Source organism: Gammaproteobacteria bacterium (assembly GCA_016200485.1).
Classification (GTDB): domain Bacteria; phylum Pseudomonadota; class Gammaproteobacteria; order Tenderiales; family Tenderiaceae; genus JACQEP01.
Genome location: JACQEP010000019.1, coordinates 1 through 57,671, shown reverse-complemented (window position 1 = coordinate 57,671; position 57,671 = coordinate 1). Strand labels below are relative to the sequence as shown.

Here is a 57,671-nt window from a genome sequence, read left to right as displayed (position 1 = left end):
ACGTTTGTCCTCCGAGTTCGGAATCTCGCTCACGCAACACAATAACGTTTATTACGCGCCATTCGAGGCGTGTTACAACGCGGCATCAGGATTGGGAGTTGTCAATGTCGATCCCGACGCCGATGGCATCCACCGCCGCATGCGCCTGCTGCAAACTTATCAGGATCGCGCCTTCCCCTCACTGGGACTCGCGCCTTTGATTTATCGCGATCGAATCGCTGATCCGGCATTATTGCGCAATTACCAAACCTCACTTCGCGCCATGAGCAACGATGGCAATATTCTGATTAATTATTACGATACTATCGAAACTTATTCCATGAGCGGTGTTATTGCCTCGGCGCAACAAGTCATGAGCGGCGATGTCGAACACCTGCTTATTGATCCTGCTGAATTCAAGGACAAGATTATTTTCATCGGCGCCAGCGGCGCTGGCCTCGAAGATCTGAAGGCAACACCGCTTTCGGCTACCACGCCTGGCGTTTATTTGCATGCAGCCACTGCAGCCAATCTACTGCACGGTGAAATCTTGCATGAATGGCCGCGCAGCTACTCAATCATCATCACCATTGTGCTTGGCATGCTCACCCTTGCGGCAATTCTGCTTCAGCGGCGGATCGCTCTGCAACTTGCGCTTACCACCCTCATCGCCATTTCTTTTGTTGCCATTAATCTATGGGCCTTCCGCCAGCAGCAGGTCATTGATTTGGCGTTACCTTTGGCGAGCATCATCAGTATTGCCTCACTGAGTTTTCTGTATCTGCTTTTCACTGAAGGTCGTGATCGGCGGCGCGTCAGGGCGATGCTGGGGCAATACGTTTCACCGGCGGTACTCAATACTGTGCTTGAACATTACCAATATCAACTGGAAGCTGAAGTCGGAAGCGAAGAATGTCTGACCATATTATTTTCCGACATCCGTGGTTTTACGAATCTGTCCGAAACCCAGTCACCCGCCAAGGTCGTAGAAATGCTGAACCATTATTTCTCATCCATGACTGATGCAATATTCAATCACGATGGCACTATCGACAAATTCATCGGCGATGCCATCATGGCATTCTGGGGCGCACCGATTCGTGATGGACAACATGCCATCAAGGGCGTGCGTGCCGCAATAGAAATGCATCAGCGTTTAGCTGAGGTCAATCGCTGGCTTACCGACAAAGGCTATACCACTATCGACATTGGCGTTGGTCTCAATACCGGCCCCGTCATCCTCGGCAACATCGGTTCCAGCCGCAAGCTGGACTACACTATCATCGGTGACAACGTTAATCTTGCCTCTCGCCTTGAAGGGTTGACCAAACCTTATGGCTGCCCGATCATCATCTCCGAATACACCTATGATCAACTTAGAGGTGAAGTGGCTTGTTACGCAGTGGATCTAGTCAGGGTCAAGGGCAAACAGCATCCCATCAAAATCTACGCGCCTATTATCAATACAGGTGTCGCACAAGCCTCGCAATTAGCAACTATTAGTGAAGCAGCCTTCCTCCATTATCTGGCACGTGAATGGCAGCTGGCAATTGCCGCTTACCAACAACTTCCGAACAGTGAATTTCAGAAAAATTTTATTGGCCGCTGCCACGACTATGAACAGTCACCTCCACCGCCGGAGTGGGATGGTGTATACACCATGACCACAAAATAACCATACTAAAGAAACAGAATGAATGGCCGATAGCCCCATCACTGGGGTACTCTCTGATGCGCGGACCTATGCATAAAACTTTTCTAATGTTTGTCTTAATATTTCTTTCGGCCTCCACCGCGTTTGCCGAACAAACCGTATACGTTAAGGCAAACAAAGCAAAGCTTATGGCCAAGCCAGAATTCAATGCGGCCCTGCTATTAGTGATCGAAAAGGGCACCCCATTGCAGATAAAAGCGAGTCAAGGCCGCTGGCTACAAGTGACCGTTCAGGATAAAACTGGCTGGGTCTCACAGTTACTCGTGGGTAACGAACCGCCACTTAATCAGGCCACGCCCTTGAACACGGGCGATCAAAGCATCAAACAAGAATCCCGACGCCGCGCCTCGGCCACCGCCTCGGCAGCTGCTGCCCGTGGCTTACGCAACGATGACCGCGCACGTCAAAGTGACGACGCCGTTTCCGATTACAGCGCCCTGGAGCGCATGGATAAACTTGGCGTCTCCGAAGATGACGCCATGAAATTTGTCGAGGAAGGGACGCGCTGACATGACAATCACCAGGGAAGGTGAGTGCTCATACTCAATCCCGGCCTTCATCCTCCTCTGGGTATGCGCCTGTAGTTTTCCAGCACAAGCAGCGCAGGAATTCCGTGAACGAGCCAATCATCATCAGCTTGCTGCCATCACCAATGAAGATGTGCGTGCCGAAATTGAATTCGGTCAAACTGTCGCCGCCCGTATCCTAGGGCAATTCAAAATTGTGACCAATGACAAACTTAATCACTATGTAAATCTGGTAGGCACTGGGATTGCCCAGCACAGCGCACGCACTGAATTAAATTATCGCTTTGCCGTGCTTGATAACGATGGCGTCAACGCCTTCTCCGCGCCAGGCGGCTATATCTTTGTCACGCGCGGCGCACTGGCCATAATGGAAGATGAATCTGAACTCGCTGCCGTGCTGGCGCATGAGATCGCCCACGTCACTGAGCGGCACATCGTCAACGCCCTGCACATCCAGGCGACCGACACCAGCACGGGCGCGGGACTGGGCCGTTTATTCAGCGCTGGCTCAGATACCGCCCGTGTCGTCTTTTTCCAGGCCATCGATCAAGCGGTAAAGATCCTGTTTGAAGAAGGTTACGACAAACAAGCCGAGCTTGATGCCGATCGTGTCGCGACACTGCTGCTGGCCGATAGCGGCTATGATCCTACCGCATTACGGCGCTATATTGGCAAAACAAGCTCACTCGAAAATAAAAATGGTTCGGACATCAATCGCACCCATCCACCATCACGTAATCGCTTACAGCAACTGGATCAACTGCTGCTTGAAGAAAAACTGATTCGAGTCTCTTCATCCAAGCTAAAAACAAGGTTCGAAGAACATGTCAAAACACAACACTAATTCAATTATCGCCGCCTCAATTACTCTTTTTGCAGGCTTACTAATGCCGGCAGCGGCGCAAGCAGACCAGTATCATTACATCAATATTCCGGCCGGGAGTCGTGCAGCCGATCTTGGCGGTGCCTACACCGCCGTCTCCGATGACCCGACCGGCATGCTCTACAACCCGGCCGGCATCGTCTACTCACCGGGCTCCAATCTTTCCGCCAGCATGAATGCCTATCAAACGTCTAAAACTACGTATAAGAATGTACTCGGTGGCATTTATAACTGGGAACGCAGCTCTTCAACCTTGCTGCCAAATTTCTTTGGTGTTGTGCAGCCACTAGGCAAGGGCGTGCTAGGTTTTTCCTATGCCATGCCCAACTCCACCATTGAAGACCAGGATCAGTCATTTACTGATATCGCGACCTCACTTGGCATCGCCAAGGAATATATCATCAACTTCAACAACGAAGACAAAACCTATCTCATTGGCCCGAGCTACGCCATTGAACTCAGCAAAAATCTTTCATTTGGCGCGACTTTTTATTTCCAGTATCGCCACCAGCAACGCATCAGTAACATCATCACGCTCTATAACGGTGATCGGCTCTGGAACAATGACTACTTCCAGCAGGAGGAATATTCTTTGCTGCCAATCCTAGGCATGACGTGGTCACCGCTGGATAAATGGTCCTTCGGCGCCACTCTCAGCAAGCCCAACATTATCGGCTCGGACATCACTCGCTACCAGACCTGTCTTGGCGCCAACGGTGCCGCCAGCAACGCCCTTTGCAGCCCTAACAACATCGTCAATCACAGCATCGTTGCCAGTGATAAGAAGTACCCCTACCCCCTCAAGGCCACCTTGGGCGCCGCCTGGTTCGCCAACGACGCCTTACTGCTTTCTGCCGATCTCATTTATCACAACGCGATTGGATCCCTTGATGAAAAACGGGAAAGCACCGTCAATCTAGCACTCGGCGGCGAATATTATCTTTCACCCCACTGGGCTGTGCGTGGCGGATTGTTCACGGACTATGCCAGCACGCCGGACTTACAACCCAACTTTACCGCCTACAACCAACCCGAGCATATCGATCTTTTTGGATTAAGCGCCAGCATCACCCATTTTACACGTAACTCTTCGCTGACATTCGGTATGACCCATAGCCAAGGCAACGGCAAGGCCCAAATTATTTCGGGTAACACCACATTACAGGATGCGGCTCTGCAAAATCTAAGTATCTACCTCGCCGCCTCATATTCTTATTAATTCATGCGTTGATTTGTGCGCAATTCCTCATTTTTGCGAGCACACAGGCGCTATAAGCTATACTGATAGGCATCTCCCAAAATCGCTCAATCATCATGGCCAATGAAGAAATAATCAGTCAGTTTCTTAAACACCACGTGACTGCACTCGCTACTGATTGTGGCCAACGTAACATTGCCCACGCCCAAGGCTTGAACAAAGCCGCAACCTACATCTCCGAAACGCTGACCAAAATGGGTTATCAAGTTTTGCGCCAGGAGTACAAAGTCAAGGGAATCACTTGCGCCAACCTGGAAGTCATTCGTCACGGCTCCGACAAACCTGGCGATATCATTGTTGTTGGCGCCCATTACGACAGCGTTATCGACAGCCCCGGCGCCAACGATAACGGCAGCGGTGTTGCTGCCACATTGGAACTGGCACGCGCCTTTACCCGCTTTCAAACACGGCGCACCGTGCGCTTTGTCTTTTTTGCCAATGAAGAACCGCCATTTTTCAACACCGACAAGATGGGCAGCTACGTTTACGCCCACCGCGCCCGGCAACAAGGCGACAAAATCAAGCTTGCCATCATCCTCGAAACTATCGGTTATTACATCGATGCGCCGGGAAGCCAGCTATACCCGAGGTTCCTCAAATTTTTGTACCCGGATCGCGGCAATTTTGTCGCCTTCGTCTCCAACCTTGGCTCACGTGCCGCGCTGAAGCAGGTATATGGCCTATTTCGCAAAAATAGTAATTTTCCGGCACATCGCATTGCCGCCCCTGCCTTCGTCCCAGGAGTCGCTTTAAGCGACCACAGCGCCTTCTGGTTACATGGTTACCGCGCCATCATGGTCACAGATACCGCACCCTATCGCTATCCGTTCTATCACTCCAATAAAGACACGCCAGACAAATTGCAATACTTCCCCTTCGCCCAAGTCACAATCGGTTTGATTAATGCGATTGCAGAGTTGGCGAATAGATAGTTAATAAAAAAGGCGAGACTAAGCCCGCCTTTTTAACACCACCTTCACATCAAATTAAAGCTTTGAGGAAAGATACTCCGCCAGCGCTTCAATCTCCTTGTCGGTCAGCTTTTTGGCCACCATGTTCATCATCCAGGCCGGATCATTGGTACGGGTATCGGTACGAAAATCCTTCAACTGCTTAATGATGTAATCACGATGCTGACCACCAATTACGGGAAAAACCGAATTACTTCCGGACTTGCCCTTACCTGACTCACCATGACAGCTAATGCACGGGAAAACACCACTTTCGATATTCCCATTACGGAATATTTTCTCCCCCGCAGCCACCAGATCTTTATTAGGTTGCGTCAAGCTACCCTTCATTTTTTGTTGCGAAAAATAGGCTCCGATATCCCAGGCATCCTGATCAGCCTCCACCGTAGCCGCCATGCCGGCCATCGTGTCATTATTGGCACGCAGCGCCGCCTTGAAATCCTTCACCTGCTTGGCGATATAACCCGCGTACTGTCCCGCCAAACGAGGATTATTGGCATCTTCGCTATTGCCATCAGGCCCATGACACCCCCCGCACAACCCCGCCTTTTCCTCACCGGCTTTGGCATCCCCCGTCGGTACCGCATAGGCGCCAACGCCATAACCACTCATTACCACCACCGCCGCAGCGGCCAACAAGCGCATTTTATGATTGATTGACACCATAAATTACTCCCTTAGATATTCAGATTGCTCAACAAAAACCCATAACCCTGAAAACATATCGTCAGGAATCCGATTTTTATTAATGGCCAGCTGAACGCGAACCAGGGGATGTCCCTTTTACATATACATAACAGGTGGGCGAAAATTAAGCGTAGGGACGATTCATTAATCGCCCCTACTATTTAGTTAGACTTCTTAACAAACTTCGTCAGAATCACAATCTGCTGGCTATTCACACGGCCCTCAATCTGCTCAGGGTTATTGACCACCAGCGAAATCCCGCGCACCGCCGTGCCACGCTTCGCTGTGAAATTAGCCCCTTTAACATCCAGATCCTTGATCAACGTTACCGTATCGCCCGCCTCAAGCACCACGCCGAAACTATCGACATGCTTGACTTCCTCTTCGATACTTTCTTTTTCGCCCGCCGCTTGCGCCCAGGCTAAAGTCGCCTCATCCAAATAGAGCATATCAAGCAAATCCTGCGGCCAGCCTTCAGCACTCAACCGCTTAAGCATGCGCCACGCCATCACTTGCACCGCAGGTACCTGGCTCCACATACTCTCGTTCAGACAACGCCAGTGATTAACATCGACCTTCTCCGGATTTTCAATTTGTTCGCGGCACGCTTCACAAATCAGCACACACCCATCTGCGTCACCCTTTGAACTCGGAGGCACTTCATATACACCCAAGCCCTCCGTTGCGCCACATAATTCACATTTAGATTCGCTGCGCGCGCGTAATGCTTTTTCTGTGCTCATTGTTTACCTTTAGACCATGCTTTAAACGCCGCATTATATCGCAAACCTGGGAAGATTTATTGCTTATAGCAGGAGAATAAAGCACATGCAATCTCGGCCAGAGTTTCGCTCAGAAATCTGCCCCTGACAGCCCAACAATATATGGGCGTGGTTGCGCCTCAATTCGTTTTAGTTTTTAACAGGCTCGATGTAAATGAGCTCCCAGATGTGCCCATCAACGTCTTCAAACCCATGGCTATACATGAACCCGTGATCTTGTGGGCTACGTGGCGCTGAGCCGCCGGCATTTACGGCTTTGCGAACAAGATCATCGATCTCTGCGCGGCTTTCGCAAGAAAGACAAATAAGTACTTCAGTGCTGTCTTTCGCATTTGAAATTGCCTTGGAGGTAAATGTTTGAAAAAACTGCTCAGTAAGAAGCATGACGAAGCTATTATCACTGACGACCAGGCATGCCGCAACATCATTGGTAAACTGAGATTTAAATGAAAATCCAAGATTCGAAAAAAACGCCTTTGATCTCGCAAGATCCTTTACAGGTACATTTACGTAAATTTGTCTGCTCATAGTGCTCCCAGAATAATAAACAATCTCAGGTTAGGTTCTGCAACTACTTATTACTGCGGGTTATTCAAAGCATTATCGGAATAGTATATAGATTTTCTTTGATTGACTATAAAAGAAATCCGGCAATGCCGGATTTCTTTTTGCACAACCTTTAAGGATCAATCCGTTACTCAATTTTAATCGTCCTCCGCTTTGAACTTTCCACCTTTGGCAGAGTGAGCTCGAGCAAGCCGTCTTTGAAGGATGCTGTAGCCTTGTTGACATCGACATCTCCCGGCAAACTAACAGTACGTGCAAATTCGCCGTGGCTGGTTTCGCAGCGATAATAATCGCCCTTTTCTTCTTTGCTCTCATATCTGGTGCTGGCACGGATGGTGACGGTGTTGTCACTCAGCGAGACATCCAGATTATCCTTGTTAACGCCCGGCAGTTCGGCACGCACGACAATTTCGTTTTGCCGGTCGATGACGTCGACCTTGGGCGTACGGCCTTCGAAGGGTTGCTTGAATTCCGGCAAGGTGGGCCAATGTAAGCCCAGGGGATGCATCCAGCTACGCCCCAAGGGACGGTTGAAGAAGGAATCAAACAGACGATCCATTTCGTCAAACGGTGACAAAGCGCTCATGGCGCGCGGCCGCATTTCCTTCTCTGATGCTTTGGTAATATCTTTTTGGGTTTCTTTGGATTTGACGGCTTCTGTCATGACATTCTCCTTTACATATAGATAGGCTGATTTCCGAGCAGTGATTCCGCCACTCCGTTTATGGAAGAACGATTGTGGGCGGGCACTTAACCAGATCATTTTTTAGCTACCGGATAAACATCTCGGATTTTGTTAAGGCAATAATGACTAGCCTCCACCCATAACCATAGCTCACGCGCGTAAAGTTTCCATATTGATTTAGTGAGGCTCAAATACGCTCATTAAATCAAAAAGTTGCCCCTCTCTAGCTGAGAGGGCAGTTTGTGGCTCATGGTTTTAGTGGACGAGAAAATACCTTATCACCCCACTGATGTATTGCCAGTCCGGCAAGAATGATCCCGGCTCCATACAGTGTTTGCATAGCGAGCACTTCGCCGTTGAGCAAATGCCCCATGGCCAGTGCCAGCACTGGTGTTACCAGTGTAAGCAAAGCCATGCCGCCGGCGCTGACATGTTTGAGTGCGTAATAAAACAGCACAAAACCGACTACCGATCCCATTACGCCAAGATAGAGAATGGCATTCACGGTGCGATCCGGTATTGCATTTGGCAGCTGCCCATCAAGCACAAACCAAGTGACCAGATATAAAGCCAAAGCGACCCACAATGCGCCGCCCGTCACCGCAACCGCCGAGACTTGCGCGCCGAGCCGTTTGACCCACACCATGCTGGCACTGTGAATGATCACTGACATCAAGACCCCCATCACACCCAACACCATGTTGTGTTCAAGCTCGCCGCTGGGGTGAAAGATAATCACCAGCCCAACGATGCCGAAACCGATGCCCATTAGTTTATGCGCCTGAAATGCGCGTTCACCGAGCCATATGGCAGCGAAAATCGAGGTGACGATGGGGGTCAAGCCGTATACCACTGATACCAATCCCGATGGGATATATTGCGCCGCCCAGTAAACACTCAGCATCGCGCCGTAGAGCGCTACCCCAGCAAATAGATAGGTACGGCGCGCAGCATCATGCCAAGCGATCGGTTGACGCAGTACCAACAGCAATAGCGCGCATAACACGGCGCCGAGCGTCATGCGCGCCGTCAGGCCAAACATGAAGCCAACGCCACTGCTGCTCCACTGGATGGCGAGCGGTGTAGTGGACCAGATTAATATCACGCCCAAATAGGCGGCTGGAACTGACATTTCATTTTCCTCTATCTTTAAAAATAACTTCTCACCACAGAGACACGGAGCACATAGAAGGTTGCATGCGGGTGCTTTGCGACTCCTACCAGTATTACGTTCCCAAATAATGTCCCAGGCTGCCGATTGAAAACTAATACTGACTCGCTCAAAACCTCTGTGTGCTCCGTGTCTCTGTGGTGAACCAACACCAAAACAAAAAGGCCGCAGTGCTATTCGCATCTGCGGCCTTTTCAGGATTTCTTGTATCAATCAGTAGCTAAACCGACCATCCCTCCATATACGCAGATGCACCCACCTTGCCCCACACTACTCGGGTGCAACGCTTTGCGGCTCGCGGCATATGCAGAAAATTAATCATGTTGCTAATTTGCGTTGAATGACTATTGCTTGTCAAGAGGATTTTGCTTGATGCCGCCATGGCGTATCTTGGGCCAATAACGGTCAAAATCAAAACCGGGGCTGTGTTTGCGATCATGACACTGGGCGCACATTTGCTTGGGTTGCCAGCCAACATTGGCGGTCTTCTTTTGGCCACCCGACTCGGCATGGGCCCGTGCCGCGCCGTGGCAGTTTTCGCACTGGACATTGGCCAACGATTCGGTGGCTTCAAGATCGATAAAACCCCCGTCTTGGTTAAACCCAACGCTGTGGCAACCGATGCAGTTCGGATCAAAGGCCTTGTTGACGCCTTCCAATTTACTAAAGGCGCGGCTATGTTTTGTCTCCTGCCAGATCGCATGATTCTCGATATGACAGGATTGGCATGACTCGGCACCGGCGTAGGGTGAACCGTCGGATTGCCGCGCCTTGAGCAGGGTGGTGCGCGCTTCGTAGTCGCTCTTCAATTGCGCAGTGTATGCGGCATACCAATCTGCCATACGTGCAGCATCCGGCACGGCGGGCGGCATGGGGATCGTTTCATTGCGCCAGTTCTGGATGCGACCATCCCGACCACGCTCCAGCGCGATATGACCCAAACGCATACCACGCGAACCAGGCTGCAACACTAGCGTCTTACCAATCTTTTGCGGTTCGCCGTACACCTCGTAGGCAGCACGAATGGTGAGTACATCGACATAACGCAATGGCAGCTGTGCCTTAGCCTCTTGTAGCGTCATACTCGTTGTTAACACCGTGAGCATGCCTTTGTGCTGCGCTTGGCGTAACCGTTTGGTTAACGCAATCAACCTCTCTTCAACCACACGCTCCCTCCCTTTCATTGCCAGGTGCGGTGATTGTGCCGGATCGAGCCAGGAGAAAAAGGCGATTTTGGTTTTGCCTTTGGCGATGACTTTTTCGTGTTCAAAACCAGCGCCCAGCCAGTTACTTGCCACCCAGGGAATGGGCGATTGCCGGGTGAATGTTTCGCTATAAGCCAAATCGCTCCACTGCACACCCACTGCATCGTATCCCAACCGTGCAAAGCCTTTGAGAATATATTCCGACGTCAACCGATCTTGCGGCACGGCGCTCGCAATCAGGCCGCCGGCAGAGATCACAAATAAATCCGGATGTTCTTGCCGCAGGCGATCCACAGTCGTGGCGTGGCGCAGAATACCACCGAGATTACCTTCGACGGCGCATCCGCAAGGTTCCAGCTCGCCATCAATGTTGCCGGAATAGACAATATCAATCGTCGCCTGTGCAGAGACAGACAAGAGGACTGACAACACCAAGCCAATGTTAACTAGCCACTTCATTTTCTGTTCTCTTTTTCCTCAAGCTTTGCCTGATCCCATAAAGCATCCATCTCTTCCAGCGTAGACTGCTCCACTGAACGCCCTTTCGCCTGCAACAACGCTTCAATCCGCCGGAATCGCCATTCAAAACGTTCGTTAATGCCGCGCATCGCCACTTCAGGATCAACACCGACATGCCGCGCCAGATTGGCACAGGCGAACAATAAATCACCGACTTCATGCGTCATCCGTGCATGATCAGCACCAGACGCCAATTCTTCTCGAATTTCCTGCAATTCTTCTTCGATCTTGGCTAGCACTGGCCCCAGATCCGGCCAGTCGAAGCCGACCCGCGCCGCACGACGCTGCAATTTCACTGCGCGCAACAAACCGGGCAAGGCGCGCGGCACATCATCAAGGATACTGGCCGGGCGCTGATTTCCTATCGCTTTGGCCTGGCGTTCAGATTGTTTGTATTGTTCCCAGGCCACGGTTTGCGCACCGGCATCGGCAATCTTTGCCTCGCCAAAAACATGCGGATGACGACGCGTTAGTTTGGCGCTAATTTCAGCGACAACATCATTAAAATTGAACTCGCCGGCCTCTTCGGCCATGCGTGTGTGAAATACCACCTGAAATAGTAAATCGCCCAGTTCGGCGCGCAATGCAGCCATATCCTGCTGATCAATCGCATCGGCGACTTCGTAGGCCTCTTCCAGAGTGTACGGCAGTATTGTGGCAAAGGTTTGCTCTCGATCCCAGGGGCAGCCTGTCTCAGGATCGCGCAGCTGCGCCATTATCGTTAATAATCGTTGCATGACAATCCTAAGAATTTAAAAATTTAACCTTCAACACGCCGAATTGCGATAAACTTATTGTCTTGATTAAATTCGATTTCAAACAGACCATTCACCCCGTCATGCAACACGAATGATTGCAGGATATTGGCCGGAAATCGCAACCTGCGGCCATCGACACTGACGGCTACCACTTCCCGCACAGTGCCATGGTAATAACTTTCATAGACATCAGGGGCAATATTAAGCCGAACCTGAATTTTGTGTGAGGCAGCCAATCACCGACACCTTAACTCTTGAGATAATCGATCAACACACCACTGGTCTGCCGTAAACGCAAACTCATTAACTGCGCCAAACGCCGCAGCAATTTAACACCTAGATCAGGGACCTGCTCAGTCAACAGATCGAGGTTGCGTTTGGTAAGCAGTAACAACTTGGCGGACTCGACCACAACCACGGTAGCCGAATGTGGCATGCCATCAATCACCGACATTTCGCCGATGGTCTTTCCAGCGCGCACAGTGGCGATCTTCTTTTCCTCACCACCTTCGCCCTGTTGCTTGAAAATATCAAGTTTCCCTGCCACCAGAATGAACATATACGATTCGCGGTCGCCTTCCCGCAACAACTTCGAGCCTGGCTTGGCTTGATAGGCTTGCACATAACTGGCAAGACGGTCGATATCCTGGCGATTGAGATCGCGGAACATGTCGACCTGTTCCAGCATGTCGCCAAGCTGTGCGGCATAAGAAGTGCCACTACCCAACTGTTCCAGTTGATCAAATATTGATCCGGTTTTTGTCATTATTTAACAGCCTCAAATGCGCACTCAATTAATTCCGACCAGTCAGCGGCACAAAGGCCACCGGTAAGATATTTTCTATACTGCTCTTGCCATTTTCCGCTTTACCCAGCAGCTGCAAGTCTTGACCATAATAGCGATTTCCCACTGGAATCACTAGGCGCCCACCGGAGCGCAATTGCTCGATCGATGCCGGCGGAATCGCCTCTGCGGCGGCCATTACCATAATGGCATCGAATGGCGCATGCTCAGACAATCCAAGCCGGCCATTTCCTTGCCGCACATCGACATTAGTGTAGCCCAAGCGTTGCGGCCGCGGCAGCAAGCTCCAGAATAATTTCGATGCTGTAAATCTTGCTGACCACTTGCGATAACACCGCTGCCTGATATCCGGAACCGGCACCAATCTCCAGCACTGTATATTCAGGCTCCAGTCGCAATAAGTCCGTCATCAGCGCAACGATGTAGGGCTGCGAAATCGTTTACCCATGGCCGATGGGCAATGGGCCATTGTCATCGGCCGCAAACCCCAGCTCGGAGGATACAAATTGGTGGCGCGGCACTTGACTATCACCGACAGAATCCGTGGATCAATCGCGACACGCTTAACCCAGCATGCCGCTGCTTTTATCCGCCATCAGCTGGGCATCTACTCTTGCTCCGGCTCAATCACACCCAATGGCCCGGACCAATCCTCAGGACGTTGAATCTGATCGCTGTACCCACGATCGTCACGATTCAATTCATCATAAGCACCGGTCCAATCTTCGGGAGGCTCAATCGGCGTCAACTCCAGCTCGGCCCAGGTATCCATATCCAGCTCTTCGATTTCACCTTCAAAATACTGTATCTCTACCGTGCCTTCGTCTACATCGACAGCCACGACTTCAAATACCTGGCCAACACTATTCTGATACCAGGCACCCACTTCTGCTCTAATCTCTTCCAGCATGGACCACCCCCGCAGTAAAAATCTTAGTTGCGCCCATCCATTTCAGGGTCAGGATGCTTTAGTTTATACCCAAATCTGGCCATATTCTTCCCGCCATAACACAGCCATTTACTCAGGTAACATCTCTTAAATTATGATTGGCGGCAGCCCAAACAGCGGCTATATTCAAAGAAATTCCTGGTTTCTCCACCCCGGTCACAACCGGAATGAGACCTACCGCACAGGCCAGGCTAAGACTACCCGCACTGGTACCGATTACTTAGTAGGCAGCCTATTTCAGGCTGTTTCCGCGCCATGGCGCCCAACTGGTTAAATCAGGTCATACCCTGGGAGCAGTCAATGAACAACCCAAATCAAGCCATAGATTTCGATGCCCTGCGGCAGTTTTCGCCGCTGGACAGGCTTAGCCGTGATGATTCCCAGGAGCTGTTACGTACCTCGATCAGCAGCCGCCTCTCGGCCGGCACACCCATTTTTGATCAGGGCACTCAGGACAAACGGGTTTATTTCCTGATGGAAGGAGAAGTCGAACTCTTCACCGCTCAGCGCAAACAGGTCATTATTGCCGCCGGTTCCATGACTGCCCGTCAACCCCTCGGCGCACATCTACCGGGCCAGATCTCAGCCAGCGCCCACAGCGACGTCACATTATTAAGTTTTGATGCCGACATGCTGGAGCTCTTTATTAGCTGGACCAATCCCAGCGCCTATCAGGTCACCGAAATGGCTGTGGGTCAAAATCACGAATGGATGGATAGACTCCTGCGTTCACGCGGTTTGTTGCGCTTTAACGAGGACCAGATTCAAAGCCTGCTCAACCGGATGCGTGAAGTCAAAGTCCACGCCGGCGACGTCGTGATCAAGCAAGATGATCATGATGAATTTTATTACATTGTCAAAGAAGGCCGCTGCCAGGTGAGCCGCAAACCCGAAGCCAACAGCAAGGAAATCAATCTTGCCGTCCTCAACGAAGGCGACGCCTTTGGTGAAGAAGCCTTGTTGGCAGACGGCGCCCGTAACGCCAGCGTCACCATGATTGAAGATGGCGCATTGATGCAACTCTCGAAAAAGGATTTTTCAGAAGCACTGGCCGACCCATTACTCAACACTGTCTCCTGGCAGGAAAGCAATGAATTGATTTCGCTGGGCGCGGTTTTTCTTGATGTGCGGATGCCAGAAGAATTCGGCGCTGCGCATCTTCCCGGCGCCTTTAATATCCCACTCTCCATGTTACGATTAAAGCTAAAAGTGCTGGACACAAATCGCAAATACATTGTTTACTGTGACGATGGCAGCCGTAGCGCTGTCGCTGCCTTCCTCCTCAGCCGTCATGGCTTCGATGCCTTCATACTGGATGGTGGCCTCAGCGCCACAACCATCACCCGACCTGCTGAAAATACTGCGGCAAATGATGCGGTGGTTATCGTGCCAACCGTTACTGAAGTTGTTACACCAAAACAATCAGCTTCCAAGCCTGTTTCACGCTCGCTGGCCGATCACTGGGGCGACCTGGTGGAAGATGCGCCAACTGAACTGCTCGAACAACAAGCCCCAGAACAGACTGTTGAGAAGACAAAGCCGTTCGTTTCTAGAATCACTGCCAACGCACAGGCTGCACCAGTAAAACTGGCAAGCAGTAATGTCACTCATATTGAAAATGAGGCATCTGCTCACAACTTTAAACACGGCACTGCTGTCGGCATCGTATTGGCGATGGCATTGACGGCAACGGCAAGCTTTAGTATTTACCTGCTGGGCACTGATCGTCTCATCCAGATGTTAGGCCAGGCGGTGGTTGCTGCACAGGGACTGATGAACACCACACTTGAAAAAATCGACCCTCAAACACCACCGGCACCCACACTCTCTGCACCGGTGATCACTCCGGCAGTAACAGCGCCAGCGACTGTAGAGGCAAGCACTCCACCCTCCACGCCAATCACGGAATCCACCCCTTGGCTCAATCCAAGCGATAACATCCTGCCTGACATGATTGATGCGCCGAGTGCGACAGCGACTACAGATACCGCAGCTTCATCCACTATCCAACCGTAATCAGATTACTGTCTTCCAGACTGCCGCTCAAAAAGGCGGCATGGTCACCCAATGCGTGAATGCTGTTCTCGCCTAGCCATTAGGCAGGGCACCCCCTTGCAATCCCCATTCGACTGTCTATAATCACAGTACGACTGTATAAAAGGACAGTGATTCATGGACCACCTGACAACACGCCAACAACAAATCCTCGACTTTATTAAGGGTTGGATGCAGGCGCAGGGGATGCCGCCGACCCGGGCCGAGATTGCCCACGCCTTTGGATTCCGCTCTGCCAATGCCGCTGAAGATCATCTGCGAGCGCTGGCCCGGAATGGCGCCATTGAGCTCATGGAAGGCGCCTCGCGCGGCATCCGGCTGGCCGAACCCAACGGCTTGCCAATCGTTGGCCGCGTTGCTGCCGGGGCACCCATCCTCGCGCAACAACATATCGAGGAGTATCTCCAGATCGATCCGTCTTTTTTTCATCCACGCGCCGATTACTTACTCCGCGTCCACGGCCAAAGTATGCGTGATTGCGGGATTCTGCATGGCGATCTGCTTGCGGTTAAGCGCGCCCCTGCTGCCACAAGCGATCAGATTGTCGTGGCCCGTCTGGAGGAGGAGGTTACCGTCAAACGTTTCCGCCAACGCGGCAACATCGTCACGCTATTGCCTGAAAATCCTGATTTTGAACCGATCCGCGTCGATTTACGTCACGACAACTTTAGCCTCGAAGGCATCGCCGTCGGGGTACTACGTACAGGAATGTAATCATGCGCCAATCACAATTAGACCTGGGTTTATCCGAGATCGAATGCCAATCACCACCTGGTGCGACAGCGTTACCCACCGGGTTTAGCGCACTTGATTTGCACCTGCCCGATAATGGCTGGCCCAGCAGCACGATCACTGAGATTTTTTATGATGGCGCAGCCACCACCGCACTCCAGCTGATACTGCCTACCCTGGCGCAAGTGAGCCGCCATAACCGCTGGCTGGCGTGGATTGCACCGCCATCATTGCCCTATCGCGCCCAATTTCGCGCAGCGGGAATCGACCCTGAACGCGCGCTCGTCATCCGCCCCCACCCGCATAACAATGGGCTGTGGGCAGTGGAGCAGGCATTACGTAGCGGTACCTGCGCTACCGTGCTCAGCTGGGTAACGGAAGCCGATCATGAATCTATCGAACAACTGAAGGATGCCGCGCGCATTGGCGGCAGTTGTGGCCTGCTATTCCGGCCAATCAAAGCACTAATCGAGTCTAAAGCCTCTCACTTAAGGCTTCATATTCGCAACAATGGTCGCAACTTCATTATCCGGGTACTAAACCCGCAACTGACCAATAACGTGGAACTTAGAATCCAGAACGGATCATCGAACAAAATGAAATGACAAGATCACGCTCGACAAACATTCTCCCTATTGGAGAACGGCTATCGGTGGCAGATTACAAATACATTCTTACTAATCTGTTCTTCAAATAATTCTCAAACTCCCACTGCGGCAATGGCCGACTAAACAGATACCCCTGCACCACTTTGGCTCCTAGTTGTTTCAACAAATGCAACTGGGCTTCAGTTTCCACTCCCTCCGCCACCACGTCCAACGCCAAGGCTCTGCCTATCGCAATAATTGCACCAATTAGCGCTTCATCATCGGGATCATGATTGATATCGCGCACAAAACTTCTATCAATTTTCAGGATATCGAACGGGAACCGCTTAAGGTAACTGAGCGACGAATAACCCACTCCAAAATCATCCAGCGAAAGTCGAATCCCCAGTGACTTGAGATCGGCAAAAATATTTTCCGGCATGGATGATGCCTCCAAAAGCAGACTCTCAGTGATCTCGAAATCAATCACTCCCGCTCCAATCTCATAACGGGACATCACATCACGAACCATGTCGATGAATCCCGGTGTCTGTAATTGACGACTCGATATATTGACTGCGATCGGCAATACCGGCAATTTCCTCGATCGCCATTCACTGATGATTTGGCAAACACGCGCCAGCACCCAATTCCCGATTTCAACAATCAACCCCGTCTGCTCCGCGACGGGGATAAATCGATCCAGCGGCACCTGCCCAAAATGAGAACTATGCCAGCGCAGCAGCACTTCGGCGCCAATCACTGCCCCGGTTTCAATATCCACCTGCGGCTGAAAATGCAGATCCAGCTCATTGCGTTTGAGCGAACGCCGCAAATGCTCCTCCAGCTCAAGAGAATAGCTGGCCTGATCACCAATCTCCCGGGTAAAGAATCGGTAGGCATTACGCCCCTCATGTTTGGCCCGATACATTGCTGTATCTGCATTTCGCAATAATGCATGAAAATCTTCACCATCCTCGGGATAGAGCGCTACGCCAATGCTTGCACCCATAAACAGCTCTCGATCATCGATCAAAAATGGTTCCGACATTTTTTCAACAATTTTCCTGGCAATATCTTCGACGTGCTCCCGATTTGATGTCGGAGACATAATCACGAGAAACTCATCCCCCCCAAAGCGCGAAACGGTATCTTCATCACGCACCAGGCACCGAAGTCGCTTTCCGATGGCATCCAGCAGTCTATCGCCTGCCGCGTGCCCCATGGTGTCATTCACATTCTTGAAGCGATCAATATCCAAGAACATCAATGCCACACCCTCTTGGTGACGATGAGCGCTACGCAGTGCCTGCGCCAATCTATCCTGCGCCAAGACACGATTGGGCAACCCCGTGACCGCATCGTAATTGGCCTGCACCTCCAGCCGATTCTGGAAAATCTTTCGCTCTGTAATGTCTCGCAAAAACACAAGGAAATGCCGCTCGCCATCGATCATGATTTCTGCAATATTGGCCTCGGCGTGATAGCGAGGCGAAGGATCAATCTCAATCTCAACCTCAATATCTTTATAAGCACTGCCATTCAGATCAAGCGTCCTGACACCATCCAGGACCGCTATAAACTCGCCGACTTCATCTTTATTTCTCAAATATGAAGCCAGACGCCGTCCAACCAAATGCGATTCATCCACCCCAAACAATTGGCAGGCCCGCTGATTACAATCAATAATCGTTCCTCTCCGCAACAAAAAGACACAGTCTCCTGAATATTCGAATAATGTTTTATAACGCCGCCCCTCCTCGAGTGCCGCTGTCTGCAATGACTCTGCCATCGTGTTGATACCGCGCTCCAATTCACCCAGCTCACCACCCGACTCAGATTTGATCCGCTGCTCCAGCTTTCCATGCGCGATCATGGAAACCGCTGCCCTGATTCGTTCAATAGGTGCCGTAATTTGTGCCGCAATCCTGCGCGCAATCAAAAAGGTTACCAATATCAATAAGATTGCTATTGAACTCGAAATTACAACGGTATTTAATTGTTTTTCTCTCGTCTCCACCTTGCTCAGACTCACCATTACCGTACCGATTTTGACTGGTCCCTCCGCTACAGGACCAGTACTAAACAAGTCACTGGCTGCATCGTTTTCATTAACAATACCAATATTCGTCGCATAGACTTCCTGCATAAACTGAGCATAACTATTGTCACTCCCCTTAACTTTTGCCCACTCTGCAGACACTGACTCAACGATTACCTCGCCATCGACATTGAATACAGCCGTACGCACAACATCTGGCTCTTTTCTCACTGCCTCAACAATCGATGTCAACACCGCCACGTTATTGGAAAAGAGACCATATTCCGTGGTTGGCGCCATTTGGTGCACGATTGCTTTGCCGCGCAAATCGAGTGTCTGATCAATCTCATTAATCCGGGCGATGGTGTACACTATCGTCATCAACACCACTGCCGCAATGAGCGGTGCGACCGACAGCATTAGCAAACGTCTCTTTATTGTCCATTTATTCATGGGCCACCTGTACGTTCCATTGATTTTATTTGATCAACAAGCTTGCTCGTATCTGGAATTTCGATCCCCAGCCTGCGCGCCACTGCTTTATTGACACTCACGGAAAAATATTTTGGCCAGACTTCTTTTGATTCGCTGCCTGCACAATCAGACCGCAGGCAGCCCAGTATTTCAGCGGTCTGGCGTCCGATATCTTCTGGCTTTGAAACCAGACCGGCGATAGCGCCAGCCTGCACAAATCCATCAGAAAAGGCCACAATCGGCAATTTAATGCGGAAGGTCGTCAGCAATACCGCCTGCACTGACTGGCTATTGAATAGTTTGGCATCCGGCAAGGCCAGCAACACATCGACATCACGCATTTTCTGTTGCAGTGTCGTGATTATCTCGCCCGATTCCTCTACTTTGAATGCCTTGATCGTGAAACCCTTTGACTGCTCTCGCAATCGCAAATACTGAGCTTCAGCTTCACTTGAATACACCAGACCAATGACAACATCCTGGCGGTTAATAATCTCGTGGATGAGCGCCAGGTATCGTTTTAGTGGTTGATCAAGATACAGAACAAACGCGCTTTTACGCGCTGATTTAGCATCACCAGCTCCGAGCCAACGATATGTCGCGCTAGGCATTAAGGTATAGAGTACTTTTGCCTCGCCGACTTCGAGCGATTTCACCTTTTGGGCTGCACCAACCCCAACGGCAACAACAGTTCTATATCCCTCAACTTTCTGCCCCGGATTCAGCTCACGTTCTTGCCGCACAACCAATTCTTCATTCTGACCTGTAGATGCCAGCTCATTTCGCAGACCATCCATGTAGTGTTCATAGAGTGGCGCTTCCCCACTGAGCACCACCAAGATTTGTGCTGAAGCAGTTCCGGAAATCAACAAGGCGAGTAATAGCCATGCCAAACGCCACTGCCTCCCCATGACAGTGATGACTTGAGAAGTTTTAGGTCGCAAACACATCAATAATTCGTTCGCCAAAGCAGTGATTCCGCGCCATCCTTTTTGGATGTTTATTTTCTGGGCAGAAATGTATAGTTAGTTCTTAGCCATCCAAAATCTACCAGATTTTTGGCATAAATAGCACCCAATATCGATGGCTCGGAGTCACAAGGCTAACAGAGGGAGGTAAGAGACTGGCTGTCTCTAACTGGCCAGTTTATTGAAGATAGACCAGGATATCGCTGGCGTGATAGCAGCCATCACTCCCCATCACCCCATAGAGGTCCAATCGTTGGCCTGCCTGGAGGATGGACAGCGATTCCCGTGAGCCTGACAGGCTGCCATCCGGCGCCGTAATCACAGAGAAGACATTCACCGTTGCCGCTGGAACAACACAGTAATCTCCGGCACTGGTGCTGACGTTAAAGCCAGCGGTACTCAGGTGCGTCAAGGCACCATTAAGCATTCCATTGTTATCTGCATTGATGTCCAGATAGATGACGCCCGTTTCAATGGTGTAGTTGACCTTTGTTCTCACCAGCACACCTTCGACCTCGACTACCTGCCCGACCAGCATGGCCGACCAATCGAGCTGGACCCCATCGCGCGAGAACAATTTGGCACTGGCTACCGGTACAATCCTAAAAACACTGCCTGCGATATAGGTCTGCGCAGCATGAATCCCGAAATAGAATATATGGGTACTTGCATCCGGGGCAGCAACCACATCGCCCATCGCATGCCAGAATGCACCTTTCGGTCCGAATTCGATCGCCTCCGTATCCAACCAGGTAACACCATTCATCATTCGCACGCGACCAAACCCAATGCCACGTTCCAATTTTGTCACTTCACTCAATGCAAGCGTTCCCAGCCCCGAACCATAAGCCGCAGTAGGATTATTGAAGTAAAGACCGGTTTTGGCATTCACCTGCATGGTTATGCAATTCGCTGCCACATCCTGAATATTACAAACTTCAACCTGTTGCCTGGCGACATCGACTTTTGTGACATCACCTTCGATGCGTACTACTTTGCCCACCGGCTGATTTATGGTGGATATCATGTCAATGATGTCTATGAATACAACTGGACGGAAACGATAATCATCATGTTCACGATGCGATTTATCTTCCTTCTGTGAGTCATTACTTTTATCTGCCGCATGCTCAGAATCAGGCTTCTTGTCATTTTTCTTGTTCGACTTCGAGTCCTTATCGTCACCCGAATTTTTATCAGCCTCGTGATGACCTTGTTCATCCCGATCATGACCCACGATATGAATTGATTTTTTTGCGTCAACATCAACCTGGATGACTAAAGCTTTACCAGGCGCCAGCACAAACGACTTACGTGGATTCAAATCCAACTTGCCATTAGCCAGCAAACGCGGATGGATACGTTCCACTTCACCATCATCATCCACCTTGACCAGCTCAACATCTTCAAGATGCATCCTGATCTTTTCATATACGCCTGGGGGCACGGCATTATTGGCAGCGAATAAATCAGCGGTATTGCGCAGGCTGAGCAAATCAATCGTGCGTAAACCCTCGAACAGTGGCACATTGCTGCCATCCACAGCCAGCAATTCAACACGGCTGATGGTTAGATTGATCTGAGCGAATTCATCGGTAGGTGCGTCCGTGAGCAGCAATGCCACCGAAGCGGTGGTAGGCGCTGGAGAGGTTGTGCCTGACGGAGCCGCCTTATCGGTTGTTTCACCACAACCAACCAAACCTAACCCCAGGATTAGCCCCAGAATCAGGATCCCCCAGATTTGCAGCTTGATTGGGTGGCAAAACTTCATGGCGCACCTCCTATTAGGTTATCGACCTGTCAGAGGGGGCTTACTAGAGCAAGCGTGAGACCTGGCTCACACTTTATTAACAAATGTTAAACATTTAAAAACAACTGGTTACACGCATTATGAGACGCAGTTCACGTCTTTAGAGGCATACCAGGGGCATTCTGGGATTGGGTGTATAACAGCGAGCCTGAATCAGGGCCGGGGGACTTCCCGGCCCTGAGGGACTAAAAGAACCTGAAAGGCTAGTCGTCGAATCCGACCTTGATCAGGACATGGTTGGCAATCAGACAGTCATCCCCATAATATTGGCCATAGGCATCCAGATCCTGACCATTGGCCAGAGCAGCCGTGGTGACCTGTTCGGTTAGCAACTGGTTTCCGGATGTTAGTTTGAACACGGCTGCATTGGCAGCTTTGACACAACGATCACCGCCCGCATCGTGAATGGTGAACTTCATGGTCACTGGATCAAGGCCACTGATCGCACCACTGAGCTGAATATCAGCCACCACCGGATCGACAAAAATAATCGCTGGCTTGAGCAGCTGATCAGGTTCGGCATTGAGATCAACAACACCCTCGACCATCACTTCAGCATCCTTTGTCAGCAGCGATTGGCTCTGCGGCACGCCATTTTTGTTCAACAGCTTGGTCGCAGCCACTGGAGTCACATGCAACACCGTACCATCGGCATAACCCTGACCGGACGCCAGCTTCAGATCAAAACTGTTATCACTGGCCACTACACTGTTGATTGTGCCTTTGAGACGGGCAAAACCTTCGGCCTCAATGACCAGGGCATGAATATGGCGGTAATGCTCTTCGCTCTCATTGTCGCTGAGACTGTGGCCTTGGTGCTGAGCATCATGCTCTTCTTTATCATCATCTTCGTTTTCATGCTTACCATGGAAGAAACCGACAACGGTAATCGACTGCTTCAGCGCCAGCGTTTCAAACGCTACGGCATCGCCCAGACTATTAAATACAACGCCGGTCTGCTCAAGTGAAACGTCTATGCAACGTTTGCTGCCATCGTCATCTCCCAACGGCACGTTCTTAATCCAGGCCACATCCAGATTACAGAGACGCAAATCATGATTGGCAAAATCGATCCGATTGATATTACCGCTGATGCGCAGCAATTTTCCGGAAAATGCCCCATTGATGATATCAACGAAAATGACAGGCCGGAAAATATAGCCGCCATTACCCGTCTGCACGATATGAATCGATTTTTTGGCATCGACATCGATCTGTAACACCAAGGTCTCACCTGGAACAACAGTGAACTCACCGCGTGGATTGAGATCAATCTTGCCGTGTCCCGGCAGCTTGGGTTTAATGGTTTCGAGCACATTACCCGCCGCATCCTTTTTCACGAGTTCGACATCACTCACCTGCAAACGAATCTTTTCATATTTGCCTGCGGGCACAGATTGATTCAGGGCGAACAATTCGGAATGCAACTGCAAGGCCAGCAGATTAACCTTCTGACCGGTCGGATTGTTGTACAAGGTGACATGCTGACCATCGCCCAACAACTCGACCTGGGTCACAGTCAGGTTGATTTCCTGAAACTGGGCGTTGGGGGCATCCGTCAGCAGCAATGCCACTGAGCCGGTCGTCTGGGTCTGGCCACCCGTATTCGCAGTATCTTCCCCGCCGCCGCAGGCCGCCAACATCAAAGCTGCCGCGCCCACCATCCAGGCACGGGCTAAATTCATCAGGTACTTCATATTTCACCCTCAATAGTCTTATTTTGAAGGTGGCCATTCTAACAGAGCATCCCCCCGACTGGGCGTCGCTGGGGGGCGACAGATTGATAGCCGACCGAAATCACAATCCGGGACGGCCTTTTTTGGAGGAAGCGGTGAGAGTAATGGTCAGGGTGATTCATGAATCGCCCTTACGCCCCCTCAAAGGTAATAACCAAAGGCCTCATTGAACCGGTCATCGAATGCCTGCCGGTCAAAGCGATGGTTCTGGGTGCCGTGGCACTCGATCTTGAGCGCCCCCATCAGCGAGGCGATGCGGCCGGTGGTCTCCCAATCCATGCCGTGGAGCAGACCATAGAGCAGGCCGGCACGATAGGCGTCTCCGCATCCGGTGGGGTCCGCCAGTTGCTGTGGCTTGGCGCAAGGAATTTCATGACGGTGCTGTTTGGTATAGATATGTGAGCCGTTACCACCGAGGGTGACGATCAGGGCATCCACATATTCGGCCAGTTCATGCGGCGATTTACCGGTGCGTTCCTGCATCAACTGCATCTCGTAATCATTGACCGTGACCCAGCTCGCCTGCTCGATAAAATTCATCAAGCCCTTGCCATCGAACATTGGCATCCCTTGACCTGGATCGAAGATAAACGGCACGCCCAACTCGGCAAACTGGGCAGCATGTTGAATCATGCCATCGCGGCCATCGGGCGAAACGATACCCAGCTTCACGCCCTTGGCATCGCCAACATTATTTTCGTGAGAAAAACTCATCGCCCCAGGATGAAAGGCAGTAATCTGATTAGCGTCAAGATCGGTGGTAATGAACGCTTGGGCAGTATAGCTATTTTCGATTACCTTGATGTGCTGGCGACTGATCCCATTCTGATCATACCAATTCGCATACGGCTCGAAATCAGTACCGACGGTTGCCATCGACAGCGGATCCCCCCCCAGCAGCTTGAGATTGTAGGCGATATTACCGGCACAACCGCCGAACTCGCGGCGCATCTCCGGCACCAGGAACGAGACATTCAACATGTGGACCTTGTCTGGCAGGATGTGATTCTTGAACCGGTCGTTGAACACCATGATGTTGTCATAGGCAAAAGAGCCGCAGATGAGAACCTTCATATTATTACCTTCCTATAATTAGATTTAGCGTAAAAGAATAATCAGCCAAATGACGGCTACATTGACTAGCGATACAAATACGGCGGCGGAACCAATATCTTTGGCGCGGCCCGATAACTCATGATGATCGCCGCTGACACGATCTACCACTGCCTCAACGGCTGAATTCAATAACTCAACCATCAACACCAGCAGCAAACTGCCGATCAACAACGCCAGCTCGATATTTGATTTCGCCAACCAGCAGGCAAGTGGCGTCAACAATATTGTTAACACCACCTCCTGCCGGAACGCCGCTTCATGACACCATGCCGCCTTTAATCCTTGCCGGGAGTAACCGGCGGCCTTGATCACACGCTGGACGCCGGTGTCGCCGGGCTTAGCCATGTACAGCCGGTTTCCAGGTCAGATCCAACTCACGCGCGGCGCGCACATCATCCAGACGCCGCACCGGCAAGGTGTATGGCGCACCCTTGAGATGATCTGAATTTTCACGCGCCTCGTGTTCGATCTTGGTCATGGCATCGATAAAGCCATCCAGATCCTGCTTGGCCTCGGTTTCCGTCGGCTCGATCAACAAACACTCCGGCACCAGCAACGGGAAGTAAGTCGTCGGCGCATGGAATCCGTAATCGAGTAACCGCTTGGCAAAATCCATGGCTGTTGCGTTGTACTCTTTCGCCTGCCGCTTGAGCGTAATGATAAATTCATGCGTCGCACGCCGTTGCGGATAGGCCGCATCAAACCCGGCCTTGCGCAACTGTGCCATCAAATAGTTGGCATTGAGCGTGGCGTAATCACCGACTCGCTCCATACCCTCGCTGCCCAGCAAACGGGCATACACGTAGGCCCGCAACAACACACCGACATTACCGCTAAAGGCAGACAGCCGACCGATGGTTTGCGGCCGATCTTTTTCCGTCAACCAGCGGTATTGCTTGCCATCATAATCAACCACTGGCACCGGCAGAAACGGAACCAAGCGTTCACTAACGCCGACCGGACCCGCGCCTGGACCGCCGCCACCGTGCGGCGTGGAAAAAGTTTTGTGCAGATTCATGTGTATCACATCAAAGCCCATTTCACCCGGACGTACTTTACCGAGAATGGCGTTGAGATTGGCACCGTCGTAATACAATAGACCACCGGCCTCATGCACAATCCTGGCGATTTCCTTAATGCGACGCTCGAACACACCGAGCGTCGACGGATTGGTCAACATGATACCTGCCGTTTGCGGCCCCACCGCAGCCTTGAGCGCGTCTAAATCGATGTCGCCATCATCCTTGGTCGGCAGTTCGTGTACCTTGTAACCACACATCACCGCCGTCGCCGGATTGGTACCGTGCGCTGCATCGGGCACAATGATCTCGGTACGCGCATGATCGCCGCGCGCATCGTGATAGGCACGAATCATCGCCACACCGGCGAATTCACCTTGTGCGCCAGCAGCCGGCGTTAACGACACGCCCTTCATGCCCGTGACTTCCTTCAACATCTCCTGCAATTCATACAGGCAGGCGAGCAAACCTTGGCCACTGGATTCCGGCGCCAAAGGATGACGCTGCGCCAAGCCCGGCAACAAGGCCAGACGATTACAAATGCGCGGATTGTATTTCATGGTGCAGGAACCCAGCGGATAGAACTGGGTATCAATAGAAAAATTACGCTGTGACAAACGGGTGTAATGGCGCACTACCTGCAACTCAGATACTTCTGGCAACAAGGGGCGTTGTTTGCGCCGCAATGCCGCCGGAATGGCAGTGACATCCGCCTTGGTCTGCGGCATTTGCGCAGGCGCGTAACGGCCGGGAGTGGATTGTTCAAAAATCAGCTTCATCGTCATCTCCTTAGCCCAACACTTCCGTCAATACTGTGGCATAACGCTCAATATCCGCCGCCGTTTTGGTTTCTGTCGCGCACACCAGAATGGCATTTTTTAATTCCGGAAAATCACGCCCTAAATCGTAACCGCCGAAAATGCCTCGCGGCGACAGTTCCTCCAGCACGCTAGCCGCCGACTGTGGCAAGCGCAGCACAGATTCATGGAAAGTCGTGCCGTTGAAGACGCGTTCAACACCACGAATCTTGCACAGACGCTCAACCAACGCATTGGTATTCGCATGACTCTGTGCCGCGACACGCTCCAGACCTTCTGGCCCGATCAATGACATATAAATCGTCGCGGCCGTCACCATCAAACCCTGATTAGTACAAATGTTCGATGTTGCCTTCGAACGGCGGATATGTTGCTCACGTGCCTGCAAGGTGAGTGTGAATCCGGGCTTGCCATCGAGATCCACCGTGCGACCGATGATGCGCCCCGGCAATTGCCGCACATGCTCCTGCTTGCAGCAAATAAATCCAAAATAGGGGCCGCCACTCGATAACGGAATACCCAGCGGCTGGCCTTCGCCGCAAGCGATATCCGTTCCTGCGCCACCCCATTCACCTGGCGGCGTGAGCAAAGCCAGCGTGGTCGGATTAACAACGCCAATACTCAATACGCCGTTGGTCCGCGCCCAATCAGCCAGTGCATCAACATCTTCCAGCACGCCAAAGAAGTTTGGCTGCGGGATGACCAGCGCCGCGATATCTGTACCTGCATACTTGGCCAGACTCTCAGGCAGAGTACAGCCCTTCTCCGCGCAATACGGTATCTCCACCAACTCAATGCCTTGATGCCTGACAATGGTATCAACCACTTTGCGATATGCTGGATTGAGTGTTGCCGGCACTAGCACGCGCTTGGACTTTGATTTGCGATGGGCCCGTACCGCCATCAGCACTGCCTCTGCCAGCGCCGAAGCGCCGTCGTAAAGCGAGGCATTGGAAACATCCATGCCGGTGAGGCTCGCCATCATGGTTTGATACTCATACAGCAACTGCAAGGTGCCCTGACTGGCCTCGGCCTGATATGGCGTATAAGCGCTATAAAACTCGCCACGGGTGGCGATATCCCACACCGGTGCCGGGATGTGATGTTCATAGGCACCGGCGCCGATGAAATTCAATCCCAGCGCATCACCGGCGGCACGCTCCGCCATCAGGCGCGAAATTTCCATTTCGCTCATTCCGGCAGGAATATTGGTCAGACCTTTGATCCGCAGCTCAGCGGGGATCTCGTCAAATAACTGCTCGATGCTGCTAGCGCCAATGGCTGCCAGCATTTCTTGCACGTCACGTTCTGTATGTGGAATAAACGGCATGATGGACTCGCTAATAAACTTAATTAATGTTCTTCGGCCACGACTTTGGAATAGGCAGCAGCATCGAGCAGACCATTGACATCGGCAGGATTCGTCAGCTTCAACCGCATCAACCAGCCTTCAGAATAAGGTGCCTTATTGACCAGATCGGGATTGCCTTGCAGCGATTCATTCACCTCGACGATTTCTCCCGCCAACGGGCTGTAAACATCAGACGCCGCCTTCACCGATTCCACTACCGCGCACTCCTCACCGGCGCCGATCTTGCGACCCACTTCTGGCAAGTCGACAAACACCATATCACCCAGCAACTCCTGAGCATGATCGGTAATCCCGATACGAGCGGTACCATCTTTCAGCACCTCAACCCATTCGTGAGTTTTGACATATTTTAGATTTGCGGGAATGTTACTCATGTTTTTTATTTCCTTTGTTGATTTTGAAAAGTTTAATCACAATTCGATACACGATTTTCCATTACGTACAAACGGCATTTTTACCACGCGGCAATTAAGCGCCTTACCACGGACATCAACCTGGCAGCGATCAGCCACCACCGCATCGACACGTGCAAAGGCAATGGAACGATTCAACGTCGGCGAAAAACCGCCGCTTGTCGTTTCACCCACAACCTTTCCATTCAACTGCACCGGCTGGTGCGAGCGCAATACACCACGCTCTTCCAGCACCAGGCCGACGAACTTACGCAAACCGCCTTTGATCCGTTGCGATTCAAGCGCGGCACGACCGATAAACTGGCGATCACCTGGCTCAAAGGCGATCGTCCAGGTCAAGCCAGATTCCAGCGGGCCGACGGTTTCATCCATGTCCGAGCCATAGAGATTCATGCCCGCTTCGAGACGCAAACTGTCGCGCGCGCCCAAACCGCACGGGCGAACTCCGATTTTACTCAGTGCTTGCCACAGTGCCGCCGCCTGCGCAGCAGGCACCATCACTTCATAACCATCTTCACCGGTATACCCCGTACGCGCGATAAACAACTCTCCGGCGGCGCCCGCAAAAAATGGTTTCAGATTCGCCGCCACTTGTGCCTGTTCCGGCGTAAATACCTGCGCCGCCTTGGCCCGCGCTTGCGGCCCCTGCACGGCAATCATCGCCAATTCTGCACGCTCTTTGACGTCGATATCGAACTTGCGTGCCTGCTGTTCGATCCAGGCCAGATCTTTAGCACGTGTCGCCGCGTTGACCACAACGCGAAAAAAATCTTCTTGCACGAAATAAACGATCAGATCGTCGATGACATTACCATCGTCTTTCAGCATGCAGCTGTAAAGCGCCTTACCGGATTGCGTCAACTTGGCGACATCATTGGCTAACAAATAACGCAGAAACTCGCGCGTGCGTGCACCGCGCAAATCAACCACCGTCATGTGCGAGACATCGAACATGCCCGCGCCCTGGCGTACGGCATTATGCTCCTCGAGTTGCGAGCCATAATGCAGCGGCATTTCCCAGCCAGCGAAATCAACGATTTTGCCGCCTGCTGCGACATGTTCGGCATAAAGTGGAGTTTGTTGCGCCATCGATTTAATCCTTTAAAATGTATAGCCGTCTTCGGCGTGATATGAAGAGCGAACAAGGGGGCCCGCTTTAACCCAAGAAAAGCCTATATTCTTCGCCTCTGTTTCGTAATCTGCAAATTGTTCTAACGTAATGTATTCCTTGACCGGCAGATGAAATCGCGTCGGGCGCAAATATTGTCCCAGCGCTACCCGTTTCACACCCACAGCGCGCAAATCGCGCAACACCGCCAGCACTTCATCCTGCGACTCGCCCAGACCGAGCATGATCGCCGACTTGGCCTCAACGCGCGGTTGCTGCGCCGCCAGCGCCAGCAAATCCAGCGAACGTTCGTATTTTGAACCTTTGCGCACCGTGCGATAGAGGCTGGGCACAGTTTCGACATTATGCCCCCAAACCAACGCATTGCCAGCAACCGCATCGCAAATCGTTGCCACCGCCGATATCTGATCCTGCTGAAAATCGGGGGTCAGAATCTCCAGCCCAATCGTCGACTGTTGCAGACGCAAATGACGCAAGGTGGCCGCAAAAATTTCCGCGCCGCCATCGGCCAGATCGTCACGATTGACCGACGTCAGCACCACATAATCCAACCCCAAGCGCGCCACGGCGGCAGCCACACGCGCTGGCTCATCCTGATCTACCACACCTTCAGGACGGCCGGTCTTCACCGCGCAAAAACCGCAGGCGCGGGTACAGACATCGCCCAGCAACATAAACGTCGCCGTACCACGGCTCCAGCACTCGGCACGATTCGGGCAACGCGCCGATTCACACACCGTATGTAGTTGTTCGCCATGAACCGCCCCGGCTGTCCCGCCATAGTTCCCCTCACCGCCCAAGGGCTGGCGGATCCAGGATGGCATACGTCCGACATTCGGCAATGCCGAATGATCGAAGACCGGGATGTTGATTTCACTACGGGACATTAGGGCTCCATAAACGAAAAAAGGGCGACAGGTAAGCACAAAGCTTACCTGTCGCCCCTCTGTCCATTTTACCTGAGAGTTAAGACCTGGATGGTCCAGCCCCTTCGGTGGGCCACCTTTATCATTCAGGGGACCGCTCTCCAGAGTCAACCACCGTTCACAGTCCTGAGGCCTGAGCGATTCCGGGCGGGTTGCGCCTTCGGCGTCCCCCTGGCGGGGCCAGACGGGGAACTCTCCCATGAGCGGTAGCGGTTGAGGGAGACACTATACCTGCTGACAGGGGCAAAACCAAGCAGGGGAATCCCTTGCAATCATGTAGGGTGGGCACGGTTTTTGTGCCCACGCGGAAACCTGCGCTAACCCGACCTACGCAATGCGATTCAACATCGCCAGACTCGGCAAATCACCCATCTCACCCATCGCCAGATCCATGAACAGATGCTTCACCGGACCGGCAGTATTAGTAAGATTGAGGCCGACATTGCGCGCCCAGCGGACAGGCGCGGCAGCGGAACCGAACAGACGTTTGAAACCATCCATTGATACCATCATGGCGAGGTTGTGGCCCTTGCGCCAGCGTTCGTAGCGGCGCAGGGTGGCAAGACTGCCGATATCACGTGATTTGGCATTCGCGGCAAGAATCACTTCGACGAGCGCAGCGGCATCGAGTAGACCAAGATTGACACCCTGACCTGCCAGCGGATGTATCGCATGTGCGGCATCACCGACCAGAGCCAACCGCGGTTTGACGTAATCGACGGCATGCTGCAAGCGCAGCGGAAATTTGCCGCGCACGCCGACGTCAACAATGCGACCGAGCTTGTATTCGAAGGCCTCACCCAGGCGCGCGGCAAAATCTTGTTCATCCAGCGCCAGCAACTCTGTCGCTTGCGCTGGCGTGGTTGACCAGACGATGGAACAATAATGCAGATCAGGCAACGGCAAAAATGCCAGCGGACCCGTCGGCAAAAAACGCTGCCAGGCGGTGCGCTGATGCGAGTGTTCGGTTTTGACGGTGGCAACGACGGCGTGTTGATCATAGCCCCAACCTTTCACCGCAATCCCAGCCTGTTCACGTAAGCGCGAACGGGCGCCATCGGCGCCGACCACCAGCCGTGTACGTAATTCGCGACCATCTTCCAACTGCAAAACGACGTGATCTATTTCCTCGCGCCAGTGTTGCCACTGTGCCGGACACAATAATTCCACATTGCTCAGCATTTGCGCGCGCTGCCACAACGCGGATTGAATCACCTGATTTTCGATGATGTAGCCAAGATCGGCGACGCCACTGTCCGCGGCATCGAAATGAATTTGACCTTCGCCACTGGCATCCCAGACATGCATTTCCCGAAACGGACTGACGCGCTGCGCCAGCATTGCTTCCCAGACACCAATCGCCTCAAACACGCGGCGCGAGGCGTGCGTGATTGCCGATGTGCGCATGCCATAGTGCAATGGCAATTCGTGGCTTGGCGCTTGCTGCTCCAGCACCGCGATTTTTAATCCGGAATCAGCTAGTGCACAGGCCACCGTCAAGCCAACCATGCCGCCGCCAACAATCATGACATCGTATCGATGCGACATCAGCGCACCTCTTCAACCAACGGTAGACCACGTGCCAGGCGCGGCAATTTCCCGGCCAAACCCATCGTCTGCCGCGTGAGTATTTTTTTCAGCGGTGGCAACAAATCGAGCGCCAGCAATCCGGCATTACGCGCCGCAGCCACTGGCAGCAAAGGATTGCTAAACAAGCGCGCCAAACTATCGGTCAAACCAATCACGCGCCGGTGATCCCAGGTTCGCCACTCGGCGTAACGCTGCAACACAGGCAAAGCGCCGATATCTTCTTTGTTGTCACAGGCTGCTGCCAGCACATCCGCCAGCACCGCCACATCGCGCAAACCGAGATTGAATCCCTGGCCCGCAATCGGATGCAGTGTATGCGCGGCATTACCGATCAAGGCCATGCGTGGCCGCACATGTTCTTTGGCGCGCACTAATGCCAAAGGATACGCATTGCGGCGGCCGACTTTTTGCAGTTTGCCAAGACGGTAACCAAAGCGCTGTTGCAGCTCTGCCAAAAATTGTTCATCGGACAATCCCAGCACGCGCGACTCATCACCTCGCCGCACCGTCCACACAAGGCTGCAACGATTCGGGTCGTCACTGCCTGGTGGCGCATTGGGCAAGATCGCCACCGGCCCGGAATCAGTGAACCGCTCATAAGCAACATGTTCATGAAATTGCGACGGCGTGACATTGGCGATCACGGCAGTTTGGTTGTAATCCCAGTGGCGGGTATCGATATTGAGCAAATTTCGCGTCACAGAACTGCCGCCATCGGCAGCGATCACTAACTGTGCATTCAATGTCGTGGAGATGCCTGAGTGACGAACAGTAACCCGAGTTTCGTCAGATGTAACTTCCAAGGAAGTTAATTCTGCCGGACAAATCAGTTCAATATTTTTGTGTTCGGCCAGTGCCGCGCCCAGCACTGCGCCCATGGCACGATTTTCAACGACATATCCCAGCGCCGACACGCCTTCACTGCGGCTATCGATACGCGTCATGCCGCAATGACCACGATCCGAGACATGAATTTTTTTAATCGCAGTCACTTGATCATTCAGCGCCGACCACAGGCCCATGCTGTCGATAATCTTGCTTGAGCCATAGGCCAGCGCGATGGCGCGATCATCGTAACTGGGCTGACTCGCTGAGCGAAACGGCACCGCCTCGATGACACCAATGCGCAACGGCAGCGGGCTCAAGGCGCAGGCCATGCTGGCACCGACCATGCCACCGCCGACTATCAACACATCAAAGTCGATGCTCATCGCCGCCGGATTGTCTTCTTTTTCGGGACAGCTGCTAATTTTGTGACGCGGCCACGCGCCGCCGCCATCAAGGCTTCGATTTCATCCGGCTCTTTCGGCACACCGCCCGTCAGCACTTCATGACCTTTGCGCGTCACCAGCACATCGTCTTCGATACGAATACCGATGTCCCACCACTTTTTCGCCACGCCTTTGGTTCCAGCAGGAATGTACACGCCCGGCTCAACTGTCAGCACCATCCCCGGCTCTAATACGCGCCACTCACCATCGATCTTGTAATCGCCGACGTCATGCACATCCATCCCCAGCCAATGGCCGGTACGGTGCATATAAAATCGGCGGTAAGCCTCGCTCTTGATCAGCTTGGCGGGCTGACCTTTGAGAATACCGAGCTTGACCAAACCGCGGGTCAATACCTTTACCGCCGCCTCGTGTGGTTCATTCCAATGATTACCGGCCTGCACCTTGTCGATTGCCGCGTATTGCGCCTCGAGCACAATTTCGTACAACGCGCGTTGCTCGGCACTAAAACGGCCATTGATCGGAAAGGTGCGCGTAATATCAGACGCGTAATATTCATGTTCCGCACCGGCATCAATCAGCAACATATCACCGTCACGCAACTGCGCGTCGTTTTCGGTGTAATGCAAAATGCAACCATTGGCACCACCACCGACGATGGAGGAATACGCGACATGACGGCAGCCGTTGCGCATGAATTCATGTTGCAGTTCGGCCTCGATCTCATATTCCATCATCCCCGGCTTGCAGACACGCATGGCCCGACAGTGCGCGCCTGCGCTCACCTCAGCGGCACGGCGCATGGCTTTGAGCTCTTCCGCACTCTTGAACAGACGCATCTCGTGCAACAGGTGATCCAGCGCCACAAATTCGCCCGGCGCATGCACCCCGGAACGGGATTTGCTGCGCACCTGGTTGAGCCAGCCGATCATTTTTTGATCCAGATCCTGATGCGCGCCCATGGCATAAAAGACACGTTCGCAGTTCTCCATCAAGCCCGGCAGGATGTCATCGATGTCCCCGATCGGAAAAGCATCATCGGCGCCGTGACGGTGCATTGCGCCTTCCAACCCGGCGCGACGGCCATGCCAGGTTTCCATTGCCGGATCGCGCTCGCGGCAAAACAACACAAACTCGCCCTGACGCCGGCCTGGCGCCAACACTGCCACCGCCTCTGGCTCCGGGAAACCGGTCAGATAATAAAAATCACTGTCGGCACGGTAGGGGTATTCGACATCACGATTCCGGAGTCGGTGCGGCACGGCTGGCAACACCGCAATGCTTCCCGGCCCCATCATTTGCAGCAGGCGCTGGCGACGTTTAGAAAATTCGCGACTATCCATCGTTAGTGAAGCATCACATTGTCCGGAGGCAATTCATCCGTTCCTGCCGGCGCCAGCTCATCATGCAGCATAATGACACCCATGCGTACATATTCGATAATGTCGAACAAGGCGCTTTCATTTTCTTCTGAATCATCCGGCTCTTGTTCCAGACGTGAGATGTCCACCAGATCCTCGGCAAACTCCCGCGTCTCTTCGGAGAACATGGAAAAATCCTTCACCCCGCCCAGACTCAAGCCATACAAAAATCCTTCGCACCACTCGCCGAGCGCTACCGAACGCGCCAGCAACGGTTCATCGTCATCCGGCAGCAACAGGGAAAACTCCAGATCAGGATTATCAAGTTGCGCGACTGTCACATCATACAAGTTGCGGGCGATTTCCCAATCCTCATCCGAGGCCGTGACATGGATCGGCGCCTGGGCCTCCCAACCGCCACTCAGCAATCGCCTGGCCCACTCCTCGCGGTCCATGCTTGGGTGGCTACATAACAAACCACACAACAAGCCATGGCCCTCCGCCGCGCTCAAACCATCCCCGCAACTGGCCAGCCGCAAGGTCAAATCATCGTAATCGGGTAATTCCTTATACAAACTCTAACCCTTTCTTTATTCATGCAAAGTGAGATGCTCACAATAGTATCATGCCCTTTCGCAAGCGAAACCGTCTCTTGTCAAGCGTTGACCGCGACCATCGCCGCGCTCTATGATTGTCCGCCTATGAGCCTCGATACCCTCCGCAACTACGAACAAGAACTCAAGACACTGGAATACCGGGTCGAGGAGCTGATTCAGCTCTGTCAGCAGCTCAAAAACGAAAATCAGGCCTTGCGCAGCCAACACACGGCAATAAACTCTGAACGGACCGCGCTCCTGGAAAAAAACGAAACCGCCCGCCAACGGGTAGAGACCATGATCACCCGCCTAAAATCTATGGAAACTGACTATGACCACTGAACCAACCCCCGTCGTTGTCACTATTTTGGGCAAGGAATTCCGGGTCGCCTGTCCGGCGGATGAGAAGGAAAGCCTGCTCGATAGCGCGCGCCATCTCGATCTGAAAATGCGCGAAATACGCGATCGCGGCCGCACCCAGGGGGCGGATAATATCGCCATCATGGCCGCGCTCAACATCACTCACGAACTGTTAAAAGTTCAAGGCCAAAAAGACAAATTCGATGTCTCCTTCAGCAACCGTGTCCGCCAGATGCAGCATAAAATCGAGAACGCCTTGAGCAGCGCCCGCCAAATCGAATTTTGATGGCCGCAGGGGCGATTCATGAATCGCCCCTGCGGGTTCTTAATTTCATTTCATTTTCACACTAGCCGCCCCACCGGCGGTCGCATCCCCACTCACGTGGGGCCCCTGCTCCGCGCCTCGGGGCGGCCATTATCAAAACCCCCGTTTTCAGCTAGAATGGATACTTGGACATCCTCTGCGGTGTTCGCCTGCGGGCGGAGTAACCCTTGAGCCTTAATCATTAAACTCCGGAGGCTAGCCAGTAGACATCAGTGCGCATGTCCGCCAGTACGGAAAGCCTAACGATGTTTCGCCAGCCCCCACTTGAACCCTTGGTTCAAGGTCCGATGCCCCGACGGCACAGGCGGAGGATGCCCTTAATCATTTTTGATGTTTCACCACAGAGGCACAGAGTTCACAGAGAAAGCTCATATTCGTATACGCGGAATCTGGCTTAACAATATGTTTTGAAAGAAGTAAGAGAGCCCGCTGGAGATCGTTATCGCTCTGTGTACTCTGTGCCTCTGTGGTAAAAAATTATTATGACCGCGCGCGCCCAAATCAGAAAACGTATCCGAGCCCAGCGCCGCCAGCTTAGTCCGCAACAACGCCGCGCGGCCGCAGTCGCTATTGCCACACGTCTACGCCAAACCGCGATTTTCTTTCGCAGCCGCCGGATTGCGGGGTTTATCGCCAATGACGGCGAGCCGGATCTTACGCCATTAATGCACTATGCCTGGACCTTGGGCAAAGACTGGCATCTACCCGTCATCGGTTTACCCTCCACCCATCAGCTCTGGTTTGCCCCCTACGATGGTGATAACTCTTTGCATCTGAATCGCTTCGGCATCCCGGAACCAGCAGTCTCCATCGCCAAGACCACGCGCCCGTGGGGCCTGGACCTGATCCTGTTACCATTGGTGGCGTTTGACCAGCACGGCAATCGCCTCGGCATGGGCAAGGGCTATTACGACCGGACCCTGCAATACCTGCTCCAGCGCCAGCATTGGCACAAACCGCGATTGATCGGTGTCGCCTACGAATTTCAGAAACTCAAATCCATCACCGCCGAGTCATGGGACGTGCCGCTGGATGGCATCGTCACTGAACGGGGCTTTTATCCGACTTATCGCCGCTGAAAACAATCCGAGAACAAATATGCGTTATTGGTTAATGAAATCCGAACCCGATGCCTTTGGTATTGACGATCTGGCCAGCCGACCCAATCAAACCGAACATTGGGATGGCGTCCGCAATTATCAGGCACGCAATATGATGCGCGACGAGATGCGTGTTGGCGATCAAATCTTTTTCTATCACTCCAATTGCGAAACACCAGGCATTGCCGGCATCGCCAGGATTGTAAATGCCGCGTATCCCGATTTCAGCGCCTGGAATCCGGAATCAAAATACTTTGACCCCAAAAGCACCCCTGACCATCCGCGCTGGTTTATGGTCGACGTACAATTGGTGCGCAAATTAAAACGCATCATCAGCTTGAATGAATTAAAAAATCATCCTGCAATCGAAGAGATGCTATTGCTACGGCGTGGCAACCGGCTATCGGTTATGCCGGTAACGAATGAGCAGTGGCAATATATTTTGGATTTGGAGTGATCTGAATGGACAGAGAAGCTTTTAATTAGTTTGGTGCTGGCACTGGCCTCGCCCGCCCATTCTGTAACAGATTAGCCTTGATTTCTAAAATATCAATTGGACTCAGCGGCGCCACCGCTTGATTATTCCCCAAACTACCCTTAAGCATCACTACTACCGCATCGCCTTCAATACGAAACACATGCCCCACCAACGACAAATTACCTGCGCGATCCGGTAAATGAAATGACAAAATCAAATCGTCGTCGGCGTGTGGCATTGACTCCGCAGGAAAATCCCCTCCAAACTTGAGCCGCAATGAACATTCTGAGAAATCGAGCATCGTGCAATTGACCAAATTGGAATTCGGACCATCGTAATACTGCACAGACACCGGCATATTCGTCTGCAAACGCACATGCGCCCGCTGATCCGTTAACTTCAATGTTCCGATATTGACATCCAACATCGCCACCGTGACGCCCGCATAATAACCCTGATTCAACAGCGCGCGCTTTTGAACCGTCGTTTCCAGCACCGGCACGTGCTGCCCTTGGCGCTCTGAAATCAACGTGATCGTATTGCCCGGGGTTAACCCACCAATCTTATGCAACTCTTCACGCCGGTTATAATCAAGCTTCGCCTCACTTTGGTTCGTTGCCGGCACAACAATGCGAAAACTCTGAATACGGCTATAGGAATGCAGCTTGGTTTGATCGCTAAAGGCCATCGGGCCGCTGTCTTTATCGCACACCAGCCCCTGCACCGAATACACCAGCTCACTGTTGATCACATAGCCGATAATCACCGAATCGAGCATGATCTCTTTGCGATATTCCGGGTAAAAGCGCACTTTGGTACCGATGGGAAACAGGCGCATCAGGCGACACAAGGCACCTGGCTGGATTTCAGGCTTTCCAGCCGCTTCTTTACCGCCCGCCACAGGCTTTTTCTTAAAAAAATCAAACATTGAGCATTCCCGCTTCAAGAGCCCCATTGCCCAGAAATATCAATAACATCGGCGAACCCAGGGGAAACTGTAGGGGCGATTCATAAATTGCCCCTACTGCCGATCACCGGTTTCGATTTCCGCCACCCGCCCGTCCGTAAATACTAACCGCCGGGATAATTGACCGCTGGGCATATCATAGACCCACCGCTCCATAGGCACCCGTTGGCGGCGTTGCTCGCCATGAGCATCGACTGACAATCGCGTCTTGGTCTGGGGCCGCTCTTTCAAAACCGGTTTGCCGCAATAACGCAACACACGTGCCTTATCATCCCCTACCGCGATCACCTGATCGCCGCAGCGCATCGACTCAGCCAACGCCGAAACCGAAATCAAACTCATGATGGCGATACAATAGACTCTGTTCATGGCGATCTCAATCATCCTGCGTCCAGTGCGAACTGATTAGTCCGTAACAGCACCAAGGTACAGGCGCGCCAGACTTCGATCCCGGCCTTCTGCAACGCCGCCTCAAGCAGTGCATTCTCGGCACCGGGATTAAAAATCACGCGCCGCGGTTTAAGCGCAAGCATATCCTCGAGTAAGCCACTGGATTGCGCTGCACCCACATAGACTGTGATCACATCCACCGGCGGCGTTACCTCGCGCAAACTTTGCAATGTTGAAATACCAAGTATCGTTTCAGCACGGCGAGACACCAAGACCACTTGATACCCATGATCCATCAACATTTGTTGCGCGCGATGGGCATAGCGCTCGGGTTTTGCGCTTGCACCCAGCACGACGACCCGCAAGCTTTGTTTTGCCATATTTATTAACTAAGAAATAACTTGTATGCCGGATTATCGGTTTCTTCCTGATAGTGGTAACCCAACTCATCAAGAAACTTCTGAAATCCGCGTTTATCGTTGCGCATTACCTGCACACCCACCAGCACCCGGCCATAGGCGGCACCGTGATTGCGATAGTGAAAGAGTGTGATATTCCAACCCTCGCCCATTTTGGTGAGAAATTCGAGCAAGGCACCGGGGCGCTCGGGAAACTCAAAGCGATAAAGCAATTCATTTTCGACCGTTGGCGCATGACCGCCGACCATATGCCGGATGTGCAGCTTGGCCATCTCGTTATCCGTCATGTCGATCACGGGATAACCTTTGTCGCGCAGACGAGTCACCACATCCTCACGTTCGCCTTCACCACCGCCGGTCGTCAATCCGACAAAGACATGCGCATCACGCGCATCGGCGTAACGATAATTAAACTCGGTCACGCCGCGGCGGCCGATGGCTTGGCAAAACTGACGGAACGAACCGGGGCGCTCGGGGATCGTCACCGCCAGCACGGCTTCATTACGTTCGCCCACCTCCGCCCGCTCAGAGACATGACGCAGACGATCGAAATTCATGTTGGCGCCGGAATCAATGGCGACTAAAGTCTGATCTCTCAATTCTTCGCGGGCCACATATTTTTTCATCCCCGCCACCGCCAGCGCACCTGCGGGCTCGGCGATGGAACGCGTGTCATCGAAAATATCCTTGATCGCGGCACAAATCTCATCGGTGCTGACCAGGATCACTTCATCGACGCACTGGCGTGCGATGCGATACGGCTCGGCACCCGCCTGCCGCACCGCAACGCCGTCGGCAAAGATGCCGACCTGATCCAGCGTCACCCGCCGTTTGCGTTTCAAAGCTTCATACATGCAAGCCGCATCTTCCGGCTCGACGCCGATGATCTTCACCTTGGGATAAAGTGTTTTCACAAATGCCGCCACACCTGCAATCAACCCGCCGCCACCGACCGGTACGAAGATGGCGTGAATCTCACCCGTGTGCTGGCGCAGGATCTCCAGCGCCACCGTGCCCTGACCGGCGATCACCTCCGGGTCATCGTAGGGATGGATAAAGGTCATACCTTCCTGCTCACCCAGCCCGACCGCATGACGATAGGCCTCATCGTAAGCATCACCATGCAACACCGTGCGCGCACCGTAGGCCCGCACCGATGCTACCTTGATCGCGGGCGTGGTCTTGGGCATCACGATCAGCGCCTTGATCCCCAGCTTCTGCGCGGCCAGGGCCACGCCCTGGGCGTGATTGCCGGCCGAAGCGGCAATCACGCCATTGGCCCGCGCCTCCGGCGACAGACCGACGATCTTGTTATAGGCCCCGCGCAGCTTGAAGGAAAAGACCGGCTGCAAATCCTCGCGCTTGAGCAGGATATGATTACCCAAGCGCTTGGAGAGACTGCGCATGGCGTCCAATGGTGTGACATCGGCCACGTCATAAACGCGGGCCTTGAGGATTTTTTCGAGATATTTCTGTGGCATAGATGTAAGGTATCAAAAAAGCAGGGGGAAGTGAAAAAAGAACGAGCGTACCGTTGACGGATTTTCCATTCGCAACTTCTTGAGCAGCCTACGGAGCGAAGTCATAGGCAACGATGCCCCCTGACTTTAAGTTTCCATGAGGTAACGATGAGCCATCTCCTGCTTAGTCCATTCTACGCTACACTTAATTTCCTTAAGATAGTTTCCACACGGTGGCTCGCATAATGTGTCGTGGGCAACAAGAGAATAAAGGCCGCTGAATGCAGCTCAGGCAACGCTTGCGCTGGAACAACATAATGGGTACGCACCTGCGACGGGCACTGCCCATCCTGCTAGGTGGACTGCTGCTGACAGGACTTGCCTGGCATTTTACATCGAGTCGTATCAATCAGGAGGTGAACTCCGCTTTTGACGCTGCGGCCGACGCTAGTGTTGCAGAGATTACCCAGCTAATGAATATTTACATGGAGGCATTGCGTGGCGTCGGCAGCCTCTATGCGGCCTCGGAGGACGTCACTCGTACCGAATTCCATCGCTATGTCGAGCGTCTGAACATCGAGGAGCGCTATCCGGGGATTTTGGCCCTGGAATTCGCCCGCCGCGTCCCGCTGCAGGCCAAGACTACTTACGAGCGCCAGGTACGGCAGGATAGCAGCCAGGGCTCCGATTATGCCAAGTTTGAAATACAGCCGACGGGCCAGCGCCCGGAATATATGGTGACCGAGTATATCGAACCCATACAGAGAAACGTGGGGGCGCTGGGCTACGACTTGTTGAGTGAATCCCTACGCCAACAAGCCATCGAACAGTCACGTGATACAGGGGAACTGACAGCTACCGCCCCCCTCAATCTTATCCAAGGGGGCCGCCCGGGAGTCCTGTTTTTCATACCCATTTATCAAAACGGTGCGCCCCTACTCACCATCAGCCAACGGCAAGAGGCCTTTCTCGGTGTTGTTGTTGCCGTCTTCGATACCGCTGCACTGATGGCCGGTGCTTTACATCCGGCGACGCTGAACACACTGGCCATACGTATCTTCGATACGAACGCTGACCACACGCGTCCAGCGTCCTCCACCCTGATTTTCGATAGCTCGCAGCTCCCACATACCATGAGTCGTCCGATGGCGGCGACGTTGCACAAACAGATCATGTTCGAACTGGGGGGGCGCCACTGGCGGATCGAAATTGCCGCCTTGCCCACTTTCGGCGTACAACAGGGACAAACGCCCCCCCTGTTCGTCCTTATGGGGGGCGTCGCCATCAGCCTGCTGCTGTTTGGTACTGCCCTCTCGCTTGTAGCCCGGCGCGCGGCCCTCCGTCAGGCGGATCAACTGACGGCACACCTGCGCGACCAGGAGGAAACCCTGAGACTGGCCGCTCATGTGTTTGACAGCAGCTCTGAAGGGATTGTATTCACCGACGCCAATACCAGGATCGTCGCCGTCAACAAGGCCTACACTGAAATCACCGGTTACTCCAGGGAAGAAATCCTGGGCCAGAATCCGCGGCTGTTTCAGTCGCACTGGCAGGACCGAGACTTCTACGAGGGGATGTGGCATGCGCTCAGGAGCGATGGTCACTGGGAAGGCGAAATATGGGATCGACGTAAGGATGGCTCGCTATATGCCCAGTGGCTGACCATCAATGCCAATCGTGACGAGGCTGGTCAAATCAGCCACTATGTAGGCATCTGTACCGACATTACCGAACGCAAGCAGACCCAGGAACGCATCCAGCATCTAGCCTACCACGACCCGCTGACCGATTTGCCCAACCGGCTGTTGCTGCAGGATCGTATCGGTCTGGCCATCGCCGAGGCGCAGCGCGATAAGACCATGATCGCCGTGCTGTTCATGGATCTGGACCGGTTCAAGACCATCAATGACTCCCTGGGACATCTCGTGGGCGACAAACTCCTGCAGCAGGTGGCGCAGCGTCTTGCCTCCTGCCTGCATGAGGCGGACACCATCTCCCGTATCGGTGGCGACGAATACGTCATCGTCCTGCCCAACATAGCGGAGACGAGCAAGGTTGCCGATATCGCGCACGATATTCTGAAGGCCTTGTCCGCCCCTGTCCTGGTGGAGGGGCGAACATTTCATACCTCTGCCAGCATTGGCATCAGTCTTTATCCCAATGATGGTCAGGATGTGCAGACGCTGATGAAATACGCCGACACCGCCATGTACCACGCCAAGGAAAACGGACGTAACAACTTCCAGTTTTTTACCCCTCAGCTCAATCTGTGGGCCTCGGAACGGCTGGCGATGGAAAACGATTTGCGACTGGCGCTGGAACGCAGCGAATTCCTCATCCATTATCAGCCCCAGGTCGATGCGATCTCCGGTCGCGTGGTCGGACTGGAGGCGCTGCTCCGCTGGCAGCACCCCGAAAAGGGCATGTTATTGCCGAACCGGTTTATCCCGACCGCCGAAGAAACAGGCCTCATCATCCCCCTGGGAGAATGGGTGTTGCGCAGCGTCTGTAGCCAAGGGGTCCTCTGGCAGCAGCAAGGCCTGCAACCGCTGCCCATCGCGGTCAATCTATCTGCGGTGCAATTTCGTCAGGCGGATCTGGTGCAGAGCATCTCCCGCACCCTCGACAGCACGGGGTTGCCGCCGCAATTCCTCGAGCTGGAGCTTACCGAAAGCATGCTGATGCAGCAGTCGGCGCCCAACACCGCCATGCTAGAGCGCTTCAGTTCAATGGGCATCAAACTCTCCATCGACGACTTCGGGACGGGTTATTCTTCGCTCAGCTATCTCAAGCGCTTTCCCATCGACCGGCTCAAGATCGATCAATCCTTCGTGCGCGACATTACCACCGACTCGGAAGATGCCGCCATTGTCACCGCCATTATTGCCCTTGCCCATAGCCTCGAGATCGAGGTCATCGCCGAAGGGGTCGAGACCCGGCAGCAACGCGACTTCCTGTATCGCCAGGGCTGCTATCTCTACCAAGGCTATTTGTGTGCCAGGCCCATGCCCGCCGAGGATGTGGCTGCCTATCTGCAACAGATCGCGACACCCACGGAAATGCGGTTTAACCCAATGGCATGACCTCGCCCAGAAACGGCGAATGGCAGTGCCGGATTAAAGTGAAAATGATATGGCAACACGGGGAGCTGTGACGAAGTTTGAAATATCTGTTCTTTTCCCTTTTCCCCGATTTCATTATCATGGCAGGTTCGCACCACAGCCCCGAAGGAAGGGAGACCCACCATGACCATGACCCAAGACCAAATGAAAAAGGCTGTCGCCGATGCGGCACTGGAATATGTCGAGGCCGGGATGATCGTCGGCATCGGCACCGGCTCCACCGCCAATCACTTTATCGACGGCCTGGCGAAGATGAAGGGCAAGATCGAGGGCACGGTGGCCAGCTCCGAGGCCAGCGCCCAGCGGCTGAAAAAGCACGGCATCCATGTCTACGACCTCAACGAGGTAGGCAATATCCCGCTCTACGTCGATGGCGCCGACGAATCCAACAAATACCTGCACCTGATCAAGGGTGGCGGTGGCGCGCTGACGCGTGAAAAGATTGTCGCCGGCGCGGCGGATAAATTCATTTGTATCGCTGATGAATCGAAGCTGGTCGACATACTGGGCACATTCCCGCTACCGATCGAAGTAATCCCGATGGCGCGCAGTTTTGTCGCCCGGCAGATGGTGAAACTCGGCGGCGAGCCGGTGTATCGCCAGGGCTTTGTCACCGACAACGGCAACATCATCCTGGATATTCACCATCTCCAGATCATGGAGCCGACCAAACTGGAGGCCGAGATCAACAACATCCCCGGCGTGGTTACCAATGGCCTGTTTGCGATTCGCCCGGCGGATGTGCTGCTGCTGGGCACGCAGCAGGGCGTCAAGAAGATCACCTGAACTTTCCGGCGTTGCCGGGACATTCTGGCAACGCCGCCTACCCTATGCAACGCTTTCTCATCATCCTTGGCATTATTCTGGTTGTCGCCGGATTGCTGTGGCCACTGCTGCAAAAATCGGGGCTGGGCCGCTTACCCGGTGACATCGTCTTCGAAAAAGAAAACTTCCGTTTTTATTTCCCACTTACTACATCAATTATTATCAGCATAATCCTGAGTATTTTGATTTGGTTATTTAGTCGGCGTTAGATCAATAAATTACGCTGTCATACATCTGCAATTATTTTTTGCGAAATTATCCTTAACACGACCGAATCCATCGCCTATAGTGATAGTGATGCAGGGATATGCAACAAACGCAAGGAAAGGAAAGCCATGCGCGTAGAACAACGATTAGGAACGAGACATGATGTCTCTTTGGATGTGGTTGTCGACTATCGACATACCGGCAACCTGACCGCTCAAGCACACAATATTTCGGTTGATGGGATTTTCCTTCGTCCGAAGACCGCACGCATCCCAGTGTATGCCCAGGTGAATATTCTTTTTGAGCTTAATGGTCAACAATTCCAACGCCGGGGTTTTGTTGTGCGCAGTTCCACGGAGGGCATTGGCGTGCTGTTCGACAAACGCACCCCGGAAGTTTCGAGGCTGCTTCGCGCATCTGCCCTGAGCTAGGCGGCATAACCACTGACACACACCATTCTGCTGGATAACCATATCCAGCAGCGTTATTATTGCGCCCATCAAATTTCTCCTGATTCATCCGATAGTTAATTAACAGCCTGCTGAAAAACAACACTATCCGCTTTTTTGTTAACTCAACCCTCATGAACCCATTGCAACGCTACCAGCATGACCTTGCTCACCGCGGCTTGACGGCTGATGTGGCGCAGCAAGTAGCCCTAAAGCAGCTGGAGGAGATTTTTCGTCAGTTCACGGCTACGCCAACGCGCCGCAATTGGTTTGAGCAACTCTTACAATCCGAGAACAAGCCCATCAAGGGCGCCTATCTCTGGGGCGGTGTCGGCCGGGGCAAGACCTATTTGATGGACCTGTTTTACGACAGCCTGCCGTTTGCCGAAAAACGGCGCCTGCATTTTCATCGTTTTATGCAGGAGATTCATTGGGAATTGAAAAAGCTCCCCAAGAGTCCCGATCCACTCCAAATCATCGCCAGGCGCCAGGCACAACAATTTCGTTTGTTATGCCTGGATGAGTTTCACGTCAATGATATTGGCGATGCGATGTTACTCGGCGGTTTACTGACTGCCTTGTTTGCGCAAGGCGTTACCCTGATTACCACGTCCAATATCGCACCCGATGATTTGTATCGTAATGGCTTACAACGGGAGCGATTCTTATCGGCCATCGCTGCCATTAAAGAACATACCACGACCCTGCATTTGACTGGCGAGACTGATTACCGGCTGACATTACTGGAAAGAAGCGGTACTTATCATTTGACTGGTCATTTAACTGGCGCCGGAAGCGAGCAGGAATTGCGCGCGCAATTTCAGGCCTTGGCACCCGATAGCGAACCGCAACCCCAGACACTGAGCATTCACAATCGCAACATCAATGTAAAAGCAATCAGCGATGATGTGGTCTGGTTCGATTTTGCCGCGATCTGCGAAACGCCGCGTTCAGCGGCGGATTACCTTGAGATCAGCCGCCTGTTTCATACAGTATTGATCAGCGCCGTTCCTATACTCGAGGAAGCGAAGGACGATGCGGTGCAACGCTTCATGCATTTGATCGATGCGCTGTACGATCATCGCGTCAAATTAATCATCAGCGCCGCCGCGCCGAGCACGGGGCTTTATCGCGGCCAGCGCCACCGCTTTGCCTTTCAACGGACCATCAGCCGGTTGCAGGAAATGGGCAGCGCGGCCTATCTCGCTTACGCGCACCGGCCGTAATTTTAAAAACCGCAAAAAAATCCAACGCGGAGACGCAGAGGCACGGAGAAGTGAATAAAGCTTAACCGCGAAGGCCGCAAAGTAACGCAAAGGAAATCGAAGAAATAATTATCGTTTTTGCGCTTAATATTGCCCGGTCCAATAATTGAACCCATTGCATAGCTTCGCGCTACTTTGCGGCCTTAGCGGTTATCCGCTTTTCCTCCGCGCCTCTGCGTCTCCGCGTTGGATTTTTAAATTCTCAAACAGCTACCTTCGACTGCGCCGCAACCCGCACTCCCGCCCACAACAAGGCCAGTTGCTGACGATACATGCCCGTAATCGCGGCCGAATTACCCTGGCGCAGCGCCAGCGGCACGCCATAAAAAACCGACACCAGACTCACCATCACCGTTGGCAAATGAGTATTGGGCGGTAATTCGCCAGCCTCGATGGCCTGCTGCAAGGCACCCAGCCACAGCTTGTCCAATCCCACCGCGGCAAAATCTTCGATCCCGGTTGCCTCGGGAAACGCCAACCTCCGCTCAATGGCGCTAAGTTCGGGCAGCGCGGATTTCTCCCGCTGCCGCGCCTGATGGGCAATGATCTCGGCCATCAGCCCCGGCCGCTGCTGGAATTGCTTGGCGACACGATCAAACAGCTGTCCGATCAATACCAGCCCCCAGGCCTCGCTACGGCTCGCGCCCCAGGCGAGCTCCAACAACCACAGCTGGAGGTAATAATCGAGCAGCTCGTTTTTGGTGGCAAAGTAATTGAAGAAAGTAGCCTCGGAGACCTCGGCGGCAGCGCAAACTTCCTTGACCGCGATCTCGGCCAGCGGTGCCTTTTCCAAGCGCTCGGTCGCGGCCCGCATCAGTGCCAGCCGGGTGCGCGCGTGCTTACGTTCCCGCAACGTAGGTTTTGAATTCTCTGTCATGCTCACCTCCCGCTATTAAATTTAATAAGGTTGACTTTAACTTTATAGCCCAATATAAAACTTATGTCATGCTTATTTCATGACCTTTAACTGATTGATTAAGTTACTGCAATCAGGGACGATACGATACTAGAATCAGAAAAAATCCAACGCGGGGACGCAAAGGCGCGGAGAAATGCAAAAACTTAACCTCAAGGGCAGCAAAAAGATTCAGCGAAGATTTTTATTAACCACGCCCTTACAAATCCCTCGACATCTCATTATCGCGTGTGTAGTTAGGGCTTTCTTTACCCATCCTCCGCGCCTTTGCGTCTCCGCGTTGGATTTCGATCTTTAGGTGACACATGGACGTCTTATTCAAAGCCTTTGTCGTGCTGTTCATCGTCATCGACCCGATCGGCGTGGCGGCGATCTTTGCCGCGATGACACACAACGTCAGCCCCGCCGTCCAGCGCAAGACCGCCATCCTCGGCACCAGCATTGCCAGCGGCATCCTGATCACTTTCTTTTTGATCGGCGACTGGTTGCTGCAAGTGCTGGGTATCGGCATCCCGGCGTTTCGCATCGCGGGCGGGATCTTGCTGTTCTTGCTGGCTATCGACATGGTCGTCGCCCGTCAATCGGGCCTGCGCACTGCCACCGATCGCGAACAACACGAGGCGACTCAACGCACCGACCTCAGCGTCTTCCCCCTCGCCTTCCCCCTGATCGCCGGCCCCGGGGCGATGACCACCGTGCTGTTGATGGCCTCGTCTGCCGAAACCGCCCTCACCAGCACCGGATTATTGTCGATCCTGGTGCTGGTGATGAGCATCATGCTCGTCGCCCTGCTCTTTGCGCCGAAGCTCATGCAACTGCTGGGCGAGACCGGCGCCAATGTCATCAGCCGGATGCTGGGGCTGATCCTGGCCTCACTGGCGGTGCAATATGTGTTGGATGGCATCAAAACCAGCCTGAATTTGTAATCCCTGTAAAACCATTAAACCGCCAAGGACGCTAAGGGCGCCAAGAAAATCGCAAGAATTACCAACTTCGCGTTCCTTTGCGCCCTTCGCGGTTGTTAAAGATTGTTTTCTTTGCCTCCATGTTAGAATAGCCCTCTTTTTTTGATCCCCGGATACGGAAGGCCCATGACTCAGTTCGAGCAGCTACTTCAGCAACGCATTTTGGTCCTTGATGGCGCAATGGGCACCATGATCCAGCGCTACAAGCTGCAGGAAGCGGATTACCGCGGCGAACGCTTCAAGGATTGGCCGAGCGACCTGAAGGGCAACAACGATTTGCTGGTCATCACCCAGCCGCAGATCATCAAGGAAATTCACAGCGCCTATCTCGAGGCTGGCGCCGACATCATCGAGACCAACACCTTTGGTGCGACGACGATCTCGATGGCCGATTACGATATGCAAAGCCTGGCCTACGAGCTGAATGTCGCTGGCGCACGCGTCGCGCGCGAGGCGGCGGATGCCTACACGGCCAAAAACCCGGCCAAGCCACGCTTCGTCGCCGGGGTATTAGGGCCAACTAATCGCACCGCCTCGATCTCGCCTGAGGTGAACGATCCGGGCGCGCGCAACGTCACCTTTGATGAACTGGTCACTACCTACACCGAAGCCACCAATGGTCTGATCGACGGCGGCGCCGATACGATTCTGATCGAGACCATTTTCGACACGCTCAATGCCAAGGCAGCAATCTTTGCCGTAAAGAGCGTGTTTGAAACGCGCGGCGTCGAATTGCCGATCATGATCTCAGGCACCATTACCGATGCCTCGGGCCGCACCTTGTCCGGCCAGGTGACGGAAGCATTTTACAATTCGCTCGCTCACGCCAAACCGATTTCAATCGGCCTGAACTGCGCCCTCGGCGCCGAAGAACTGCGTCAATATGTAGAAGAACTGTCACGCGTTGCGCATTGTTATGTCAGCGCGCATCCCAATGCCGGCTTGCCGAATCCGCTCGCGCCCAGCGGCTATGACGATACGCCGGAGAACATGGCCGGCCACATCAAGGAATGGGCCGAAAGCGGATTTCTGAATATCATCGGCGGTTGCTGTGGCACCTCGCCTGATTTCATCAAGGCAATTGCGGAAACGGTGAAAAACATCCCGCCGCGCAAGATTCCGAATATTCCTGTTGAGTGCCGTCTCTCCGGCCTGGAGCCGTGCAACATTGGCCCCGATTCGCTGTTCGTCAATGTCGGCGAACGCGCCAACGTCACCGGCTCCGCAGCATTCAAACGCTTAGTCCTCGAAGGCAATTACGACAAGGCGCTGGACGTCTGCCGCGAGCAAGTCGAAAACGGCGCCCAAATTATTGACGTCAACATGGATGAAGCCATGCTTGACGGCAAAAAGGCGATGGTGACTTATCTCAACCTGATCGCCTCCGAACCCGACATCTCCAAAGTGCCGGTGATGATCGATTCATCAAAGTGGGAAATCATCGAGGCCGGACTGAAGTGCGTTCAAGGCAAGAGCATTGTCAATTCGATTTCATTGAAAGAAGGCAAAGAACAATTTGTCCATCACGCCAAGTTGATCATGAAATATGGCGCTGCGGCAGTGGTGATGGCCTTTGATGAAAAAGGCCAGGCCGATACTTTTACCCGCAAAACCGAAATCTGCAAACGGTCGTATGACATTCTGGTGAATGAAGTCGGGTTTCCGCCTGAGGACATTATCTTCGACCCGAATATTTTCGCCGTGGCCACAGGCATTGAAGAACACAACAATTACGCCGTCGATTTCATCGAGGCGACGCGCTGGATTAAGCAAAATCTGCCGCACGCATTGATCTCTGGCGGCGTCTCCAATGTCTCGTTTTCGTTTCGCGGCAATAATCCAGTACGTGAAGCGATACACAGCGTTTTCCTCTATCACGCCATCAAGGCCGGAATGGACATGGGCATCGTCAATGCCAGCCAGCTGGCAGTTTATGACGATTTACCCGAAGAGCTGCGTGAACGTGTTGAAGATGTCGTGCTCAATCGTCGCCCTGACAGCACCGATCGTTTGCTTGAAATTGCCGATCAATTCAAGGGCGTAGCTCACGCCGAGAAGAAAGAAGATCTGGAATGGCGTAGCTGGCCCGTCGCCAAGCGACTGGAACATGCGTTAGTCAAAGGCATCGACACCTATGCGGTTGAAGACACCGAAGAGGCGCGTTTAACATTTGAGCGCCCAATTCAAGTGATTGAAGGTCCATTAATGGATGGCATGAATACCGTCGGCGATCTGTTCGGCGATGGCAAAATGTTTCTGCCGCAGGTCGTTAAATCGGCGCGTGTGATGAAAAAGGCTGTGGCTCATCTCATCCCCTATATCGAAGCGGCAAAGGCCGAGGGCGCCACCAAGAACAACGGCAAAATTTTGATGGCGACGGTGAAAGGCGATGTCCACGACATCGGCAAGAACATCGTCGGCGTCGTGCTGCAATGTAATAACTTTGAGGTCATCGACATCGGCGTGATGGTCCCCACCGCCACGATCCTTGAAGAAGCGCAGAAGCACAAGGTCGATGTCATCGGTCTTTCCGGTTTGATTACCCCATCACTGGAAGAAATGACGCACATCGCCAAGGAGCTGCAACGCCTGGGATTTAAAATTCCGGTGATGATCGGCGGCGCGACAACATCGAAAGCGCATACCGCCGTCAAAATCGCACCCCACTATGAGCAACCGATCGTGTGGGTGAAAGACGCCTCGCGTGCAGTAGGCGTGGCGCAAAGCCTGATCTCGCCCGAGCTGCGCAAAAAATTTGTTGCTGATCTCAATGCCGAATACGCCACTGTGCGCGCCCATCACGAGGGGCGTCAGACACAGATTCAATGGCTGACTTTGGAACAGGCGCGCGCCAACCGCATCAAACTCGACTGGGTCAACTACCGGCCCAAGGTGCCTTATTTTACCGGCGTCAAAGTCTTTGCCGATTACCCATTGGCCGAGATCGCCCCATACATCGACTGGACACCGTTCTTCCACGCCTGGGAACTGAAAGGCAGTTATCCGAAAATATTCGATGACGCCGAAAAAGGTACCGAAGCCAAAAAATTATTTGCCGACGCGCAAGACATGCTCAAGCAAATCATTGCCGAGAAATGGTTACAGGCCAAAGCCGTATTCGGCATCTTCCCAGCCAATGCCGTCGGTGACGACATCGAAGTCTATACCGATGAATCGCGAACCAAGCTGCGCACTGTGCTCCACAATCTGCGCCAGCAACAACAAAAACCGGACAACAAACCGAATCGCTGCCTGAGCGATTTTGTGGCGCCGAAAGAAAGCGGTCTCAAGGATTACATCGGCGCCTTCGCCGTCACTACCGGCGTCGGCATTGACGAGCGTGTCGCCGAATACGAAAAAAACCACGATGACTATCACGCCATTATGCTCAAGGCGCTGGCCGATCGTCTGGCCGAAGCGTTTGCCGAATTACTGCATCTGCGTGTGCGGCAGGAGTTTTGGAATTACGAAGCACCACAAGGCAGCAAATCATCAGTGGCGCCTGAACACACCGCTTGCGGCTGTGGCACATCCCACGCGCAAAAAACCAAAGCAGCCCCCAACGAACAACAACTCAATGCCCTGATCAATGAGCAATATCGCGGCATCCGCCCCGCGGCCGGCTATCCCGCCTGCCCCGATCACACCGAAAAAGATTCGATCTGGGAATTGTTGGATGCGAAGAAAAACACCGGTATCTGGCTCACTGAGGCCAAGGCCATGGTGCCGACGGCAGCGGTCAGTGGCCTTTATTACAGCCATCCCGAATCCAGCTATTTCGCCGTGGGCCGAATCAACCGCGACCAGGTGGAAGACTATGCCAAGCGCAAAGGAATGACTCTCGCCGAGGCGGAATACTGGCTGGCGCCGAATTTGGGATACAACCCAGACTAAACACACAATCCCGATTCCGGGCGACTTTTTTATGGCCAAAAAAATAGTGTAGCATCAAGACAATGGAGACTTTATTTGAAACTCTAAATCTTACCTCCGTTTGGACGAAATAATTCTTACCAGTATCTACAACCCAACAAAAGGAACGCCGACATGCAATTCGATCCTGTGGTCGCCACCGATTTCACCAGCTTCAAACCCGGACATGTGGCCACCCACGTCAAGATCGAGCAGTTGCTAACCAAGATCGGGGGCGGTGGGACAGAGGGGGCTGAATTCAAACGGCTAATCCTCAAACTTGCCGGCTGGAAGTACGATCCGATTATTGGCTTTGCCAAGCACCCTGAGACGGCGACCCAGGCCTTTAATAAGGTGCGCGAACTTTTGGCTCAGACCGAAGAAAAGAGCGCTCTTTTATCAAAACTCGGTGGCTAGCACCTGACGCAATCTGCAACTGCAAATCGCCGGCTCTGACGCTATCATTTCAGAGTTCGCCTTAGCTGGATCCCAAGCACAGTCATGGCCAAACCCTCCAATATTGATCCCCGCCGCTGCCCGTTATGTGGCGAGCCCAATGATTGTGCTTTGGCCAATCCCCGACAAAGTCAGCCATGCTGGTGCCGTGAATCACCTTTTCCCCCAACCCTGCTGGACAAAGTAGCTCCCTCAGCCAGGAAAAAGACCTGCATCTGCCGGCGTTGCGCCCAAGCCCACGCTCCTTCGACAACTAATTGAATTTAATAAATTTTATCTTCAAAACCGGGTTCCAGGCTGGACAAATCAGGCAATATCCTTCATATTGCTGCGTTCTTTTTAAATCACTTTAAGAGTTTCAATGGGGAGGGGACAGCGATGTCTGCGGTATCAAAAAACGAAAAAAATAATAGCTGGGACTTGCCTGAAGGCATGGACCCAATGCGGGTCATGCAAGTGGCGTCTGGCTACTGGCAATCCTGCGTCTTACACGCTGCAAATAGACTCGACATTTTCAATCTGCTCGACGGCAAGGCAAAAGATCTGGACACGCTAACCCGGGAAACCGGCGCTGATCGCCGCTGTCTAGGCGCATTGCTCAGCGCGCTGGTATCCATCGATTTTCTTGACCGCGATGGCGATGTGTTCCGCAACAATCAATTCAGCCAAACGTTTCTCGCAAGTTCCAGCAAGTTTTACCAGGGCGGCATCGTTTACATGTTCGAAAACTGGTATCAGGCCTGGGGCGGCCTTTATAACACGGTGAAAACCGGCATACCATCGGCGCTGATGCACCAGGAGTATAGCGACGAAGAGACACGCAATTACATGATGGGCATGCACAATCGCGCACTGTCGCAGTCTGATGTGTTGACCGACTTGTTCGATCTTTCCGGCAAAAAACAGTTGATGGATGTGGGCTGCGGCCCAGCGACCTTCGCCGTGAAATTCTGCGAGCGGTATCCCGGCCTCAATGCCATTGCCATGGATCGTCCGCAAAATTTAAAGATCGCCAAAGAAATCGTCGACAGGTATCACATGCAGGATCGCGTCAAGCTTCTGCCGGGCGACTACAACACCGACAGTCTCGGGACCGGTAATGATGCCATGCTGCTGTCGTCGATGACGAATCAGGAATCGCCGGAAAACATCAAAAAATTGCTGAAAAAGTGCTATGACTCCATGAATAAAGATGGCGTCATCATGATCCAGGAGCAGTTGTTACATGCCGACAAAAAGGGCCCGATGCTCGCCGCCCTGATCGGCGTCAATCAGATCATCAATACCGTCAGCGGCACCTCCTACTCCACCACCGAAATGGAAAAAATTCTCCGCGAAGTAGGATTCGTAGACATCAAATCCGAGCAAATGGCGCCACCCAGTCCTTTCATCATGGTCTCGGGCTACAAGCGTTGAACCCGTAGGGGCGATTCATGAATCGCCCCTGCAAATTTCCGGCCTAGTTTTTTTTGCCCATATTCCGGTCTGATCTTAAGTAATCGTTCCCACAGCCGAAATATAAGGAGAACCTGCAAAAACAACGGTTTGGAGCAACCCCATGGGCCTGGCGAAAATCAGATCAACACAGTTCAAGGTCGGCGAATCCGTCGATTGTGATATTTTCGACAACAATGGTCTCCTGCTGCTTAAACGGGGTGCGGTGATCACCTCCTCTCACCAGTTATTGCAACTCGTTGAACGTGGGCTCTACGAACAATCAGCAATGGCCGGTTCCACCGGCTCTCCACGCCGCGCAGATAAAGATGAGAACACAGAACAACCGCTACCGCTGGAAGACGACGCCAGCCCATTTTTAATGATTGAAGGTTGTGCCTTCCGCCTGGGACGGATTTTATTCAACCTGACTCAAGGGCAGCAAACCGAAAAAGGCATCCTCACCCTTTGCCGCGCCCTGGCCAAGGCCTGCACAAAAGATCAGGATGCCGCGCTCGGCGCCGTGCATTTGCTGCATGGCCATGCCTATACCACTATCCATCCCATTCACTCGGCGGTACTGGCGCATTTCCTCTGCACCGTATTAGGCACAGATGAACAAGAAACGATGGCGGTTGTTGCCGCTGCGTTTACCAGTAATATCGGCATGCTGGATTTACAGGAAACCTTGCATGCACAAACAGCGCCGCTGACCGATCCACAAAAACGCGGCATACAGAATCATCCGGCCGAAGGTGTTGCGCTGCTAAAGAAAAATGGCGTTACCAATGACTATTGGCTGAACATTGTTCTCCAACATCATGAACGCATCAATGGCGAAGGGTATCCGCAAGGCCTCAAAGGTGACGATATCGTTTATGGCGCAAAAATATTGGCGGTTGCCGATGTTTACAGCGCGATGATTTCACCCCGTGCCTATCGCGAAACCATGATCGCTAAAGAAGCACTCAAAAACTTTCTGCTCAGCAAAGGCCAGGATTACGACGAATCGCTGTCCTTGCTGCTAATCAAATATATGGGGGTGTTTCCACCGGGCTCCTTCGTCAAACTTGCCAATGGCGACATCGCCATTGTTGTCCGCCGTGGCGCCGATAGTATGTGCCCGACCGTGGCCAGTATTTTACAGCCCAATAATCAGCTCTATATGAAGCCCGTGCTCCGCGACACGCGTTCGCCAGACTTTTTAATTAAAGGCATGGTGCAGCGCAATCCACGCTTAAATCTCAATCTCCCCATGATCTGGGGCTACGTTTGATATCCCCTCTGTTTTTCCTCTAAACAAGAATTAAAAGCTTTCCAGATTGCTGCCGATATTACTTATAGGCACACCATATTTTTAAGGGGGTGTACCATGCGCTACGCCTATCCCAGCCCGCAGGATGTGGGCATCAAGATCCCGCCACACTTGGTGGAAGACCGATTTTGCTCCGGCTTTCGCCATGCTTTAGAAGGCGGCCAAATCACCAAAGCCGAGCAACTGCGCCAATCCTTCCGCGAAGGCTATCGCGCCGGCAAGCTCTTTTTACGGGAACTGCGCCGCCGCTCCGGCATCGTCGAATTTCCATTCAAGGGCAAGATCAAGTTCCGTGCCACTACGCACTAAAAAGCCTGCTTGAGACGCAAAGAAAACCTATCGCAAGTCACGAAGGCTTCACGATTGCCGCCAGGTTAAGCCGAACTAAACACCAATAAAGACATATTCTTGGTGACCTTGCGTTTTGGCTGGTTTAATCACTATTTTTTAAGCGCTTGTCTTTTATAACCACCCGCCCTACTGTTAACCGATTATGCTCGATTGGCACTCCAAAGCTCGCCTCCCCACCCCCGCCGAAGCGCTGCCCGGCCGCGCCACGCCGATGGCGATTACTAACCGGCACTACGTCAACGGCCATCTGCTACAACCGCCATTCCCTGCACACTTACAGTCAGCAGTATTTGGCATGGGTTGTTTCTGGGGCGCGGAAAAACGCTTTTGGACGTTATCAGGTGTCTATACTACCGCGGTTGGATATGCCGGTGGTTTTACGCCCAATCCTACTTACAAAGAAGTGTGCAGCGGCTTGACCGGTCACAATGAAGTCGTGCTTGTTGTTTATGATCCGGCGCACATCGACTACGAAGAACTGCTGCGCGTATTTTGGGAATCGCATGACCCGACACAGGGCATGCGCCAGGGGAACGATGTCGGCACCCAGTACCGTTCGGGCATCTACACCTTCAGCGCCGAACAAAATGCCGCCGCCCACATCACGAAAGATAAATACCAAACTGCCCTGCAAAACACCAAACGCGGCACCATCACTACTGAAATATTACCCGCCCCCACGTTTTATTACGCCGAAGACTATCATCAGCAATATTTGGCAAAAAATCCCGAAGGGTATTGTGGTCTTGGCGGTTGTGGTGTAGTTTTTCCACGATAGTAAATCACTCACTCTGACATCATCTGATCGTTTCACAGGCAACCATTCTCAGCAACTAAATTCCCGCCAGATACCGCACGCCAATTCGATATCCCTTTTGGACAATATCACGATAATAACTGGCATGGAGCGCCGTGGCATTGTCGATCATTGCAATTTCGCCCGTGCTTTCGGGTTCGTCCCAGCGCTGTTCCAGCACGATATTACTAATCACTCCTGACATGTCTTCTTTTTCAAACAGTGGCGCGGAGGCACGCACACCTTTATCGATGCCGCGCACCACATCGCCCTCTTTGATGCCTTGCAGATGGCTGACAATATTGGCGGTGAAAAGTGTTGATGCCGTGCGTGGATATCTTTGCTCGGCATCGTAAGGATCACGGGTATACATAGAGTAACGAGTAGGTTGCAAAGGATTGCGGTCGATATGAAAGCGCAAGTGAGGAAATCGGTTGCGATGTCCTTCCGAACGCACAGCGGATGTCAGATAAACATTCCTCAATATCACCGGCCCGACTCTGGCGATGATATCGCACAGCCCGCGGTTGATCGTTAGGGCGTCGTCATACAACAACACTTCAACGGGGCTTTCAAAACGAACAATCACTCCGAAATGTTCAAATCCACATTCAATCTCGGCGAGTCGGCACTCCTGTTCCAACGAACCCTGAATGAGGCTAGCGTAATGGCATGCAATTTTTTGTTTGTAATACGTGATTCCGATTTTTGCCGTGTAGGCGTT

At 52.8% G+C, this 57,671-nt stretch carries 56 protein-coding genes, 1 other RNA gene, 1 pseudogene and 1 riboswitch (1 of these 59 running past the window's edge); of the genes and pseudogenes, 26 read left to right on the top strand and 32 right to left on the bottom strand.

Translation table 11 applies throughout. The features are described from left to right. The 5 genes from HY272_12315 to HY272_12295 all read left to right on the top strand — a co-directional run. On the top strand, nucleotides 1-1,654 hold the 3' portion of the coding sequence (locus tag HY272_12315) for an adenylate/guanylate cyclase domain-containing protein (GenBank protein ID MBI3773469.1). 512 nt of this gene lie to the left of the window's left edge; 1,654 of the gene's 2,166 nt are visible here — the last part of the coding sequence; its start codon lies beyond the left edge, outside the window; the stop codon is at nucleotides 1,652-1,654. 167 nt (nucleotides 1,655-1,821) lie between these two features. Then, nucleotides 1,822-2,202 carry a hypothetical protein gene (locus HY272_12310; protein ID MBI3773468.1) on the top strand — a complete coding sequence of 127 codons (381 nt, stop codon included), beginning with the start codon at nucleotides 1,822-1,824 and terminating at the stop codon, nucleotides 2,200-2,202. 1 nt (nucleotide 2,203) lies between these two features. Continuing rightward, nucleotides 2,204-3,064: a M48 family metalloprotease gene (locus HY272_12305; protein ID MBI3773467.1), complete on the top strand. Its 861-nt coding sequence runs from the start codon at nucleotides 2,204-2,206 to the stop codon at nucleotides 3,062-3,064. Then, entirely contained in the window at nucleotides 3,045-4,322 is a 1,278-nt protein-coding gene (locus HY272_12300) for a hypothetical protein (protein ID MBI3773466.1), read from the top strand. Before HY272_12305 ends, HY272_12300 begins: the two co-directional genes overlap by 20 nt. A gap of 95 nt (nucleotides 4,323-4,417) precedes the next feature. Next, entirely contained in the window at nucleotides 4,418-5,293 is an 876-nt protein-coding gene (locus tag HY272_12295) for a M20/M25/M40 family metallo-hydrolase (GenBank protein MBI3773465.1), read from the top strand. Nucleotides 5,294-5,347: 54 nt separating this feature from the next. Here the strand turns inward: HY272_12295 and HY272_12290 are convergent, their stop codons facing one another. The 11 genes and pseudogenes from HY272_12290 to HY272_12240 all read right to left on the bottom strand — a co-directional run bounded on the left by HY272_12290 (nucleotide 5,348) and on the right by HY272_12240 (nucleotide 13,421). Further along, a complete protein-coding gene (locus tag HY272_12290; protein MBI3773464.1) occupies nucleotides 5,348-5,998 on the bottom strand; it encodes a cytochrome c4 in 651 nt (216 codons plus the stop codon). Nucleotides 5,999-6,180: 182 nt separating this feature from the next. Further along, complete coding sequence (locus tag HY272_12285) at nucleotides 6,181-6,762, bottom strand: PhnA domain-containing protein (protein ID MBI3773463.1); 582 nt, start codon at nucleotides 6,760-6,762, stop codon at nucleotides 6,181-6,183. 168 nt (nucleotides 6,763-6,930) lie between these two features. After that, nucleotides 6,931-7,329, bottom strand: coding sequence for a VOC family protein (locus tag HY272_12280; protein ID MBI3773462.1), 399 nt, complete (start codon nucleotides 7,327-7,329; stop codon nucleotides 6,931-6,933). 166 nt (nucleotides 7,330-7,495) lie between these two features. After that, nucleotides 7,496-8,032, bottom strand: a complete 537-nt coding sequence (locus HY272_12275; GenBank protein MBI3773461.1) for an Hsp20/alpha crystallin family protein — start codon at nucleotides 8,030-8,032, stop codon at nucleotides 7,496-7,498. A 268-nt stretch (nucleotides 8,033-8,300) separates the two neighbouring features. After that, complete coding sequence (locus HY272_12270; protein ID MBI3773460.1) at nucleotides 8,301-9,185, bottom strand: DMT family transporter; 885 nt, start codon at nucleotides 9,183-9,185, stop codon at nucleotides 8,301-8,303. A 383-nt stretch (nucleotides 9,186-9,568) separates the two neighbouring features. Beyond that, on the bottom strand, nucleotides 9,569-10,888 hold the full coding sequence (locus HY272_12265) for a hypothetical protein (protein ID MBI3773459.1): 1,320 nt from the start codon (nucleotides 10,886-10,888) through the stop codon (nucleotides 9,569-9,571). Then, the gene (gene mazG / locus HY272_12260; GenBank protein ID MBI3773458.1) at nucleotides 10,885-11,685 is read right to left on the bottom strand and encodes a nucleoside triphosphate pyrophosphohydrolase; all 801 of its coding nucleotides are present in this window, start codon (nucleotides 11,683-11,685) and stop codon (nucleotides 10,885-10,887) included. The genes HY272_12265 and mazG overlap by 4 nt, the downstream gene beginning before the upstream one ends. Before the next feature lie 23 nt (nucleotides 11,686-11,708). Beyond that, the gene (locus HY272_12255) at nucleotides 11,709-11,942 is read right to left on the bottom strand and encodes a DUF2835 domain-containing protein (GenBank protein ID MBI3773457.1); all 234 of its coding nucleotides are present in this window, start codon (nucleotides 11,940-11,942) and stop codon (nucleotides 11,709-11,711) included. A gap of 11 nt (nucleotides 11,943-11,953) precedes the next feature. Beyond that, nucleotides 11,954-12,472, bottom strand: a complete 519-nt coding sequence (locus HY272_12250; protein ID MBI3773456.1) for a cyclic nucleotide-binding domain-containing protein — start codon at nucleotides 12,470-12,472, stop codon at nucleotides 11,954-11,956. 28 nt (nucleotides 12,473-12,500) lie between these two features. Then, a pseudogene (gene pcm, locus HY272_12245) lies at nucleotides 12,501-13,032 on the bottom strand (protein-L-isoaspartate O-methyltransferase). An 86-nt stretch (nucleotides 13,033-13,118) separates the two neighbouring features. After that, nucleotides 13,119-13,421 carry a hypothetical protein gene (locus HY272_12240; protein ID MBI3773455.1) on the bottom strand — a complete coding sequence of 101 codons (303 nt, stop codon included), beginning with the start codon at nucleotides 13,419-13,421 and terminating at the stop codon, nucleotides 13,119-13,121. A gap of 339 nt (nucleotides 13,422-13,760) precedes the next feature. Here HY272_12240 and HY272_12235 point away from each other — a divergent pair, with 339 nt between their 5' ends. The 3 genes from HY272_12235 (at nucleotide 13,761) to HY272_12225 (ending at nucleotide 16,852) form a co-directional block, all read left to right on the top strand. Then, nucleotides 13,761-15,476 carry a cyclic nucleotide-binding domain-containing protein gene (locus HY272_12235; GenBank protein ID MBI3773454.1) on the top strand — a complete coding sequence of 572 codons (1,716 nt, stop codon included), beginning with the start codon at nucleotides 13,761-13,763 and terminating at the stop codon, nucleotides 15,474-15,476. Nucleotides 15,477-15,632: 156 nt separating this feature from the next. Further along, nucleotides 15,633-16,229, top strand: coding sequence for a transcriptional repressor LexA (lexA, locus tag HY272_12230; GenBank protein ID MBI3773453.1), 597 nt, complete (start codon nucleotides 15,633-15,635; stop codon nucleotides 16,227-16,229). Between the two features lie 2 nt (nucleotides 16,230-16,231). Next, entirely contained in the window at nucleotides 16,232-16,852 is a 621-nt protein-coding gene (locus HY272_12225; GenBank protein ID MBI3773452.1) for a hypothetical protein, read from the top strand. Between the two features lie 55 nt (nucleotides 16,853-16,907). Here the strand turns inward: HY272_12225 and HY272_12220 are convergent, their stop codons facing one another. From HY272_12220 to HY272_12150, 15 genes are all read right to left on the bottom strand, one after another. After that, nucleotides 16,908-19,295 (bottom strand): EAL domain-containing protein, encoded by a 2,388-nt coding sequence (locus HY272_12220; protein ID MBI3773451.1) that lies wholly within the window; start codon nucleotides 19,293-19,295, stop codon nucleotides 16,908-16,910. Between the two features lie 29 nt (nucleotides 19,296-19,324). Next, on the bottom strand, nucleotides 19,325-20,242 hold the full coding sequence (locus HY272_12215; protein ID MBI3773450.1) for a hypothetical protein: 918 nt from the start codon (nucleotides 20,240-20,242) through the stop codon (nucleotides 19,325-19,327). Between the two features lie 253 nt (nucleotides 20,243-20,495). Next, a complete protein-coding gene (locus HY272_12210; GenBank protein MBI3773449.1) occupies nucleotides 20,496-22,088 on the bottom strand; it encodes a DUF4382 domain-containing protein in 1,593 nt (530 codons plus the stop codon). Nucleotides 22,089-22,330: 242 nt separating this feature from the next. Next, on the bottom strand, nucleotides 22,331-23,824 hold the full coding sequence (locus HY272_12205; protein MBI3773448.1) for a DUF4382 domain-containing protein: 1,494 nt from the start codon (nucleotides 23,822-23,824) through the stop codon (nucleotides 22,331-22,333). A 180-nt stretch (nucleotides 23,825-24,004) separates the two neighbouring features. Then, nucleotides 24,005-24,937, bottom strand: a complete 933-nt coding sequence (locus HY272_12200) for a carbohydrate kinase family protein (protein ID MBI3773447.1) — start codon at nucleotides 24,935-24,937, stop codon at nucleotides 24,005-24,007. Between the two features lie 24 nt (nucleotides 24,938-24,961). Beyond that, a complete protein-coding gene (locus HY272_12195; GenBank protein ID MBI3773446.1) occupies nucleotides 24,962-25,324 on the bottom strand; it encodes a diacylglycerol kinase in 363 nt (120 codons plus the stop codon). Beyond that, complete coding sequence (gcvPB, locus tag HY272_12190; protein MBI3773445.1) at nucleotides 25,317-26,783, bottom strand: aminomethyl-transferring glycine dehydrogenase subunit GcvPB; 1,467 nt, start codon at nucleotides 26,781-26,783, stop codon at nucleotides 25,317-25,319. Before gcvPB ends, HY272_12195 begins: the two co-directional genes overlap by 8 nt. A 4-nt stretch (nucleotides 26,784-26,787) precedes the next feature. Further along, nucleotides 26,788-28,146, bottom strand: coding sequence for an aminomethyl-transferring glycine dehydrogenase subunit GcvPA (gene gcvPA / locus HY272_12185; protein ID MBI3773444.1), 1,359 nt, complete (start codon nucleotides 28,144-28,146; stop codon nucleotides 26,788-26,790). Nucleotides 28,147-28,169: 23 nt separating this feature from the next. After that, nucleotides 28,170-28,562, bottom strand: coding sequence for a glycine cleavage system protein GcvH (gene gcvH, locus HY272_12180; protein ID MBI3773443.1), 393 nt, complete (start codon nucleotides 28,560-28,562; stop codon nucleotides 28,170-28,172). A 36-nt stretch (nucleotides 28,563-28,598) separates the two neighbouring features. Next, complete coding sequence (gene gcvT, locus HY272_12175; GenBank protein ID MBI3773442.1) at nucleotides 28,599-29,690, bottom strand: glycine cleavage system aminomethyltransferase GcvT; 1,092 nt, start codon at nucleotides 29,688-29,690, stop codon at nucleotides 28,599-28,601. 12 nt (nucleotides 29,691-29,702) lie between these two features. Next, complete coding sequence (lipA, locus tag HY272_12170; GenBank protein MBI3773441.1) at nucleotides 29,703-30,617, bottom strand: lipoyl synthase; 915 nt, start codon at nucleotides 30,615-30,617, stop codon at nucleotides 29,703-29,705. A gap of 150 nt (nucleotides 30,618-30,767) precedes the next feature. Further along, a riboswitch (glycine riboswitch) is annotated at nucleotides 30,768-30,866 on the bottom strand. A 117-nt stretch (nucleotides 30,867-30,983) separates the two neighbouring features. Then, nucleotides 30,984-32,204 carry a UbiH/UbiF/VisC/COQ6 family ubiquinone biosynthesis hydroxylase gene (locus HY272_12165; protein MBI3773440.1) on the bottom strand — a complete coding sequence of 407 codons (1,221 nt, stop codon included), beginning with the start codon at nucleotides 32,202-32,204 and terminating at the stop codon, nucleotides 30,984-30,986. Next, nucleotides 32,204-33,457: a 2-octaprenyl-6-methoxyphenyl hydroxylase gene (gene ubiH / locus HY272_12160; protein ID MBI3773439.1), complete on the bottom strand. Its 1,254-nt coding sequence runs from the start codon at nucleotides 33,455-33,457 to the stop codon at nucleotides 32,204-32,206. Before ubiH ends, HY272_12165 begins: the two co-directional genes overlap by 1 nt. Continuing rightward, entirely contained in the window at nucleotides 33,454-34,821 is a 1,368-nt protein-coding gene (pepP, locus tag HY272_12155; protein ID MBI3773438.1) for a Xaa-Pro aminopeptidase, read from the bottom strand. The genes ubiH and pepP overlap by 4 nt, the downstream gene beginning before the upstream one ends. 2 nt (nucleotides 34,822-34,823) lie before the next feature. Then, nucleotides 34,824-35,414 (bottom strand): UPF0149 family protein, encoded by a 591-nt coding sequence (locus tag HY272_12150; protein MBI3773437.1) that lies wholly within the window; start codon nucleotides 35,412-35,414, stop codon nucleotides 34,824-34,826. A 126-nt stretch (nucleotides 35,415-35,540) separates the two neighbouring features. Between HY272_12150 and HY272_12145 the strand changes: the two genes are divergently transcribed. The 5 genes from HY272_12145 to HY272_12125 all read left to right on the top strand — a co-directional run bounded on the left by HY272_12145 (nucleotide 35,541) and on the right by HY272_12125 (nucleotide 37,677). Beyond that, nucleotides 35,541-35,777 (top strand): TIGR02449 family protein, encoded by a 237-nt coding sequence (locus HY272_12145; protein ID MBI3773436.1) that lies wholly within the window; start codon nucleotides 35,541-35,543, stop codon nucleotides 35,775-35,777. After that, nucleotides 35,767-36,081, top strand: coding sequence for a cell division protein ZapA (locus HY272_12140; GenBank protein MBI3773435.1), 315 nt, complete (start codon nucleotides 35,767-35,769; stop codon nucleotides 36,079-36,081). The genes HY272_12145 and HY272_12140 overlap by 11 nt, the downstream gene beginning before the upstream one ends. Before the next feature lie 169 nt (nucleotides 36,082-36,250). Beyond that, nucleotides 36,251-36,435: non-coding RNA, 6S RNA (ssrS, locus tag HY272_12135), on the top strand. 167 nt (nucleotides 36,436-36,602) lie between these two features. After that, nucleotides 36,603-37,199, top strand: coding sequence for a 5-formyltetrahydrofolate cyclo-ligase (locus tag HY272_12130; GenBank protein MBI3773434.1), 597 nt, complete (start codon nucleotides 36,603-36,605; stop codon nucleotides 37,197-37,199). A gap of 19 nt (nucleotides 37,200-37,218) precedes the next feature. Beyond that, complete coding sequence (locus HY272_12125) at nucleotides 37,219-37,677, top strand: EVE domain-containing protein (GenBank protein ID MBI3773433.1); 459 nt, start codon at nucleotides 37,219-37,221, stop codon at nucleotides 37,675-37,677. A 25-nt stretch (nucleotides 37,678-37,702) separates the two neighbouring features. Here HY272_12125 and HY272_12120 read toward each other — a convergent pair whose 3' ends face one another. The 4 genes from HY272_12120 to ilvA form a co-directional block, all read right to left on the bottom strand. Further along, nucleotides 37,703-38,626 carry a PilZ domain-containing protein gene (locus HY272_12120; GenBank protein ID MBI3773432.1) on the bottom strand — a complete coding sequence of 308 codons (924 nt, stop codon included), beginning with the start codon at nucleotides 38,624-38,626 and terminating at the stop codon, nucleotides 37,703-37,705. Between the two features lie 93 nt (nucleotides 38,627-38,719). Then, the gene (locus HY272_12115) at nucleotides 38,720-39,034 is read right to left on the bottom strand and encodes a DUF2845 domain-containing protein (protein MBI3773431.1); all 315 of its coding nucleotides are present in this window, start codon (nucleotides 39,032-39,034) and stop codon (nucleotides 38,720-38,722) included. 11 nt (nucleotides 39,035-39,045) lie between these two features. Further along, entirely contained in the window at nucleotides 39,046-39,435 is a 390-nt protein-coding gene (locus HY272_12110; protein ID MBI3773430.1) for a CoA-binding protein, read from the bottom strand. Between the two features lie 5 nt (nucleotides 39,436-39,440). Continuing rightward, nucleotides 39,441-40,955: a threonine ammonia-lyase, biosynthetic gene (ilvA, locus tag HY272_12105; GenBank protein MBI3773429.1), complete on the bottom strand. Its 1,515-nt coding sequence runs from the start codon at nucleotides 40,953-40,955 to the stop codon at nucleotides 39,441-39,443. A 296-nt stretch (nucleotides 40,956-41,251) separates the two neighbouring features. Between ilvA and HY272_12100 the strand changes: the two genes are divergently transcribed. The 5 genes from HY272_12100 (at nucleotide 41,252) to HY272_12080 (ending at nucleotide 46,763) form a co-directional block, all read left to right on the top strand. Continuing rightward, nucleotides 41,252-44,017: an EAL domain-containing protein gene (locus HY272_12100; protein ID MBI3773428.1), complete on the top strand. Its 2,766-nt coding sequence runs from the start codon at nucleotides 41,252-41,254 to the stop codon at nucleotides 44,015-44,017. Between the two features lie 168 nt (nucleotides 44,018-44,185). Next, nucleotides 44,186-44,842, top strand: a complete 657-nt coding sequence (gene rpiA, locus HY272_12095) for a ribose-5-phosphate isomerase RpiA (GenBank protein ID MBI3773427.1) — start codon at nucleotides 44,186-44,188, stop codon at nucleotides 44,840-44,842. 44 nt (nucleotides 44,843-44,886) lie between these two features. After that, nucleotides 44,887-45,090, top strand: coding sequence for a DUF2905 domain-containing protein (locus HY272_12090; protein MBI3773426.1), 204 nt, complete (start codon nucleotides 44,887-44,889; stop codon nucleotides 45,088-45,090). A 126-nt stretch (nucleotides 45,091-45,216) separates the two neighbouring features. After that, entirely contained in the window at nucleotides 45,217-45,519 is a 303-nt protein-coding gene (locus tag HY272_12085; protein MBI3773425.1) for a PilZ domain-containing protein, read from the top strand. A 152-nt stretch (nucleotides 45,520-45,671) separates the two neighbouring features. Further along, on the top strand, nucleotides 45,672-46,763 hold the full coding sequence (locus tag HY272_12080) for a cell division protein ZapE (protein ID MBI3773424.1): 1,092 nt from the start codon (nucleotides 45,672-45,674) through the stop codon (nucleotides 46,761-46,763). Between the two features lie 241 nt (nucleotides 46,764-47,004). On the opposite strand, the gene HY272_12075 is transcribed toward HY272_12080, so the two are convergent. Further along, on the bottom strand, nucleotides 47,005-47,679 hold the full coding sequence (locus tag HY272_12075; protein ID MBI3773423.1) for a TetR/AcrR family transcriptional regulator: 675 nt from the start codon (nucleotides 47,677-47,679) through the stop codon (nucleotides 47,005-47,007). Between the two features lie 344 nt (nucleotides 47,680-48,023). Here HY272_12075 and HY272_12070 point away from each other — a divergent pair, with 344 nt between their 5' ends. From HY272_12070 to msrA, 8 genes are all read left to right on the top strand, one after another. Continuing rightward, entirely contained in the window at nucleotides 48,024-48,644 is a 621-nt protein-coding gene (locus tag HY272_12070) for a MarC family protein (GenBank protein ID MBI3773422.1), read from the top strand. A 165-nt stretch (nucleotides 48,645-48,809) separates the two neighbouring features. After that, complete coding sequence (metH, locus tag HY272_12065; protein MBI3773421.1) at nucleotides 48,810-52,577, top strand: methionine synthase; 3,768 nt, start codon at nucleotides 48,810-48,812, stop codon at nucleotides 52,575-52,577. 153 nt (nucleotides 52,578-52,730) lie between these two features. After that, nucleotides 52,731-53,012: a hypothetical protein gene (locus HY272_12060; protein MBI3773420.1), complete on the top strand. Its 282-nt coding sequence runs from the start codon at nucleotides 52,731-52,733 to the stop codon at nucleotides 53,010-53,012. An 84-nt stretch (nucleotides 53,013-53,096) separates the two neighbouring features. Next, nucleotides 53,097-53,312, top strand: coding sequence for a cysteine-rich CWC family protein (locus HY272_12055; GenBank protein ID MBI3773419.1), 216 nt, complete (start codon nucleotides 53,097-53,099; stop codon nucleotides 53,310-53,312). Nucleotides 53,313-53,429: 117 nt separating this feature from the next. Next, nucleotides 53,430-54,467 (top strand): class I SAM-dependent methyltransferase, encoded by a 1,038-nt coding sequence (locus HY272_12050; protein ID MBI3773418.1) that lies wholly within the window; start codon nucleotides 53,430-53,432, stop codon nucleotides 54,465-54,467. Nucleotides 54,468-54,609: 142 nt separating this feature from the next. After that, nucleotides 54,610-55,761 carry an HD domain-containing protein gene (locus tag HY272_12045; protein ID MBI3773417.1) on the top strand — a complete coding sequence of 384 codons (1,152 nt, stop codon included), beginning with the start codon at nucleotides 54,610-54,612 and terminating at the stop codon, nucleotides 55,759-55,761. A gap of 96 nt (nucleotides 55,762-55,857) precedes the next feature. Continuing rightward, on the top strand, nucleotides 55,858-56,109 hold the full coding sequence (locus tag HY272_12040) for a hypothetical protein (GenBank protein MBI3773416.1): 252 nt from the start codon (nucleotides 55,858-55,860) through the stop codon (nucleotides 56,107-56,109). A gap of 184 nt (nucleotides 56,110-56,293) precedes the next feature. Next, complete coding sequence (msrA, locus tag HY272_12035; GenBank protein ID MBI3773415.1) at nucleotides 56,294-56,929, top strand: peptide-methionine (S)-S-oxide reductase MsrA; 636 nt, start codon at nucleotides 56,294-56,296, stop codon at nucleotides 56,927-56,929. A gap of 55 nt (nucleotides 56,930-56,984) precedes the next feature. Here the strand turns inward: msrA and HY272_12030 are convergent. Further along, on the bottom strand, nucleotides 56,985-57,671 hold a 687-nt coding region (locus tag HY272_12030; protein ID MBI3773414.1), incomplete at its 5' end, for a hypothetical protein.

Bases quoted from the DNA above. Each gene is read 5' to 3' on its own strand.
- HY272_12310 (MBI3773468.1), top strand. From the start codon at position 1,822: ATGGCCAAGCCAGAATTCAATGCGGCCCTGCTATTAGTGATCGAAAAG.
- HY272_12305 (MBI3773467.1), top strand. From the start codon at position 2,204: ATGACAATCACCAGGGAAGGTGAGTGCTCATACTCAATCCCGGCCTTC.
- HY272_12300 (MBI3773466.1), top strand. From the start codon at position 3,045: ATGTCAAAACACAACACTAATTCAATTATCGCCGCCTCAATTACTCTT.
- HY272_12295 (MBI3773465.1), top strand. From the start codon at position 4,418: ATGGCCAATGAAGAAATAATCAGTCAGTTTCTTAAACACCACGTGACT.
- HY272_12290 (MBI3773464.1), bottom strand. From the start codon at position 5,998: ATGGTGTCAATCAATCATAAAATGCGCTTGTTGGCCGCTGCGGCGGTG.
- HY272_12285 (MBI3773463.1), bottom strand. From the start codon at position 6,762: ATGAGCACAGAAAAAGCATTACGCGCGCGCAGCGAATCTAAATGTGAA.
- HY272_12280 (MBI3773462.1), bottom strand. From the start codon at position 7,329: ATGAGCAGACAAATTTACGTAAATGTACCTGTAAAGGATCTTGCGAGA.
- HY272_12275 (MBI3773461.1), bottom strand. From the start codon at position 8,032: ATGACAGAAGCCGTCAAATCCAAAGAAACCCAAAAAGATATTACCAAA.
- HY272_12270 (MBI3773460.1), bottom strand. From the start codon at position 9,185: ATGTCAGTTCCAGCCGCCTATTTGGGCGTGATATTAATCTGGTCCACT.
- HY272_12265 (MBI3773459.1), bottom strand. From the start codon at position 10,888: ATGAAGTGGCTAGTTAACATTGGCTTGGTGTTGTCAGTCCTCTTGTCT.
- mazG (MBI3773458.1), bottom strand. From the start codon at position 11,685: ATGCAACGATTATTAACGATAATGGCGCAGCTGCGCGATCCTGAGACA.
- HY272_12250 (MBI3773456.1), bottom strand. From the start codon at position 12,472: ATGACAAAAACCGGATCAATATTTGATCAACTGGAACAGTTGGGTAGT.
- HY272_12240 (MBI3773455.1), bottom strand. From the start codon at position 13,421: ATGCTGGAAGAGATTAGAGCAGAAGTGGGTGCCTGGTATCAGAATAGT.
- HY272_12235 (MBI3773454.1), top strand. From the start codon at position 13,761: ATGAACAACCCAAATCAAGCCATAGATTTCGATGCCCTGCGGCAGTTT.
- lexA (MBI3773453.1), top strand. From the start codon at position 15,633: ATGGACCACCTGACAACACGCCAACAACAAATCCTCGACTTTATTAAG.
- HY272_12225 (MBI3773452.1), top strand. From the start codon at position 16,232: ATGCGCCAATCACAATTAGACCTGGGTTTATCCGAGATCGAATGCCAA.
- HY272_12220 (MBI3773451.1), bottom strand. From the start codon at position 19,295: ATGCTGTCGGTCGCACCGCTCATTGCGGCAGTGGTGTTGATGACGATA.
- HY272_12210 (MBI3773449.1), bottom strand. From the start codon at position 22,088: ATGAAGTTTTGCCACCCAATCAAGCTGCAAATCTGGGGGATCCTGATT.
- HY272_12205 (MBI3773448.1), bottom strand. From the start codon at position 23,824: ATGAAGTACCTGATGAATTTAGCCCGTGCCTGGATGGTGGGCGCGGCA.
- HY272_12200 (MBI3773447.1), bottom strand. From the start codon at position 24,937: ATGAAGGTTCTCATCTGCGGCTCTTTTGCCTATGACAACATCATGGTG.
- HY272_12195 (MBI3773446.1), bottom strand. From the start codon at position 25,324: ATGGCTAAGCCCGGCGACACCGGCGTCCAGCGTGTGATCAAGGCCGCC.
- gcvPB (MBI3773445.1), bottom strand. From the start codon at position 26,783: ATGACGATGAAGCTGATTTTTGAACAATCCACTCCCGGCCGTTACGCG.
- gcvPA (MBI3773444.1), bottom strand. From the start codon at position 28,146: ATGCCGTTTATTCCACATACAGAACGTGACGTGCAAGAAATGCTGGCA.
- gcvH (MBI3773443.1), bottom strand. From the start codon at position 28,562: ATGAGTAACATTCCCGCAAATCTAAAATATGTCAAAACTCACGAATGG.
- gcvT (MBI3773442.1), bottom strand. From the start codon at position 29,690: ATGGCGCAACAAACTCCACTTTATGCCGAACATGTCGCAGCAGGCGGC.
- lipA (MBI3773441.1), bottom strand. From the start codon at position 30,617: ATGTCCCGTAGTGAAATCAACATCCCGGTCTTCGATCATTCGGCATTG.
- HY272_12165 (MBI3773440.1), bottom strand. From the start codon at position 32,204: ATGTCGCATCGATACGATGTCATGATTGTTGGCGGCGGCATGGTTGGC.
- ubiH (MBI3773439.1), bottom strand. From the start codon at position 33,457: ATGAGCATCGACTTTGATGTGTTGATAGTCGGCGGTGGCATGGTCGGT.
- pepP (MBI3773438.1), bottom strand. From the start codon at position 34,821: ATGGATAGTCGCGAATTTTCTAAACGTCGCCAGCGCCTGCTGCAAATG.
- HY272_12145 (MBI3773436.1), top strand. From the start codon at position 35,541: ATGAGCCTCGATACCCTCCGCAACTACGAACAAGAACTCAAGACACTG.
- HY272_12140 (MBI3773435.1), top strand. From the start codon at position 35,767: ATGACCACTGAACCAACCCCCGTCGTTGTCACTATTTTGGGCAAGGAA.
- HY272_12130 (MBI3773434.1), top strand. From the start codon at position 36,603: ATGACCGCGCGCGCCCAAATCAGAAAACGTATCCGAGCCCAGCGCCGC.
- HY272_12125 (MBI3773433.1), top strand. From the start codon at position 37,219: ATGCGTTATTGGTTAATGAAATCCGAACCCGATGCCTTTGGTATTGAC.
- HY272_12120 (MBI3773432.1), bottom strand. From the start codon at position 38,626: ATGTTTGATTTTTTTAAGAAAAAGCCTGTGGCGGGCGGTAAAGAAGCG.
- HY272_12115 (MBI3773431.1), bottom strand. From the start codon at position 39,034: ATGAACAGAGTCTATTGTATCGCCATCATGAGTTTGATTTCGGTTTCG.
- HY272_12110 (MBI3773430.1), bottom strand. From the start codon at position 39,435: ATGGCAAAACAAAGCTTGCGGGTCGTCGTGCTGGGTGCAAGCGCAAAA.
- ilvA (MBI3773429.1), bottom strand. From the start codon at position 40,955: ATGCCACAGAAATATCTCGAAAAAATCCTCAAGGCCCGCGTTTATGAC.
- HY272_12100 (MBI3773428.1), top strand. From the start codon at position 41,252: ATGGGTACGCACCTGCGACGGGCACTGCCCATCCTGCTAGGTGGACTG.
- rpiA (MBI3773427.1), top strand. From the start codon at position 44,186: ATGACCCAAGACCAAATGAAAAAGGCTGTCGCCGATGCGGCACTGGAA.
- HY272_12090 (MBI3773426.1), top strand. From the start codon at position 44,887: ATGCAACGCTTTCTCATCATCCTTGGCATTATTCTGGTTGTCGCCGGA.
- HY272_12085 (MBI3773425.1), top strand. From the start codon at position 45,217: ATGCGCGTAGAACAACGATTAGGAACGAGACATGATGTCTCTTTGGAT.
- HY272_12080 (MBI3773424.1), top strand. From the start codon at position 45,672: ATGAACCCATTGCAACGCTACCAGCATGACCTTGCTCACCGCGGCTTG.
- HY272_12075 (MBI3773423.1), bottom strand. From the start codon at position 47,679: ATGACAGAGAATTCAAAACCTACGTTGCGGGAACGTAAGCACGCGCGC.
- HY272_12070 (MBI3773422.1), top strand. From the start codon at position 48,024: ATGGACGTCTTATTCAAAGCCTTTGTCGTGCTGTTCATCGTCATCGAC.
- metH (MBI3773421.1), top strand. From the start codon at position 48,810: ATGACTCAGTTCGAGCAGCTACTTCAGCAACGCATTTTGGTCCTTGAT.
- HY272_12060 (MBI3773420.1), top strand. From the start codon at position 52,731: ATGCAATTCGATCCTGTGGTCGCCACCGATTTCACCAGCTTCAAACCC.
- HY272_12055 (MBI3773419.1), top strand. From the start codon at position 53,097: ATGGCCAAACCCTCCAATATTGATCCCCGCCGCTGCCCGTTATGTGGC.
- HY272_12050 (MBI3773418.1), top strand. From the start codon at position 53,430: ATGTCTGCGGTATCAAAAAACGAAAAAAATAATAGCTGGGACTTGCCT.
- HY272_12045 (MBI3773417.1), top strand. From the start codon at position 54,610: ATGGGCCTGGCGAAAATCAGATCAACACAGTTCAAGGTCGGCGAATCC.
- HY272_12040 (MBI3773416.1), top strand. From the start codon at position 55,858: ATGCGCTACGCCTATCCCAGCCCGCAGGATGTGGGCATCAAGATCCCG.
- msrA (MBI3773415.1), top strand. From the start codon at position 56,294: ATGCTCGATTGGCACTCCAAAGCTCGCCTCCCCACCCCCGCCGAAGCG.